This window comes from Saccharothrix ecbatanensis (genome assembly GCF_014205015.1).
Taxonomy (GTDB): domain Bacteria; phylum Actinomycetota; class Actinomycetes; order Mycobacteriales; family Pseudonocardiaceae; genus Actinosynnema; species Actinosynnema ecbatanense.
Map to the genome: position 1 here is coordinate 6,027,875 of NZ_JACHMO010000001.1, position 56,939 is coordinate 6,084,813.

Genomic DNA, 56,939 nt, shown 5'->3' on the forward strand with positions numbered 1-56,939 from the left:
GGCGATGGTGTTGGCCACCGCGCAGGACGTGTCGTCCTGGCAGTGGATGCCGACGCGGAAGCCCGTGCGGGCGATCACGTCGGCGACGGTCTCGGCCAGGCCCAGGGGCAGCTGGCCGCCGTTGGTGTCGCACAGCACGACGACGTCCGCGCCACCCTCCACAGCGGACTCCAGCACGCGCAGCGACGTGTCCGGGTCGAAGGCGAAGCCGTCGAAGAAGTGCTCGGCGTCGAGGAAGACCCGGCGGCCCTCGTCCACCAGGTAGCGGACGGTGTCGCGGACCATGGCGCAGTTCTCCGCGACGTCCGTGCGCAGCGCCCGTTCGATGTGCCGGCGGTCCGATTTGGCGACCAGCGTCACGACCGGCGTCCGGGCCTCCAGCAGGGCCCTGACCTGCGCGTCCTCCTCCACTTTGACGCCCGCCTTGCGGGTCGAGCCGAACGCGACGAGCTGCGCGTTCTTGAGCGTGAGCTCCCCTGCGGCGGCACGGGCGAAGAACTCCGTGTCCTTCGGCATGGCGCCCGGCCAGCCACCTTCGATGAACCCCACGCCCAGCGAGTCGAGCAGGCGGGCAACGGCCAGCTTGTCGTTGACCGAGTAGGAGATGCCCTCGCGCTGGGCGCCGTCCCGCAGGGTCGTGTCGAAGAGGTGGAATGAATCGCCGAGGGGGGTCACGAAGGGGCTCCTAGAGATCTCGGAAAACAAAAAGACCCCCCGCAGGATGCGAGAGGTCAGCGCGTCGGTTGCTTCGAGGAAGCACTAGCCGACGCGCTCAGCGATAATGAAGACGGTGTGGAGAGCCACGTCGCCGATGGTGCCACAACCCGCCCGACGAGACCAAGCCACGGACGGGTTGTCCCACATCCTGGGTGCAGCTAGCCGTCGCTACCCGGCGTTGTCGGCGAGGAACCTGGCGAACGCCTCGATCGCGGCCGGGTTGCGCGGGCTTTCCACGAGTGCCGCGTACGGCAGCACGAAGAACCGCTTGTCCCTGATCGCGGCAACGTCCCGGAGCGGCTGGTAGGACTCCAGGAACGCCCGCTTCTCGTCCGGTGTGGTCGCCTGGCCGTCCGCGTAGTCGTTGATCAGCACCACGTCCGGGTCGCGGGCGACGACGGCCTCCCAGCCGACCGTGGTCCAGCTGTCGTCCAGGTCGCCGAAGACGTTCTCGCCGCCGGCCTTGTCGATGATGTCCTGCGGCGCGCCGTTGCGTCCCGAGGTGAACGGCTGGTCGAGGCCGCTGTCGTAGAGGAACACCTTCGGGCGGTGCTCCTTGACCAGCTTCGCCGCGTCCGCGACCTGCTTGCGGTAGCCCGCGATCAGCTCCTCGGCCTTGGCCTCCACGCCGAAGATGCGGCCGAGGTTGCGGAGGTCGGTGTAGAGGGCTTCGAGCGGGGGCATGATGCCGCGCTGCGTGCCCACGCCGTTACGGCAGGCCTCGGTGAGCTGGTAGCTGGCGATGCCCATGTCCTTGAGCGCGTCCGGGGTGAAGCCGGTGCTCTCCGAGAAGCCGTAGTTCCAGCCGGCGAACACCATGTCGGCCCGCGCGCCCTGGACGAGTTCCTTGGTGATCTGCTCGCCGAGGTCCGGCACCCGTTCGAAGTCCGCTTTCCACGGTGACGACTCGACGTCGCTCGTCCGGCTGCCGCCGATCACGTAGCCCGCCATCCGGTCGCCCAGGCCGAGCGCGAACATGAGCTCGGTGATGCCGGTGTCGTTGGTGACCACACGGGACGGCTTGGCGTAGGTGGCCTCCTGCCCGCAGTTCGTGACGGTGACGGTGTCGGTCGGCTCGGTGTGGGCGATCCGCGCACCGCAACCGGTCGTGAGCAGGACCAGGGTGAACGCGACGAGCCTCTTCACGGGTGGGTCTCCCTGTGTTCGAACAGCAGTTGCGGCACGCCGCTGGTGGGGTGGCGCACGACGTGCGCGCGGACGTGGAAGACCTCTTGGAGGACTTCCGGGGTGAGCACTTCCGCCGGTTTGCCGCTGCGCACCACCCGGCCGTGGTCGAGGACGTGCAGGCGGTCGCAGTAGGCGGCGGCGAGGTTGAGGTCGTGCAGGACGGCCAGGACGGTGACGCCGAGCCCGCGGACGACGTCGAGGACGGCCAGTTGGTGGCTGATGTCGAGGTGGTTGGTGGGTTCGTCCAGGACGAGGACCTTCGGCTGCTGGGCGAGGGCCCGTGCGATGAGGACGCGTTGGCGTTCGCCGCCGGAGAGGGTGAGGAAGCTGCGGTCGGCGAGGTGCGCGGCGTCCACTCGGGACAGTGCGTCGGCTTGGATCTCCTCGTCCTGGCGCGGGGTGGCGCGGTGCGGGAGGCGGCCCATCGCGACCACCTCGGCGACGGTGAAGTCGAACTCGACGTGGCTGTCCTGGGTGAGCGCGGCCAGGTCCTTCGCGGTGTCACGGATCTTGGCGGTGGTGATGTCCGTGCCGTCCAGGCGGATCACTCCCCCGGACGGTTTCAGCGCCCGGTAGACGCAGCGGAGGGTGGTGGACTTGCCGCTGCCGTTGGGGCCGACGATGCCGTGCACCTCGCCTGCTCCGGCGTGCAGGTCGACGCCGTGGAGGATGCGGTCGACGGTGACGTGGTCGAGTCGGACGTCCATCAGCGACCGCCGAACACGTAGCCGCGGCGGCGCATCAGCAGGATGAAGCACGGCACGCCGAGTGCGGCCGTGATGACGCCGAGGGGCAGTTCTTCGGGTGCGGCGAGCAGGCGTGCGGCGACGTCCACCCAGATGAGGAAGCACGCTCCGGCCAACGGCGCCACGGCGAGCACCTTGCGGTGGTCCGCGCCCACGATCAGTCGGACCAGGTGCGGGAGCATCAGGCCGACGAAGCCGACCGCGCCGCTGACCGCCACGAGGACACCCGTCATGGCGGCGGTGACGAGGAAGAGTTCCTGGCGGGTGCGGGAGACGTCGATGCCGAGGGTGGTGGCGGTTTCGTCGCCCATGGAGAGCGCGTTGAGGTGCTTGGCGCGGGTTCGCAGGTAGACGATGCCCGCGCCGACGACCGCCGCCGCGATCGGCAGGGACGCCCACGTGACGCCGCCCAGGCTGCCGAGGAGCCAGAACATCGCGGCCCGTGCGGCCTCTCCTCGTGGCGATTGGAAGACCAGGAGCATGGCGATGGCGGAGAATCCGTAGGCCATGGCGGTGCCGGTGAGGACGAGGCGCAGCGAGGTGAGGTTGCGGCCGGCGACCAGGTAGACGATCGCCATCGCGGCCAGTGCGGCGAGGAACGCGGCCGTGGAGAGGGCGTAGATGCCGAGGGAGGCGAACAGGCCGGTGGTCGCCACCGCGGTGGCTCCGACGCTCGCGCCGGAGGAGATGCCGAGGACGTACGGGTCGGCGAGGGCGTTGCGGACCATGGCCTGGATCGCTACGCCGACCACCGAGAGGCCCGCGCCGACGACGGCCGCGAGGAGGACGCGTGGGAGTCGGATGTCCCAGACGATCCGGTAGGGGCCTGCTTCGGCGGCGTCGATCGTTCCGCCGGTGAGGGCGGCTTGGAGGAAGCGGAGGACGTCGCCGAACGGGATGCCCACCGGACCCAGCGCGACACCGCAGACGATCGAGCCGGCGAGGACCGCGGCGAGTGCCAGGCACAGGGCCGCGGTGGACGGGCGGCGTGGTGCGGTGGGCTCAGTCGTGGGCTCAGTCGTGGGCTCAGTCGTGGGCCGACTGCTGGTGGAGGTCACCGGTCGCCTTTCGGCCAGGTGGCCTCTGACCGGCCGCCCGACGCCGCTCGTGGCAGGCCGGCGCACCCGTCCCGCGGACCACGGCAGGAATGGAGCTTCTTCCCACCGCCCACGGGTGATCGGGCTCGCCGAGCGTGGTGCTCGGCCTACCGTTGCGGGTCAGCGCCGGAATTCGACCGGACTTCCCCCACGGGCGGTACCGGCGACCCTACGGCCCGCGAAGCGCTCAGGGCCACCACGACGGCTGCCGTGGTGGCCCTGATCACGTGTTCCGAGCGTCGAACCCAGTGTTCTGGGCGTCGAACCCAGCGTTCCGAGCGTCGAACCCGCCGTTCTGAGCGTTGAACTCGGGGGTCCTGAACGTAGGACTCACGCGTTCTGAACGTAGGACTCACGGGTCTTGAGCGTTCGACACGCGGGTCCTGAGGGTTCGACTCGCGCGGGGTCAGCCGGTTCGGACGTTGGACGAGACGAGCGCGGCGAGGCGGTCGCCCACCGCGTAGGTGGCACCGGGCGACGAGTGGTCACGAGTCGCCAAATCAAAAGCCACCGACGCTTCGATCCTCCTGGCCGACTCCGACTCGCCCAGGTGGTCGAGCATCAGGGCGACGGAGAGGACCGCCGCCGTCGGGTCCGCGATGCCCTGCCCCGCGATGTCCGGCGCGCTGCCGTGCACCGGCTCGAACATGCTCGGGTTGCGCCGCGTCACGTCGAGGTTCCCGGACGCCGCGAGACCGATGCCACCGGTCACCGCCGCCGCCAGGTCGGTCAGGATGTCGCCGAACAGGTTGTCCGTCACGATCACGTCGTACCGACCGGGGTCGGTGACCAGGTGGATCGTCGCCGCGTCCACGTGCTGGTACGCCACCGTCACGTCGGGGTGCTGCAACGACACCTCCTCCACCACCCGCGACCACAACGACCCGGCGTGCGTGAGCACGTTGGTCTTGTGCACGAGCGTGAGGTGCTTGCGCGGCCGGTTCGCGGCACGGCCGAACGCGTCGCGCACCACCCGCTCCACGCCGAACGACGTGTTGATCGACACCTCGGTCGCGATCTCGTGCGGCGTGTCCTTGCGCAAGAGCCCGCCGTTGCCGGCGTACAGGCCCTCCGTGCCCTCTCGCACCACCACCATGTCGATCTCTGGCGGGTCGGCGATCGGGCTGCGCACACCCGGGTACAGCCGGGCCGGGCGCAGGTTCACGTGGTGGTCGAGTTCGAACCGGAGTCGGAGCAACAGACCGCGTTCCAGGATCCCGCTGGGCACCGACGGGTCGCCCACGGCGCCAAGCAGGATCGCGTCGTGCTGGCGGAGTTCCCCGAGCACGGACTCCGGCAGCAACTCACCTGTGGCGTGCCAACGCGCCGCGCCGAGGTCGTAGCGGGTGATCTCAGCCGCGGGAACGACCTCACCGAGTACCTTCAGGGCCTCGGCGACGACCTCGGGCCCGATCCCGTCTCCTGGGATCACTGCGAGCCGCATCCACACACCTCCCAGGTATCAGTCCCAATGCGCGGGACTAGTTATCACTGCGAAAGGCTACCGGTCCGGAGCGCCGGAACCGCACTCGGAACACCCCTCCGTGGCCATATCTCCCGGACTGCGGGACACCCGAACGGTTCAAGACACCCGTTCGGTCGTCACCCGATGCGCTTAAACGGCTCTGGCCGGCCGGGGCAACCCCCGACCGGCCAGAGCGACGCACGACGTCAGTCCGCTGAGCGGTTGCCCGAACGGCCCCGCACCTGCACCACGTCCGCCTTGTCACCCGAGGCGTTGTGGTGGTTCAGCACGAGCAGGCTGTCCGCGCGGTCGAGCACCAGCGACTCGGCGTCGCGGTTGACCACCAGCGCGGTGCCCGGGCGGGACTGGTAGGACAGCGCGGCGTCGCCGCCACCCTGCACCCACAGCCCCGGCTTGAGCGGGTCGAACGACAGCGCGGTCGGGATCGCGTCGATCAGGCCGTTGGACGAGCCCGGCGCCACGTAGAACCCGGCCACGCCGACCTGGTAGCTGATCCGCGACGTGTCCGCCGACGGGTCGATGCCCAGTGCCGACAGCAGCACCGGCAGCACCACGACGTTGGTGTCGAACACGTTGGTGTCCACGTCGCCGAACTGGCCGTTGACGCCCTGGATGTCGACGGTGGCGCCGGTGTTCAGGTCCACCGCGACGGAGACCAGGAGGTCGGTGTCGGTCAGCTTGGTCGCGTAGACCTCGTAGTCGAACGCGCCGTCGCCGTTGGTGTCGATGTCGACGAACGGGATGGTGTTGTTGCCGAGGTTGTACCAGTTGCCCCAGGTCGACAGGCCGAACGCGAGCAGCGACTGCTCCGGCTTGCCCTGCGCCTTGGCCAGCGGCGCGGTGGACGTGACGCCGACGTGACGCAGGTCTCCGCCCTTGGCCGTGTTGTTCAGCACGCAGTTGGAGGTGATGTTGCGGCGGCACTCCGGCAGCCGCGGCGAGGACGCCTGGAGTTCCAGGACGCTCACGAGCGACTTGTACGCGCCCTGGTCGACGCCACGGCCGGTCAGGTTCAGCACGCCCTGGCCGCCGCCCGTGATCCGGACGCTGCTCGGCGCGTTGATGTCGGCCACCGGCTTCGGCGCGGAGTACACCGGCACCCGCAGCGGGACCGCGGAGCCCTTGGTCGGCGTCAGCACGACCCGGCCCGACGCGTCGGCCAGGTACTGGCGCGGCGTGTCGAGGTGGTTCGCCTCGATCGTCGGGTCGACCGTCTTGCGCAGCGCGGCCGGGTCGTCGATCTTCAGCGTCACGGTGATCCGGGCGACGCCGCGAGGGCTGAGCCGCACGGTGGTCGCGGACAGGTCGTAGCGCACACCCGGGATCTGGGTCAGCGCCTCGTAGCCCACGGTGTAGTCCACCCAGTTGGTGGACTTGTTGACCACCTTGATGGTCTTGGTCCGCGAGACCGGCTGCGCCACCTCGACCGTGCCGAACGACGCGGACACGGCGCCCGGGTCGTCCTGCACGTAGGCGAGCACCTGGTTCTCCACCGCGGCCTTGGCGTTGACGCGACCGGCGCCGACGCGGTTGGGCGCGTAGGTCTTGCCGTCCGCCTTGACGTCGGAGCCCGCGCTGTTCATGACCGCGGCCTTGACCTCTTCCGGCGTCCAGTCCGGGTGGACCTGGCGCACCAGCGCGGCGACACCGGCGATGTGCGGCGCGGCCATCGACGTGCCCGAGTTGACCATCGTCTTGTTGCCCGAGCCGACCAGCGCCGAGGCGATGGAGTCACCGGGGGCGGCCACGTCCGGCTTCACGACCGGGCCGCGCACGCCGCGCGAGGTGAACGAGCTGGGGGTGTCGGTGATCGACGCGTCGAACGTCGGCAGCGAGGTGCGCAGGTCGCCCGCCTGGCGGACCGCCAGCGTGCCCGCGGCCAGGGCCGGGCGCAGCGCCGAGGTGGCCGAGCCGGTGAGCTGGAACACCGGGATCGACGCGTTGCCGGAGATGCCCGCGTTGAAGTGCTCCAGGTTCGAGGTGAACACCGCGCCCACGGCGCCGGCCGCGGTGGCGTTGTTGGTCCGGCCGACCGAGCCGCAGCGACGCGTGGCGTCGTTGTCGTCCCACTCCAGCCACACCATCTTGCCCGCGACGGCGGCCTTGTCGGCGGCGTTGAACGCCAGGCAGCCGTCCTTGTTGGCCGGGTCGGACATCGCCACGACGGCTGCGCTGACGTTCGCGCCCTCGTAGTTGAAGGCCACGCTGTACTGGCCCGGCTTCTTGCCCGCCGAACCGGCCGGCGCGGTCACCTCGACCGCGTCGCGCAGCACGTAGGAGTCACGGGTGCTGGCCACGGTCAGCGCCTCGGGGGTGCTGCCCGGCGAGCCGCCGATGTCGTACAGGTCGCCGCCGTTGCCCGCGGAGAACACGGTGAGCACGCCGGAGGCGTTGAGCTTGCGCACGAACAGGCTGTCCGGGTCGTCCGGGGCGCCGTAGTCCGAGCCGAGCGACAGGTTGACCACGTCGAGGTGGTCGGAGAAGTCGCCGTCGCCGTCCGGGTCGAGCGCCCAGTCGAGGGCCTGCGCGGTGACGTTGGTCGAGCCGTCGCAGCCGAACACCTTCAGCGCGTACAGCAGGGCCTTCGGCGCGGTGCCGGGGCCGATGCGCATCGCGTCCAGCGCTTCGGGGGTGAGCTTGGTGTAGTCGCCCTTGAACGTGGCGCCGTCGGCGTTGACGCCGAAGCCCGCGGCGGTGCCGGCGACGTGCGAGCCGTGGCCGTTGCAGTCCAGCGGGTTCGGGTCCGGCTTCGGCGTGTTCAGCGCCGGGTCGTCGCTGCTGCCGTCGTAGGCGTTGCCGACGAAGTCGTAGCCGCCGACCACCTTGGCGGTCGGGAAGTAGGAGGCGTCGACCTTGGTCTCGTCGATCGCCTCGAACGCCTCGATGGTGCCGGGGCCGGCGAAGTCGCTGTGGGTGTAGTCGATGCCCGTGTCGACGATGCCGATGCGGGTGTCGTCACCGAGCTTGCCGTACTCCTGCCACGCCTTGAGCGTGTTCGTCAGCTGCACGGCGGTGGAGTTCTGGCGGACCTTCGGCACCACGGTGCGCACGGACTTCACGTCCGCGCGCTGGGCCAGTTCGCGCACCTTCGCGGCGTCGGCCTGGACGACCACGCCCGGCACGCCGTTCGCGGTCCGGAACAGCTCCTTGGTCGCCGAGTCCTTGCCCTTGAGGGCGTCGACGACCACGTCGGTGACCCGGCCGGTGTCGTTCTTGGTGGCCTTGGCGGCGTCCTTCGCCTGCTGCTTGGTCGCGCCCTTGCCGGTCTGCTCGGCGAACGTGTCGACGGCCGGCTTGGCCTCCAACTCCACGAACGCGGTGACGCGGCCCTTGGCGGCGGTCAGCCGGTCGGACACCTTCAACTGCAACTTGCCCGCGTCCAGTCCGCGCGCGGCGGCGACGGACGGCGCCAGTGGATCATCGGCGGCCAGCGCGGTACCGGCGGTGGACCCTGCGACGAGTATCGCGGCCAACACCGGCACGGCTGATCTGGCGACAAGGCGAGATCGGCTCACAACGTGCCCCAACCGAGGTCGGATTCGACCGGGCAGGCAGCGTCGTGAATCGGGGGAACTGCCCGCGTGGTGCCGTGCCCTCTACGGCACCGGGTCAACCTCGTGGGAGGGAACCTAACCGCTCGATCGAGTCGATCAATTCGTCCGAACGAGTGACGACACCCACAGTTTTGACGACTAACCGTTAAGTGTGACACCGCCGAGACCTGCGGCGATATACATCGGCAGGTCTCGGCGGCGTTACTCCGTTTCGGGGACGCAGATCAGTCGAAGTTGACCGAGCGCACCGTGCGGGCGCCGACGGACGCGCCGATCGGGTCGAGCACCGCGGTGTCCACCGGGCGGTCGACGCGCAGCAGCATGAACGCGTCCGCGCCGTCCTTGGTCTGGCTGATCTGCGCGGCCTCGACGTTCACGCCGGCCTCGCCGAGCAGCGTGCCGACGGTGCCCATCACGCCCGGCCGGTCCGGGTACTCCAGCAGCAGCACGTTGCCCTCGGCACGCAGGTCGAAGCTGCGGCCGTTGACGCCGACCAGCTTCTCGACCTGGTCGAGACCCGTGAGCGTGCCCGACACGGTGATGACCGCGCCGTCCGCCTGCACCGCGCGCACCGTGACCAGGCTGCGGTGGTTGGCGCTCTCCGGCTCCTTCACCAGGTCGACGCTCACGCCGAGCGAGGTGGCCAGGCCCGGCGCGTTGACGAAGGTGACCTGCTCCTCGACCACGCTGGAGAACACGCCGCGCAGCGCGGCCAGCGGCAGCACCGCGACGTCCTCGCTGGACAGCTCGCCGCGCACCTCGATGGTGACCGAGGTCGGGGCCTTCGCGCTCAGCGCCGCGACCACCGTGCCGAGCTTCTGCACCAGCGGCAGGTACGGGCGGACCTCTTCGCCGACCACACCGCCGCCCTGCACGTTCACCGCGTCCGGCACGAAGTCTCCGGCCAGCGCGAGCAGCACCGACTTGGCCACGTCCGTGCCCGCCCGGTCCTGCGCCTCCGTGGTGGACGCGCCCAGGTGCGGCGTGACCACGACGTTCGGCAGGCCGAACAGCGGGCTCTCGGTGGTGGGCTCGGTGGAGAACACGTCGATGCCCGCGCCGCCGACCTGGCCCTCCTTCACGGCCTCGGCCAGCGCGTCCTCGTCGACCAGACCGCCGCGGGCCGCGTTGACGATGATCACGCCGCGCTTGGCCTTGGCCAGCTGGGCGGCGCCGATCAGGCCCTTGGTCTCCGGGGTCTTCGGCAGGTGGATGGAGATGAAGTCGGCGCGCTCCAGCAGCTCCTCCAGCGTCACCAGCTCGATGCCGAGCTGCGAGGCGCGGGCGGCGCTGACGTACGGGTCGTACGCGATGAGCTCGGTGCCGAAGGCGGCGATGCGGGCGGCGAACAGCTGGCCGATCTTGCCCAGGCCCACCACGCCGACCGTCTTGCCCTGGACCTCGACGCCGTTGAACTTGCTGCGCTTCCACTCGTTGGCCTGGAGGGTGGCGTGCGCGGCCGGGATCTGGCGTGCGGTGGCGAGCAGCAGCGCGACGGCGTGCTCGGCGGCGCTGACGATGTTCGAGGTGGGCGCGTTGACCACCATCACGCCGCGCTCGGTGGCGGCGGGCACCTCGACGTTGTCCAGCCCCACGCCCGCGCGGGCGACGACCTTCAGCTTGGTGGTGGCCTGGAAGACCTCGGCGTTCACCTTGGTGGCGGAGCGGACCAGGAGTGCGTCGGCGTCGGCGACGGCTTCGAGCAGCGCGGGACGGTCGGTGCCGTCGACGTGGCGCACCTCGAAGCCATCACCGAAGACGTCGAGAACGGACGGTGCGAGCTTCTCGGCGATGAGGACAACGGGCTTGGTCACGGACGTCGCTCCCGGAGGTGTGAACGGGTGGGGCGCGCGGGGCCGTCGAGCAGGTCGTCACCCGCGCCGGCCGGCCACGACAATGTGTCCGGTTTGTTAACAAGCATAGTCGGCTCCTGCCCCGCGACTGACATCCGGGTGCCCCGTTTCACCTGCTGGAACACGGTACGCGCGTCCTACAAGGACACGAGCGGACGACTCGCGACGCCGGAGACTCGCGGCGCCGGAGTGGAGGGCTCGCGGGGTGGCCGGTTGTCAGTTGTTCGCCTGACATCGCGGGCGTCGCGGGAACCGTATGTTCCGAAGCGGCGTGGCTGCGCCGGCCGCGAACCACAGGGGAGATTTCAGCTTGTCCCACCAGTCGCAAGGTCCTCAGCACCCTCGGCAGCCGCACTACCCGCCGCAGCACTATCCCCCGTCCGCCCTGCCGATGCAGCAGACGATGGCGGCTCCGCCAGGCACGCCGAAGAAGCGCAAGGGCCCGTTGGTCGCGGTGATCATCGCCGTGGTGCTGGTGCTCGGTGGCGCCGGTGGAGTGTGGTACTGGCAGGCGGACAGCGGCTCGTCGGCGGCGACCGAGGACCTCCCGAAGAACTCGAGGCTGGAGCAGTTGACGGCTCCCGACCCGGGAGCGCTGCGGTACGGCGACGGGGTCGACGCGATGTGCGGCGCGATGGAGAAGGCGATGACCGCCCGCGGCTACCGGCGGATCTCCGGGAGCACGACGGAAGGCGGGATCAACTGCCGCTTCATCACGCCCGGACTGTCCTTGTTGACCGACGGCGCGATCATGATGAGTTCCGACGTCGCCATCTGGCGAGACGGAGCCGAGGACCGCTACCAGCGCTTCTTCGACAAAGCCGTGCGCATGCGGGACGCGGAGCAGAAGAACCCCGAGTACGAGTCGACCAAGATCGAGCACTTCCCCGCAGGCGACGGGGGGTACGTCTTCCACCGGGTGAGGAAGGCCGCCGGGGCCACCGGCGCGCGAACCGACACCGAGGCGTTGTTCCGGTCGGGCGACGACCTCGTGTGGGTCGCGGTGTGGGGCAACGTCCACCGCGCGGCCAAGGACGGTGAGCGTGTGCTGGCCGACCCGCTCACCGAGGAGATCACCTATCGGGAGATCTCCGACATCGTCAAGTCGCTCAGCGGCGAGGGGAAGCCGGGCGACCCGCAGATCACCAAGCCCGATCTGGCGGAGCACCCGACCCTGGCCGCGGCGAAGGCGAACCCGGTTGCCGAGGGAACCACGGGCGACAAGGTGTGCGCGAAGTTCGAAGCGGCGGCCGCCGGGAAGTTGGCTGTCACCCGCGTCGCCAACCGCTCTGCTTGTACGTACGAGCCACCCAAAGGCACGTCGCACAAAGATGGTTCCGTGCACCGCAAGGTGGAAATCAGCGTCGGCTTGGGCCAGAAGAACTCGAACACGCCCGCCGAGGAAGACATGGCGAGGGAGTTGCAGAGTCTGGTGGAACGAGCGTCCGACAAGACGTACGAGTTCGGCCGGATCCACGAACTCCCGGTGGGCGATGCCGGCTACGCGGTTTATTACACCGTGAAAGGCGCCGGGGGTGACAGTTCGGGTTCCGTGCAGGCGGGCTACGTGGTTGGCGACACGACGCATGTCTTGATCAAGGTCACCACCAGGGTCGCCAACGGAAAGGATATGGTCGCGCCGCCCGAGGACGCCATGATCACCGACTTGGCGACCGTTCTGACCGCGATCGGGAGCTGACGGGGCGCGGTGGCGCCGCCGCGGGAGCCGCCGGCGGCTCACCAGGGTTCGTCGAACTCGCCGTCCTTGACGCCGAGGATGAACGCCTCCCACTCGGCGGGCGTGAAGACGAGGACCGGGCCCTCGGGGTGGGCCGAGTTTCGCATCGCCGTGTACGTCACGCCGTCGGTGTGCTCGACGAACGCGATCTCGACGTGCTCCTCTTCCTCCTCTGCGCCCTCGTCGCTGCGGATCCACTCGGCGGCGGTGAGGTCGAGGTTGCCCCGGACGTGGGCCTTGTCGTCGTAGATGGGCGCGCTGTCGGTCATGGCCCTAGGTATACCGGAGCCCGCAGCGTTCGAGAACACTGCGGGCTCCGAGGGGGTGAAACGCTGGTCTCAGGCCGTTTCGGTGATCGGGCGGTCGACCCAGGACATCAGGTCGCGCAGCTTCTTGCCGACCTCCTCGATCGGGTGCTGCTCGCCCTCCTGCTGCAACTTCTTGTAGTTGCCGCGGCCGGCGTCGTCCTCGTTCACCCACTCGGTGGCGAACGTGCCGTCCTGGATCTCGGTCAGGATCTTCCGCATCTCGTCCTTGACCCCCGGCGTGATGACGCGCGGGCCGCGGGTGAGGTCGCCGAACTCGGCGGTGTCGGAGATCGAGTAGCGCATCCGGGCGATGCCGCCCTCGTACATCAGGTCCACGATCAGCTTCAGCTCGTGCAGGCACTCGAAGTACGCGACCTCGGGGGCGTAACCGGCCTCGGTCAGCACCTCGAAACCGGCCTGCACCAGCGCGGACGCGCCACCGCAGAGGACGGCCTGCTCACCGAACAGGTCGGTCTCGGTCTCCTCCTTGAACGTGGTCTTGATGACGCCCGCGCGCGTGCCGCCGATGCCCTTGGCGTACGACAGCGCCAACGCCTGCGCGTTGCCGGTGGCGTCCTGCTCGATCGCGATCAGCGCGGGCACGCCCTTGCCGTCCACGAACTGGCGGCGGACCAGGTGGCCCGGGCCCTTCGGCGCGACCATGGCGACGTCCACATTGGACGGCACGGTGATCAGGCCGTAGCGGATGTTGAAGCCGTGGCCGAAGAAGACCGCGTCGCCGTCCTTGAGGTTCGGCGCGATGTCGTTGGCGTAGATGTGCCGCTGCGCGGTGTCCGGCGCCAGGATCATGATCAGGTCGGCCTCCGCGGAGACCTCGGCGGCCGTGCCGACCGGCAGGCCCTCCTCCTCGGCCTTGGCCCGGGACTTCGAGCCCTCGGGCAGGCCGATCCGGACGTCGACGCCCGAGTCGCGCAGGCTCAGCGCGTGCGCGTGGCCCTGGCTGCCGTAGCCGATGACCGCGACCTTGCGCCCCTGGATGATGCTCAGGTCGGCATCGTCGTCGTAGAAGATCTCGACGCTCACTGGTGGTACTTCCTTCCTCGGAACCGGAAAATCAGCGCACCGCGGTCGCGGTGATGGAGCGCGCGCCACGGCCGATGGCGACCATGCCGGACTGGACGATCTCGCGGAGCCCGTAGGGCTCCAGCATCCGCAGCAGCGCGTCGAGCTTCTCGGACGTGCCGGTGGCCTCGACCGTGACCGCCTCCGGGGAGACGTCGACAACCTTCGCGCGGAACAGTTGCACCGTCTCCAGGACCTGGCTGCGCACCGTGGCGTCGGCGCGGACCTTGACGAGCAGGAGCTGGCGCTGCACGGACGCGGCGGGCTCCAGCTCGACGATCTTGATGACGTTGATGAGCTTGTTGAGCTGCTTGGTGACCTGCTCCAGCGGCAGCTCGTCCACCGACACCACGATGGTCATCCGGGAGATGTCCGGGTGCTCGGTGCGGCCGACGGCCAGTGACTCGATGTTGAACCCCCGCCGGGAGAACAGGCCGGCGACCCGTGCGAGGACACCGGGCTTGTCCTCGACCAGAACGCTCAGGGTGTGCCTAGTCATCACGTCTCGTCACTCGTCCTCGTCGTTGCGATCCACGCCGCTCGGGCGCTCATTCGTCCTCGTCGAACAGGGGGCGGATGCCGCGCGCGGCCATGATCTCGCTGTTGCCGGTGCCCGCGGCGACCATCGGCCACACCTGGGCGTCCTTGCCGACCACGAAGTCGATGACGACCGGCCGGTCGTTGATCTCCATGGCCTTCTGGATGACCCCGTCGACCTCTTCGCGCGACTCGGCACGCAGGCCTGCGCAGCCGTACGCCTCGGCGAGCAGCTTGAAGTCGGGGATGCGGTGCTTGTGCGTGCCCAGGTCGGTGCTGGAGTAGCGCTCGCCGTAGAACAGCGTCTGCCACTGGCGGACCATGCCCAGGTTGCCGTTGTTGATCACCGCGACCTTGATCGGGATGCCCTCGATGGCGCAGGTGGCCAACTCCTGGTTGGTCATCTGGAAGCAGCCGTCGCCGTCGATCGCCCACACCTGGACGCCCGGCACGCCGGCCTTCGCGCCCATCGCGGCGGGCACCGCGTAGCCCATCGTGCCGAGGCCGCCGGAGTTGATCCACGTGCGCGGCGACTCGTACTTGATGAACTGCGCCGCCCACATCTGGTGCTGGCCGACACCCGCGGTGAACAGGGTGTCCGCCGGGGTCAGCACGCCGATCCGCTCGATCGCGTACTGCGGCGACAGCGTGCCGTCCTCTGGCCAGTCGTAGCCCAGCGGGAACGTCTCGCGCAGCGCGTTGAGCTGCGCCCACCAGGGTGCGAGGTCGACGCTGTCAGCCGCGTTCTCCTTCTCCACCCGGACCGCGTCGACCAGCTCGCTGATGATCTCCTTGCAGTCGCCCACGATCGGCACGTCCGCGCGCCGGTTCTTGGAGATCTCCGCCGGGTCGATGTCGGCGTGCACGATCTGCGCGTCCGGCGCGAACGAGTTCAGCTGCCCGGTGACCCGGTCGTCGAACCGCGCGCCGAGGGCGATCAGCAGGTCCGACTTCTGCATCGCGGCGACCGCGCCGACCGCGCCGTGCATGCCGGGCATGCCCATGTGCTGCGGGTGCGAGTCGGGGAACGCGCCGCGCGCCATCAGCGTGGTGACCACCGGGATGTTGGTGGACTCGGCCAGCGCCAGCAGCTCGGCCGACGCCTCGGCCTTGATCACGCCGCCGCCGACGTAGAGCACCGGGCGACGGGCCGCGGCGATCAGCTTCGCGGCTTCACGCACCTGCTTGCCGTGCGGCCGGGTCGTCGGCCGGTAGCCGGGCAGGCGCATCTCCGGCGGCCAGGAGAACGAGGTCATCTCCTGGAGCACGTCCTTGGGGATGTCCACCAGGACGGGGCCGGGGCGGCCGGTGGAGGCCAGGTGGAACGCCTCGGCGATGGCGCGCGGGACGTCCGCGGCGTCGGTGACGAGGAAGTTGTGCTTGGTGATCGGCATCGTGATGCCGCAGATGTCGGCTTCCTGGAACGCGTCGGTGCCGATCAGCGGCCGGGACTGCTGGCCGGTGATGGCGACCACCGGGACGGAGTCCATGTTGGCGTCCGCGAGCGGCGTGACGAGGTTCGTCGCGCCGGGGCCGGAGGTGGCCATGCACACGCCGACCTTGCCGGTCGCCTGGGCGTACCCGGTCGCGGCGTGGCCCGCGCCCTGCTCGTGGCGGACCAGGATGTGGCGCACCTTGGTGGAGTCGAGCAGCGGGTCGTAGGCGGGCAGGATCGTGCCGCCGGGAATGCCGAACACCACCTCGCAGCCCACCGCCTCCAGCGAGCGGACGAGGGACTGGGCGCCGGTCATGCGGACGGGGGCGCCGCTCGGTGGGGCCGGCTTCGGCCGCGGTCCAGGGCGGGGCGACGGCGACTCACCGGGAGCCGGTCGCGAGGTTGCGCTGGTCATCTGTCTGCCTCGTGGGTAAGGAGAATGCACGGTCCGGGCACGAAAAAACCCTCGCCAACCCATACGGGCCGGACGAGGGTCGCGCGTCGACGCAAGCTCGAATGCCTAGGCGTCGACGCGCCTGGGAAGTACGAGAACGAGGTTGCGCTGCATGGCCCTGACGTTAACCGTGAAGGGTGCGGAGCGTCAACTGTGCGGGACGGCACTCCCGGATGGTGGACGGCTCCAGCTGCGTGGACGTGGGTCGGAGTCACCCGCTCGGAGGACCGGTGGCAGCATCTGGCGACGTGCCGAAAGTCGTGTTCCGCATCCCCACGCCCGCCCTGATCGCCGCCGGTTCCGCCGCCGTCTGCGCGACGCCCGTCGCCTGGGCCGCGCCGGGTCTCCAGGCCCTCTACCTGCTCCCGGCCGCTTTCGCGTGGTGGGTGCTGCGCAACCGGACGACCGTGGACGGCGAGCGGATCGTGGCGCGGAGCACGTTCGGCAAGCGGGTGGTCGAGTGGTCGGACGTGAAGGCGATCAAGGTTGTGCCGAAGGGGTGGTTGTCGGCGGTCCTCGCGGACGACTCGATGCTGCGGCTGCCCGCCGTCCGCGCCGGCCACCTGCCCACGTTGTCGCTGGTCAGCGGCGGTCGAGTGGCCGATCCGACGGCGGTGCCGGACGTCGAGGAGCCCGCTGACGCCCCTGCCGAACCCGACGAGGACGAGACGCCGCCGCCGCTAAAGTCGGACGAGTGAGTTCCACCACGCGAACCCTCGGCTGGGTGCAGGTCGTCAGCCTCCTGCTGTCCTTGGCGGGCCTGGCGGTCTCGGCCTACCTCACCGTCGCGCACTTCACCGCGGGCGCGCTGCTGTGCGCCGAGGGCGAGGTGATCGACTGCGGCACGGTCACCAGCAGCGAGCAGTCCGAGCTGTTCGGCATCCCGGTCGCGGTGCTGGGGCTGGCGTTCTTCGTGTTCATGGCGGTCGCGTGCCTGCCGTTCGCCTGGCGCAACGAGATGCTGCACTGGGCCAGGCTGGCGGCGATCGCCGTCGGCGTGCTGTTCGTGGTCTACCTCGTCGCGGCCGAGTTCGTGCTCATCGGCAAGATCTGCCTGTGGTGCACCGCCGTGCACGTGATCACACTCGCGCTCGCCGCCGTGCTCGTCATCGGCGCGTTGCGGCGGAGTAATCTCTGAGGCACCGCTCCCAGCCTCCCGCGCCCACCCCGCGCGCGCCGTTCGCGTAGCAGCTCTCGAAAAGACTTCTGGAGGAGCCGTGCCACCGCTCCGTTCCCGCACCACGACCCACGGCCGCAACGCGGCGGGTGCCCGCGCGCTCTGGCGGGCGACCGGCATGACCGACAGCGATTTCGGCAAGCCGATCGTGGCCATCGCCAACTCCTACACGCAGTTCGTGCCGGGTCACGTGCACCTGCGTGACCTCGGGGACATCGTGGCGGACGCGATCCGCGAGGCCGGCGGGGTGCCGCGCGAGTTCCACACGATCGCCGTGGACGACGGCATCGCCATGGGGCACAGCGGGATGCTCTACTCGCTTCCGTCGCGGGAGATCATCGCCGACTCGGTCGAGTACATGGTGAACGCGCACCAGGCCGACGCGATCGTGTGCATCTCCAACTGCGACAAGATCACTCCCGGCATGCTGAACGCGGCCATGCGGCTCAACATCCCGGTCGTGTTCGTCTCCGGCGGGCCGATGGAGGCGGGCAAGGCGGTCGTGGTGGACGGTGTGGCCGTCGCGCCGACCGACCTGATCACCGCGATCTCCGCGTCCGCGTCGCCGGCCGTGGACGAGGCCGGGTTGACCGAGGTCGAGCGGTCCGCGTGCCCGACCTGCGGTTCGTGCTCGGGCATGTTCACCGCGAACTCGATGAACTGCCTCACCGAGGCGCTGGGCCTGGCGCTGCCGGGCAACGGCTCCACCCTGGCCACGCACTCCGCGCGCCGCGAGCTGTTCTCCGAGGCCGGCCGCACGATCGTGGACCTGTGCCAGCGGTACTACGAGCAGGACGACGAGTCGGCGCTGCCGCGCTCGATCGCCAACCGCAAGGCGTTCGAGAACGCCATGGCGCTGGACATGGCGATGGGCGGCTCCACGAACACCGTGCTGCACGTCCTCGCCGCCGCGCGGGAGGGCGAGATCGACTTCACGCTGGCGGACATCGACGCGGTGAGCCGGCGGGTGCCGTGCCTGTCGAAGGTGTCGCCGAACTCGGACTACCACATGGAGGACGTCCACCGGGCGGGTGGAATCCCGGCCCTGTTGGGTGAGCTGTGGCGCGGTGGTCTGCTGAACGAGGACGTGCACACCGTGCACAGCCCGGACATCTCGTCGTGGCTGGGCGAGTGGGACGTCCGCGCAGCTTCGCCGTCGAAGCGCGCCGTCGAACTGTTCCACGCCGCGCCCGGCGGGGTGCGCACCACGCAGGCGTTCTCCACGTCCAACCGGTGGTCGAAGCTGGACACGGACGCGGCGGGCGGGTGCATCCGGGACGTCGCGCACGCGTACACGAAGGACGGCGGCCTGGCCGTGCTGCACGGCAACCTGGCCGAGCGCGGCGCGGTGATCAAGGCGGCGGGCATCGAAGAGGAGTTGTGGCACTTCGAAGGGCCGGCGCGGGTGGTGGAGTCCCAGGAGGAGGCCGTGTCGGCGATCCTGAAGAAGGAGATCCAGCCGGGTGACGTCCTCGTGGTCCGCTACGAAGGGCCCGCCGGTGGGCCGGGGATGCAGGAGATGCTGCACCCGACGGCGTTCCTCAAGGGCGCGGGTCTGGGCAAGAAGTGCGCGCTGATCACGGACGGGCGGTTCTCCGGCGGCACGTCGGGGCTGTCCATCGGCCACGTGTCGCCGGAGGCGGCGGGCGGTGGCGTGATCGGGCTGGTGCGGGACGGCGACCGGATCCTGATCGACATCCACGAGCGGCGGCTGGAGCTGCTGGTGGACGAGACGGTGCTGGCCGAGCGGCGGGCCAAGATGGAGGCTTCCGAGCGGCCGTGGCAGCCGGTGGACCGGGTCCGGCCGGTGACCGCGGCGCTGCGTGCTTACGCCCGGATGGCCAGCGACGCGTCCACGGGCGCCGTGCGTGACGTGAACAAGTAGGTCTTCCTGGAAACCGGCCGGCGGGTGCTTCCGCCGGCCGGTTTCCGTTCACCGGAAGACGTAGAGGGTCGCCGCGGTGGCGCCGGCGGTGATCACCAGGCAGATGAAGCCGGACAGCAGCGGGTGGCGGAACCAGCTGCGGTTGTTGTCGATGGAGGCACGACCGGGGCCGGCGAACAGCACCGCGAACGCCATCGCCGCGTAGGCCGCCTCCAGCTCCACGCCGTTGGGCGCGAAGAACCCGCCTTTGTACTTCAGCGCCAGGACGTTGATCATCACGCCGAGCACGCCGGCCGCCGCGAGGGGCGTGAACAGGCCGAGGATCAGCAGCGCGCCGCCGCCCAGCTCGGTCACCGCGGTGACCCACGCCAGGATCCGCGCCTCGCGGAACCCGATGGACTGGAGGTTCGACGTGAACCCGTCCATGCCCGGCCCGCCGAACAGGCCGAACACCTTCTGCAAGCCGTGCATGACGAACGCGCCGCCGAGCGCCAGTCTCAGCACCAGCAGGCCGATGTCGGCGCTCGCGGTCCAGCCGAACGGCTTGCGCTCGTCGTCTTCGAAGTTGTCGTAGGTGGTGGGCTTGTCCAGGTCGGCGATCGGCGTGTAACCGGTCGTGTCGAAGCCCTGGGTGTCCTTGGTGAACGTGTCGCTCTTGGTGGTGGTCTGGGTGCCGTCGTCGAAGTGGTGCACTCCGCCGCCCACGCCACTCGTGGAGTAGTACCCGTCGTCGGAGTAGCCGCTCGATGCGTTCGAACGGTCGTCGTGAGTAGCCACGCCCGCACGTTAGGAGGTTCGGACGACCTCCGCGAGCGTCCGTTTCGCCGTGCCGGTTCACCCAAATGGTCTAATACTCGCCCTTGACCAGGTTCACCGGCTGCTCTCCCCGGGCGAACCTGGCGACCTCGGCGGCCACCACGGCGTACGCGCGTTCGCTGTGACCAGTGCAGCTGCCGGCCACGTGCGGGGTGAGGAACAGGCCGGGTGCGGTCCACAGTGGATGGTCGGACGGCAGCGGCTCGGGCTCGGTCACGTCCAGTGCCGCGCGGAGCCGTCCGGACGTGAGTTCGGCCAGCAACGCGTCTGTGTCGACCACCGCGCCACGTGCGGCGTTGACCAGGATCGCGCCGTCCTTCATCCGGGAGAGGAACTTCGCGTCCACCATCCCGGTGGTCTCCTCGGTCAGCGGCACCACGACCAGCACCGCGTCGAAGTCGCCGAGCAGTTCGGGCAGCTCGTCGACGCCGTGCACACCGGGCCGCGCGGTGCGGCCGACCAGCGTCGCGGTCGCGTCGAACGGCTCCAGCCGACGGCGGAACTGCTCGCCCAGGTCGCCCGCGCCGACCACGAGGACCTTCTTGTCCTGCAAGGTCTCCGTGAAGTGGTAGTCCCAACGCCGGTCCTGCCGCGCCCGCTCGAACACCGGGAAGTCCCGGTAGATGGCGAGGAGCGCGCCGATCGCCCACTCCGCCGTGCTGCCGCCGTGCGCGCCTCGGCACGTCGACAGCATCACACCATCGGGTACGACTCCGATGAACCGCTCGGCGCCCGCCGACAGCAATTGCACCAGTTTGAGTGACGGCAGTTGGGTGAAGACGTCACGCGGGTCCGTGCCGTGGAGGAACTTGGGCACCAGGACTTCCGCCTGCGCGGCTTCGGCCGGGAGCGGCTGCCCCGGTTCGTAGCGGACGGGCCGCACACCCTCCACGTCGGACAGCGCGCGGACACCGAGTTCGTCGGGGACCAGAACGGTGAGGCTCACGGTCTCGCACGTTACGGCACACTTGCCGCCATGCGGGAGCACGACGTCTTCTCCGCGGACGGCACGCGGATCAGGGTGTGGCGGACCAAGGCCGACGGGCCCGACGTGCTCCTGAGCCCCGGCCTCGGCGCGGTGCCGACGTTGTGGCCGGAGCTGCCGGCGGCTCGGGTGCACAGCTGGTACCACCGCGGCACCATGGCGTCGGACCGGCCCGCCGATCCCGGCCGGATCCGGCTGGACGACCACGTCGCCGACGCGGTGGCCGTGCTGGACGCCGGCGGTGTGGAGCGGTGCGTGGTGATGGGCTGGTCGATGGGCGTGACGGTGGCCGCCGCGCTGGCGTTGCGGCACCCGGAGCGGGTGAGCGGTCTGATGCTGGTGGCGGGCGTGCCCGGTGACGCGTTCGGGAGCGTGCTCGGGTTGCCGGGGGTGCCGGTGGAGCTGCGGCGGCTGATCGGCGTGTCCGGGGTGACAGCGCTGAAGGCGGCGGGGCCGCTGCTGGACGCCGTGCTGCACCGGCTGCCAGTGCCGGACCCGGGCCGGTTCGCCGGTCTCGCCGGTCTCGGGCGGCTGGCCTCACTCGCCGAACTGTCCGGGCTCGGGCGGCTGGCCGAACTGTCCGGGCTCGGGCGGCTGTCCGAACTGTCCGGGCTCGGGCGGCTGTCCGAACTGTCCGGGCTCGGGCGGGCGGCTGGCCTCGCCGATCTACCCGGCCTCCGGCGGCTGGCCGGTCTACCCGGTCTCGGCGGGCTGGCCGCGCTCGGGCGGCTGGCCGGTCTCGGGGGCGGCCTCGACGGTTCGTCGGCGGCGGCGCCGGCCGGGTCGTTGGCCGGGTCGCTGCGCCGGTACCTCCAGCACGACTGGCGCTGGTACTTCACCCTCGCGCTGGCCTTGGGCCGGTCGCCCCGGCTCGACCTGACCGGCGTGACGTGCCCCACAACCGTCCTGGCCGGGCGGTACGACCTGCTCGCCTCGACGGACGGGGTGGTCGGCCCGGTAGCCGGCTTGCCGCAGGCGAGGGTGCGACTGCTGCCGAACACGCACTTCCTGCCGTTGGAGGACCCGCAGCTGGTCGCGGACGAGCTGGACCTCCTCCTCGACCGGGCTGACGCCGTGCACCGGGCCGTGCACGAACTGGACGGACCGCTCACCTCGCGTTCACGGCCGCGCGCCTAACCTGGGGTGCGTGTCTCGACTGCGTGGAGTGCTGATCGGCTCGGCCCTGGGCCTGCTGGCCGCGGGCTGCACGAGCTTCCCCGAGCAGCCGGATCCGGCCGGGTGGAGCCCGGCCCAGCAGTTGACGCCGCAGGCCGGGCCGGTGCCCGAACTGCCCGGCGAGCTGCCGAAAGGACCTGGGCAGGGCCAGCAACCCGGCCAGCAGCCGACCCCGGTGCCGCCGCCCGAGGGCTGCAAGGACTTCAGCCCGGCCGTGGTCGGCACGTGCCTGGAACCGGTGTCCGGGGTGGCGCTGACCGACGTGAACCAGACGACCGGCGCGGTGACGGCGTTGGCGACCGAGCGCGTCACCGGGCGGCTGCTCAGGGTGACGAAGGACGTCGACCCGGTCGAGGTGGCGAAGTTCGAGGTCGACGCGTCGACTGACGGCGGGCTGAGCGGGCTCACGCTGTCGCCGACGTACGCCGAGGACCAGCTGGTGTACGTGTACGTGACCACGGCGACCGACAACCGGGTGATGCGGCTGGCGCCGGGGGACGTGCCGAAGCCGGTGCTGACCGGTATCCCGAAGGGGCCGACGGGCAACCGGGGCGTGCTGGCCTACGACCGCACCGGCGCACTGCTGGTGGCGACCGGTGACGCCGGCAACCCGGCGTCGGCGGCCGACCCGAACTCGCTCGCCGGGAAGGTGCTGCGGATCGACGGCACCGGCCAGCCGGCGCGGGGCAACCCGACGGCCGGGTCGCGGGTGCTGGCGAGCGGGCTGAAGTCGCCCGGTGGGCTGTGCGTTTCGGGTGACGGAAGCAAGACTTGGGTGACGGACGCGGGCGCGTCGGCCGACCTGCTGTACCGGGTGGAGCCGGGCAAGGCGCTGGGCGACCCGGCGTGGTCGTGGCCGGACCGGCCGGGGATCGGCGGCTGCGCGTCGTTCTCGAACATGGTGGCGCTGGCGACCGGCGCCGTGCCCGGCATGATCAACCTGCCGATGAACCCGGACGGCAGCTTCACCGGCAAACCCCAGGTGACCCTGAACGGCGCCGAGGGCTTCGGCCGCCTGGGCCCGGTGCTGGCCCTCGACGACACGACCGCGCTGGTCGGCACCGTGAACAAGAACGCGGGCGGCACACCGGTCTCCAGCGACGACCGCGTGGTGATCATCGTGCGTGAGCAGGACCCCGAGGGCGGCAGGGACTGAGCCGGCTCGCTGAACCGGCCCGCTCTCAGAGCGCCGTTCCCGGGTGGGCGGCGGTGCGGTAGACGGCGTCCGCCACCTGTCGGTACAGGCCCTTCGGGTGGTCGCGGAACAGGGGTTCGGTGCCGAACAGGACCGCTCGGGCGCCTCGGGGTGACGTGCCTGCCACCACCGCCGCCTGACCGGCCGCCGCCTCCGGCCCACCGGAACCGTCGGCACGGGCGAGCCAGTGCCCCGCGACGACGTCCTGGTACCGCTGTCGCACGCTCACCCCAGGCCCGAGGTCGGTGAACCAGTAGGGCGCGTACACGAACGAGTGACCGACCTCGCCGGCGTCGTCCACGACCGTCACGACCCCGTTCGCGTCCTCCCGTCCCGCGACCGCCCGCACCGGCAGCACCCCGGCGTCGGCGTTGAACCTCGCCCCCGTCGCCCCTCGCGTCACCACACCACCGCGCGCGAGGAACGCGTCCACCCCCGACCTCGCCGCGACGGTCAGCTGGTCGTACCGCAACCCCGACGACACGAACAGCACGTCCACCGCGGCGAGGTCGAACCCGCCGTTCAGCACGTCCGTGGACACCGGTCGCACCTCGAAACCCATGTCCCGCAACGCCTTCAGCTCATCCGCCGCCACCGCACCGGCCACCACCGGACGCCGTAACGGCACCCCGCCCACTGTGCCCACGGCCGTGAACCGGACCCCGTACCGGTTCGACACCTCCTCCGCCGCCGACCGTGCCGAGGCGGGCACCACGATCGTCCCGTCCGCCTGCCGACGCAGCTCCAGCCCACGCGACAGCAGGTCGTTCACCGCCGCCGCGTCCTGGCCGTCGGCCGGCACGAGCGCCAGGTCGCTGCCCTCCGGGGCCGTCACCGAACCGGTCGGCGACGCCGCCGCCACGTCACGTCCGCGCACGTCCACCGACCCGTCCCGCACGACGTCCACCGAAGCGCCCCACAGCAGCCGGTGGCTCCACCCGCTGATGTCGTACATGACCGGCACCTTGGCCGAGATGTCCCGACCGGCCTCCAGCATCACGTTGGCCAGAGCGCGTTTCGGCTGGTGCATGTCCACCACGTACGACCCGGCCGGGTACTCCCGACCGCCCGCCGAGAACGCCCGTTCCGCCCGCTTCACCCGCACGTCGTGCGCCACCAGGTGGTCCACCAACCGTGCCGCGGCCGGACCGGACCGCTGCCCATCGCCCACCGGCACGACGTACGCGCGCGGGAACTCGGTGGTGTAGCGGTCCTCCGGGCCGAAACCGGGCACGAAACCGTCCGGCACGAACCGCTGCGACTCCCCCGCCAGACCACGGCGGAACATCTCGATCTGGTTGTCCACCATCGAAAGCCGGTTGTCCCGCACGTACGTGAGCGCGCTGCGGATCGTCGCCTCGACCACGTCCGTGTTGATCGCCGAACGCCGCCGCAGTTCCGTCACGGGCTGCGTCACGTAGTCGTTCCGGTTCACCCGCAACGGGATCTCGACCGTGTAGGACACGGCGCCGTGGTACATCGAGTACTGCGCTGTGTAGATCGGCGCCCAGCCGTCCCACACGCCGGGTTCGTAGTCGCGGAACGGGATCTCCGGCGTGGCCGCCTCCGAGTGCCCGAGTGCCTGCACGGCGTCCTCCATGTGCAGGCCGCCCGCGTAGCCGTGCTTGATGTAGAGGTCGAAGTCGTAGTTCTGGCCGTGCGGCGGCGTGGTCGGCTCGATCAGCGTGTTCGCCACGTACCCGTGCTCGTCCAGCACCAGCAACGGCTGGATGCGCTTGACCACGTCCCGCATCGCCCGCGACTCCGGCTGCGACGACGTGACGAAATCGCGGTTCAGGTCGAAGCCGCTCGCGTTGGCCCGCGTCCCGGCCACCCGCCCGTCGGGGTTCGCCGTGAGGTTCACGTAGACGCGGTTGCGGTGTAAGAACTCCGCCGTGTGCCGGTCGGTGCCGAGCGCGAGCGCTTCGATCACGCGGAGAGCGCCGTCGGTGCCCTCCCACTCGTCGCCGTGGATGTTGGCGTTGATCCACACCGGCGCCTTGTAGGTGTTGCGGAGCAGCTGGTCGCGGGCGGCGGCGACCGGGTCGTTCTCGATCTTCTCGCGCCACGCGTCCTGCTTGCGGGTCTGGGCCGCGCTTTCGGGGGCGGTGAGCGTCACCAGGTAGAGGTCGCGTCCCTGGGTCGACTGGCCGACGACCTCGACGGAAACCCGGTCGCTGCGGCGCTGGAGGTCGTTGAGGCGCGGCGCGAGCGAGTGGTACGGCGCGAGACCGAGCTTGATCGACCGGTCGCCCTGGTCCTCCGGGTAGGCGCGCAGGAGCGTGCGGCGGGGGTAGCCGAGCTTGGCGTCGGGGCGGTTCAGGCCGCTCGCCACGGCCGGCCGGGGTGGCGCGGGAGCGGCGACGTGGTTGCGTTCCGTGCCGTTGGCGGGCTGGTCGGCCCGGCCGACGACGGGCTCGGCGCTCGCGGGGGTGGCCATCGTGGCCAGCAACAACACCGTGATCAACAACGAACGCACCGGGCCGCCTCCGATCGATCGCCGAAGAACTCCTACACCCTGAGTAGTGGTTGCGGATCACCCGGTCAACCGGCGAACGGCTGGTCACCCATCCGGTGAGTCCTACGTTCAGAACCCGTGAGTCCTACGTTCGGAACGGGTGAGTCCTACGTTCGCGACCCCCGAATTCAACGCTCACGACGAGCGGCGGGGTGCGTGAGCGTTGAATTCGGGGGTTCTGAACGTAGGACTCACGCGACGTGAACGTAGGACTCACGGGGTGAGCTGGGGGTTTGAGGTCAGCCCGAGCCTAGGCACACGAACGGGCGGCGCAGCGGGTCGACGGCCACCGCGTCGGCCAACGCCACCGCCGGTGACGCCCCGCCCGCGAGGTTGCGGTGGAAGTCGGCCATCGCCGCCGCCGACGGCTCGTCGCCCACCCGGCTGGACGCCGCGATCACCGTCCGCGCGCCGCTCGCCAGCAGCGCGCCGGCGAACCCCAGCGGCTCGTCACCGGGCCGCACGCGGTTCAACGCCAGCTCGCACGCGGCCAGCACGACCTGGTGCGGCGGCCGGCGCACCCGCCCCACCTCGTGCGCGAACATCGCGCCGTCCACCAGCTCCAGCCGCGAGAACAGCGCGTTCTCCGGCTCGTGCTCGCCGTGCGCGGCGATGTGCGCCAACTCCACGCCGTCCAACGCCTCCAGCACCGAGTTCACCCGCGCCTCGCTGACGCCGAGCAGCTTCGCCTCACCGTGGTAACCCGCGAGCCGGTCGATCTCACCCTGCGCCGCGTGCAACCCCGGACCGCGCACCAGCAGCACCCCGGTGGCCGGCTCCCGGTCCGCCCGGATCGCCGACACCCACGCGGTGGCGGACGGCGCGGCGGTGGTCGGCCGGTTCGCGCACATCGGCAGCACACCCCACGGCACCACGTACAGCGCACCCGTCGGCACGATGACCAGCTCCCGCGAGCCGATCATCGGCGCCAGCGGACGCAGCAGCAGCCGGTCCAGCTTCTCCGCCTCACGGCGCGCGGACGCCGCGATGACCTCCGCCAGCAGCGGCGGCAGGTAGTCCGGCGCCAACGCGTTGAGGTCGGCGTGCAGGCGGCGCGCGCTCTCCGTGACGGCGGCGGCCGACCCGAGGCGCACCATGCGGACACGTTCCCCGGCCAGCACCAAGGCGACCAGCTCGTCGTCGGACACCGCGAAGCTCACCATGGCCCGTCCACCAAGCCGGGCCAGCACCTCGTCCGGCGTCACGACCGGGCGCGGCGTGCCCCACGGGCCGGAAGTCCAGCCCATCCGCGTCGCGGCACGCTGGCTCTGCTTGAGCCGCCCCTCCAGCTCGGCGGTCGGCAGGCCGTCGAGGCGGGCCCGCAGCAGCACCCGGCTCAACCGGCGCACGTCGGCGATCCGTTCGCCCAGCTCGGAATCCACCGCGGACTCGGCCGGGTCGTACCGGTACAGCTGCGCCCTGGTCCGCTCCAGCCAGGTGAACAGCCGCTTCGCGTCGGCCGCCGAGTCACCGGCCTCCAGCACCAGCCGGACGGCGAGTTCACCCAGCTCACGGCCGTGCACGGCGGTTCCCGAGACGAGTTCCAGCCCACCCAGTCGGTCCCGCATCCGGCCCAGTTCGGCCAACCCCGCCTTCGCCTGCGCCAACGCCACCCGCTCGTTGCCGCGGGCCAGCGCCAGCTCCGCCCGGCACAGCCGCAGCAGCATCCGGTGGTCGATCGGCGTGATCCGGCGTGACTTGGGGACGCGGCGCAGCAACTCGGCGCCGCGGTCCGGGGAACCCCGGCGGATCTCCAGCCGGGCCGCCAGCACGAGCGCGAACGCGGCCTGGTCGAGCAGCTTCAACCCGGCCAGCTCGACGGACAGCTCCAGGGCGCGCACCACCACTTCGGCGACCGGCCGCCGTGACTCCAAGGCCCGCAGCACGTCCACCCGCAACGCGATCAGCCCCGCCACCGCAGCCCACGCCGGACTGCCGCGCCCCACCAGCTTCCGCTGCGCCGACCGCGCCATCCGCCGGGCCAGCACGAGGTCGCCGTCCTGCAACGCCGCCGCCGCGCGGAACAGCTCGGCCTCGGCCACGTCCTGCCCGATGCGTTGGCGGCGCAGCTCCGGCAGCACCTCGTCCAGCAGCCGACCGGCCTCGTCGGCCAGACCGACGCTGATCATCGCCTCGGCCTGGTCGATGCGCAGCCGCAGCAGCAGGCCGGGTTCGAGTTCCTGGAACGCCCGGTTGGCCTCGTGGTAGTGGTGCAGTGCGGCCGGGATGTCACCGGCGCGCTGCACCGCGTTGCCCAACGCGTGCTCGGCGATCGCGGCGCGCAACGGCAGGTCGTGCGCGTTGGCCAGCTCGACCGCCCGGTTCAGGTCGCGGACGGCCTTCTCGTGGCGGTGGACCTCGCCGTGCGCGTTGCCCCGGTTGGACAACGCGAGCGCGAGCAGGTCGACGGACTCCTGGCCGGCGTGCGCGGTGAGGCGCCGTTCGCTGCGCTCGATCTCCCGGTCGAGCTGGGCGATGCCCTCGTCGATGCGGCCGACCCGGCACAGCAGGGCGGCGCGGTTGAGGTTGACCAGGGTGGAGAGGTGGGCGCGCAACTCCTCGTCCCGCAGGCCCGCCAGCTCGCGGTCGACGCCGGCGAGCTGGACCAGGCCGTCGTCCACGTTGCCCGTCTCGGCGAGGCAGAACGCCAGCGTGTTCAGCAGCCGGGTGCGGACCTCAAGCCGTGCCTGCGGGTCGATGCCCGGGGTCTCCAGCAGGGCCAGGCCCCGGCGCATCTGCCGGATCGCGGCGGGGTGTCGGTCGGCGGTGGCCGCGTCCAACGCGCTGCGGTGCAGCTGCCGGGCCAGCGCGACCGTGTCGTCCGGCCCGGAGGAGGCGCGGCGCGTCCCGCGTGGTCTGCGAACGGGTGTTTGCGCAGGCACCGTCATATGAGATCACAGGGGACAGGCGGATACCGCCGGCCACGAGGTCGGCGGCACCCGGTGTGACGTCACTGCAATGTCGGTCGCTGGGCGATCAGATCGCTCGGCGATCAGTTGGTCGGCGTGACCGCCACCGGCTCGTCGCCGGTCGGCTTGTACGGGCCGCCCATCGGCTTCACGAGCGGGTCGCCGGTCGGCTTGTACGGGCCGCCGGTGGGCTCCGCGCCCCCACCACCCCCGCCGGTGTCCGTTCCCGCGTCGATGATGCCTTCCTCGACGGTGTCGATCCGGTTGACGAGGTTCGGGTCATGACGAGCCATCGCGTTGCCTCCCCTACAACAGACCCCTCGGGCGGGGCGTCCTCTGCGTCGGATTGATCGTTTCGGCGGGTCCCCCGACCCCGGCCGAACGGTTCAAGCGTGACACAAATGGACGCAGCCAAGAAGGTTCAGTTTCACGGAGAGCAACCACTGGCCCGTTCCTTAGGCCATCTGCCAGCACCGGAGAAGCGCTTCAAGGAGTGTTACCACACGAATGGGTGAACGCCTTAACACTCTGACGGCATCTCGTGACCGCAGAAGGGCGCCCGGAAACAGCGGTGGGGCAGGGCTCACGAGAGCCCTGCCCCACCGGTGGAACCACTGCTACGAACAGCGGGCGATGATCAGCTCGCGCACGCGCTTCGCGTCCGCTTGACCCTTCGTCGCCTTCATGACCGCGCCGACGATCGCACCGGCCGCCGCCACCTTGCCGTCGCGGATCTTCGCCGCCACGTCCGGCTGCGCGGCCAGCGCCTCGTCCACCGCCTTCTCCAGCGCCGAGTCGTCCGAGACGACCTTCAGGCCGCGGGCCTCGATGACGGCCTCCGGCTCGCCCTCGCCCTCCAGCACACCGGTGACGACCTCGCGGGCCAGCTTGTTCGTCAGCTCACCCGAGTTCACCAACCCGATCACGCGGGCGATCTGCGCCGGCGTGATGGCCAGCTCGGTCAGCTCGACGCCGCGGTTGTTGGCCTCCTTGGTCAGGTAGGACACCCACCACGACCGGGCCTCGGTGTGCGTCGCGCCGGCGTCCACCGTCGCCGCCACCAGGTCCACCGCACCGGCGTTGACCAGGTCGCGCAGCTCGGCGTCGGTCAGCGACCACTCGTCCTTCACCCGCTTGCGGCGCTCCCACGGCAGCTCCGGCAGCGTGCCGCGCAGCTCCTCGACCCACTCGCGGGACGGCGCGATCGGGGCCAGGTCGGGCTCCGGGAAGTACCGGTAGTCCTCCGCCGTCTCCTTCGTTCGCCCCGGCGACGTGCTGCCGGTGGACTCGTCGAAGTGCCGGGTCTCCTGGGTGATCTTCCCGCCGGACGCCAGCACGGCCGCCTGGCGGGTCATCTCGAACCGCACCGCCCGCTCGACGCTGCGCAGCGAGTTGACGTTCTTCGTCTCGGTGCGGGTGCCCAGCTCGCCCGTGGTCTTCGGCGAGAGCGACACGTTCGCGTCGCACCGCAGCGAACCCTGGTCCATCCGGACGTCCGACACGTCGAGCGCCTTCAGCAGGTCGCGCAACGCGGTGACGTACGCGCGCGCCACCTCGGGCGCCCGCTCGCCGGTGCCCGGGATCATCTTGGTGACGATCTCGATCAGCGGCACGCCGGCCCGGTTGTAGTCCAGCAGCGAGTGCTCCGCGCCGTGGATGCGGCCGTCCGAGCCGCCGACGTGCAGCGACTTGCCGGTGTCCTCTTCCATGTGCGCGCGCTCGATCTCGACCCGGAACAGCGAGCCGTCGTCCAGCGTCACGTCCAGGTAGCCGTTGAACGCGATCGGCTCGTCGTACTGCGACGTCTGGAAGTTCTTCGGCATGTCCGGGTAGAAGTAGTTCTTCCGGGCGAACCGGCACCACTCCGCGATCTCGCAGTTGAGCGCCAACCCGATCCGGATCGCCGACTCCACCGCCTTGCCGTTGAGCGTGGGCAGCGCGCCGGGCATGCCGAGGCAGGTCGGGCAGACCTGCGTGTTCGGCTCACCGCCGAAGACGTTCGCGCAGCCGCAGAACATCTTCGTGTTGGTGTGCAGCTCGACGTGCACCTCCAGCCCGAGCACCGGGTCGAAGCGCTCGATGACCTCGGCGTAGTCCATCAGCTCGTGCACCGACGTCATGCTTTCCCGTCCTTCCGCAGACCCCGCACGGCCAGCGCCGCACCGGTGATCGCCACCAGGATGCTCGCCACCGCGTTGGCCAGCGCGAGCTTGTCGTTCTTGCCGCGGGCCGCCTTCAACGTGGAGAACGCGCTGGTGGCCGCACCCGCGGCGCCGACCAGCGACAGGATCGTGCGTCCGCGCTTCACCGGGCACCTGCCAACTGCGGCACGTTCTGGATCACCGGCGTGCCCAGGGCCGCGTCGCGCGCGACCTCGTACGCCGCCGCCACCCGGTACATCCGGTGGTCCTGCAACGCGGGCGCCATGATCTGGAGCCCGACCGGCAGACCATCCTCATCGGACAGTCCACTCGGGACGCTCATGGCGGCGTTGCCGGCCAGGTTCGACGGGATCGTGCACAGGTCGGCCTTGTACATGGCCATCGGGTCGCCGGTGCGCTCGCCGATCCGGAACGCGGTGGTCGGCGTGGTCGGCGAGACCAGCACGTCCACGGTGGCGAACGCGGCCTCGAAGTCGCGGCTGATGAGCGTCCGCACCTTCTGCGCCGAGCCGTAGTACGCGTCGTAGTAGCCCGACGAGAGCGCGTACGTGCCGATCATGATGCGCCGCTTCACCTCGGGGCCGAAACCGGCCTCGCGGGTCAGCGACATGACCTCTTCGGCGCTGCGTGTGCTGTCGTCGCCGACCCGGATGCCGTAGCGCATCGCGTCGAAGCGGGCCAGGTTGGACGAGGCCTCGCTGGGCGCGATCAGGTAGTACGCGGGCAGCGCGTAGTCGAAGCTCGGGCACGAGACCTCGACGACCTCGGCGCCCAGCTGCTTGAGCTGCGCCACGGCCGCTTCGAAGCTGCGCAGCACGCCCGGCTGGTAGCCCTCACCGCTGAGCTGCGTGACCACGCCGACGCGCACGCCGGTCAGGTCGCCGTTCGCACCCTCGCGTGCCGCCGCCACCACGGGCGGGACCGGCGCGTTGATCGAGGTGGAGTCCATCGGGTCGTACCCGGCGATGATCTCGTGCAGCAGCGCCGCGTCCAGCACCGTGCGGGCGCACGGGCCGGCCTGGTCGAGCGACGACGAGAACGCCACCAGCCCGTACCGCGACACACCGCCGTAGGTGGGCTTCACGCCGACCGTGCCGGTGACCGCGCCGGGCTGGCGGATCGAGCCGCCGGTGTCCGTGCCGATGGACAGCGGGGCCTCGAACGCGGCCAGCGCCGCCGCCGAGCCGCCGCCCGAGCCGCCGGGGATGCGGTCCAGGTCCCACGGGTTGCGGGTCGGGCCGTACGCCGAGTTCTCGGTGGAGGAGCCCATCGCGAACTCGTCCATGTTGGTCTTGCCGAGGATCACCACCCCGGCTTCCTTCAGCCGGCGGGTGACCGTGGCGTCGTAGGGCGGGATCCAGCCTTCGAGGATCTTCGAACCGACCGTGGTCGGCACGCCCTCGGTGGTGAGCACGTCCTTGAGCGCGATCGGCACGCCGGCCAGCGGGCCGACGTGGACGCCGGCCGCGAGGTCCTCGTCCACCTTCCGGGCCGCCTTGAGGGCGCCTTCGGTGTCGACGTGCAGGAACGCGTTGACCGGGCCGTCGACCTCGCCGATGCGGTCGAGGTGGGCCTGGGCGACCTCGACCGCGGAGACCTCGCGGCTCGCGATCTTGGCGGCCAGCTCGGCGGCCGTGCTGCGGATCAGACTGTTCATGATTCCGCCTCCGCGCGGAAGATAACGTCGGCGGTACCGGACGCCGCCTCCGCGGAGAAGATCACGTCGGCGGTCATGCTTCCTCCCCCAGGATGCGGGGCACCCGGAAGCGGCCGTCCTCGGCGGCGGGGGCGCCCGCGAGCGCCTGCTGCTGACCGAGGCTGGGACGCACCACGTCCTCGCGGAACACGTTGGTCAGCGGAACGGCGTGCGAAGTGGGTGGGATGTCCGCGGTGGCGATGTCGCCCACCGTGGCCACCGACTGGAGGATCACGTCCAACTGGCCGGCGAACAGGTCCAGCTCGTCGTCCGTGACGGCGAGCCTCGCCAGGCGGGCCAGATGCGCGACCTCGTCGCGGGAGATGCTGGGCACCTCGTCAACCCCCGGGGGTCTGGTTTTATGGTTTTTGGACCTGCCGAGTCTATTGGCTGGTCAGGGCGGACTTCGACCGGGTTACCCGCGCCCGCGCGCGTGGGTGCGCGATTTTACCGGTGGGCAACGTGCCTGGTGGGTCGGAAAGCGAAGCTGCGTCTGCGAGAATCATCGACCGGCGAGTTCCACCTCGATGCTCCACCCACAGCCTTTGGAGGCCTGCACCGTGTCCTTCCTGATCCGGGTCCAGCTCCCGGACCGTCCCGGCACCCTGGGCGCGGTCGCCTCCGCGCTCGGCGCCATCGGGGCCGACATACTCAGCGTGGACGTGGTGGAACGCGGCGCCGGCCTGGCCATCGACGACCTGGTGGTCGAACTGCCCTCCGGGCGGCTGCCGGACGTGCTGATCACGGCCGCCGAGTCCATCGAAGGCGTCGAGGTGGACGCCGTCCGGCCGTACGCGGGTGTGCTGGACACCCACCGCGAGCTGGAGCTGGTCGAAGAGGTCGCCGAGGACCCGCGCAACGGGCTCGCGGTGTTCACCGAGGGCGTGCCGAAGATCATCCGGGCGGGGTGGGCGGTGGTCGTGTCGTGGGACGGGTCCACCGTGCGCCGGCTGACCTCGTCGTCGGCCGCGCCGGAGACGAAGCTGGAGGCCCCGTGGATGCCGCTGGCGCGGGCGACCGTGCTGGACGGCGAGGAGGACTGGGTGCCGGAGACGTGGCGGGAGCTGGGCACCGAGCTGGCCGCCACCCCTCTCGGCAAACCGGACCGCGTCCTGCTCGTGGGCCGTCCCGGCGGCCCCATGTTCCGCGCCGCCGAAGTGGCCCGCCTCGCCCACCTGGCCGGCATCGTCTCCGTCGTCCTCCCCGACTAACCCGCGAGTCGAACACTCAGGTCGCGCGAGTCGAACACTCAGGCCCACCGAGTCGAACGTTCGGAACGTTGAATTCGGAGGTCCTGGAGGTTCGACACGCGGGACCTGAAGGTTCGACACGCGCGGGGGTTCAGGGGTGGCGGCTGGTGGTGGCGATGGTCACGCCCAGGCCGATCATGGCGAGGCCGCCGGCGCCGCCGACGAGGGAGAGGCGGCGCGGGGAGCTTGCGAACCACGTGCGGGCGGTGGCGGCGGCCAGGCCCCATACGCTGTCGGACGCCACGGCGATGACGTTGAAGACCAGGCCCAGCAGGAGCATCTGAGCAGCTACGTGGCCTTGGGCACGGTCCACGAACTGCGGCAGCACGGCGGCGAAGAACACGATCGTCTTCGGATTCGCCACGCCGACCGCGAAGCCCTCCCACAACGTCCGCATACCACCGCGAACCGGACCACCCCCGGTGAACGAGGCGTGCAACGACCCACGCTGCCGCACCGCCTTCACGCCCAGGTACACCAGGTACGCGGCGCCGACGAGTTTCAGGGTCGTGAACACGAACGCCGAGCGCTCCACGAGCGCCCCGACGCCGAACGCCACAGCGACCACGAGCGCGTAAGCACCGAGCGTGTTCCCCAAGACGGTGATCAACGCGGCACGGCGGCCCTGCGCCAACGCCCGGCCGACCACGAACAGCACGCTCGGCCCGGGGATCACGATCAGCAGGAACGACATGGCCGCGAAGGCCAGGAGCCGGTCGGTGGACACCATGCCACCAACGAAACCACGCCGGACACCCGCTCTACCAGTGCTTTTCCGCCACGGCGGCAAGCCCCACGAGCTGCGCGTTGCCCACCGCCGGCGTGCCGTCACGGGCGGTGAGGGTGTCTTCGAGACCGATACGGGTGTCCAGCCCGCGCGACAACGCGTAGTCGAGCACCGGCCACGCGCTGTCGTCCTCGCCGTGCAGCAGGATCGGCACGCCGAGCGGCGTCAGCAGGTCCAGCAGCTCGTCGGCGTGCCGCGTCGTCTCCCCCGGCTGGACCTCGGCCAGCACCCGGACCGTCCCCTCCGGCACGCCCGCGTCCAGCAGCGTTCGCGCGGCGGCGGTGTGGAACACGCCCAGCTCGATCCCGATGCCCGCCCCACGCAACGCGGTGGCGATGTCGAGCCAGCCGTCCTCGTGCACGTTGACCGACGCGAAGTCCGGACGTCCGGCGGCCAGGCCCGCCCACCCGAGCACCAGTTCGGCCCGCCGCACCCGGTCCGGCACGATCCACGCGCCCGTCGTCACGCCGATCTCGGCGAGCGGCACGGCGGCGCGCACCACGGCGACCGAGGTGGCGACCTCCGGACCGGCCAACACCTCCAAGCCGACCACGTCCCGCGGGTGCAGGTGGAACGACGTGACGCCGAGCGCCGCGCACTCCACCGCGTCCGCCGCCAGCTCCTGCGGGGTGATCGGCAGACTAGGGTGACTGCCCGGCTCGCGGGCGCCGTTCAGACAAGCCTGGAGCACGAAACCCACCGAACCACAAGGTGTTGGATACCGCCATGCCGACGCTGACCTCAGCCCTGCTGCGCCACTACGCGGGCGCCAAGTCGTACTGGCGCGGGCTGACCTACCGTGACTCCGTGGCCGAGCTGGCCGTGCGCTCGCGGCACGTGGAGGCCTTGGTGCTCGGCGCGTCCGAGTACCGGGTGACGTTGCAGTGGGAGGACACCCACCTGACGGGCACCTGTTCGTGCCCGTACGGCTCGCAGGGCTTCTTCTGCAAGCACTGCGTGGCCGTCGGCCTGGTGCTGCTGGAGCGCGGCCTGACCGTGCCGCCGCCGGACGCGGAGGACGAGGAGCTGCGCGTCCGCCTCGCCGAGCTGGACCACGCGACGCTGGTCGGGCTGCTCTACGACCAGGCGTCACGGGACCGGTCGCTGCGCGACGAGATCATGCGAGTTCGAGGCTGAACCCGAGCGCCATCACGTCCACGCCCGGCACCGGCTGCCAGTCGCGTTCCGGCAGCCGTTGGAACCCGAGCCGCTGGTAGAGGCGGTGCGCCGTGGTCATGTGCTCGGAACTGCTCATCACCAGCCGCCGCGCGCCCAGTTCCCGCGCCCGCACGACCACCGCGCGCACCAGCACCTCACCCACGCCTCGGCCGCGTGCGGACGGGCTCACCGCGAGCATCCGGAACTCCACCTCGCCGTCCCGGCTGACCTCGGCGTAGGAGGTGCCCGGCTGGACCACCGTGACGGTGCCGAGCACGGTGTTCTCCGCGTCCACCGCCACCAGCAGTTCCGCCTCCCGGGCACGGGTGCGGGCATCGACCAGCTTGTCGGCGTACCCGCCGGTGTGGCTGTCGATGTGCCGGTCGGCCTGGTAGGCGGCGACGGTGATCGCACCCGCCGCCGCCCACTCGTCTTCCCGCGCGGGCCTCACCACGATGTCGGCCATCTGGTACCCCTCCACCTCGCTGAACCTCCCCGATCGTGTTCAAGACAACTGCGCCGGGCGGGCGCGATCAAGGATCGGGGCGGATGTCACCCCGGACCGTCCGCAAGACTGCGGGCCGCGATGATGGCGTCATGCCCCTTCCCGGTGCGATCGAACTGCCAGACAAAGCCCTCGTGCGCGGCCGGGGTCTGCGGTACCCGGCTCCGGAGGGGACGCCTGATTACGGCCTCTACCTGGGGTCCGCGAAGATGCGCAAGCAGCGCGGGGCCGGCATCACGTGGCCGCACGAGTGGGTCGAGTGGCCGGACTTCTGGTTGCCGAAGTCGGCGGAGCAGGCCGTGGCGCTGATCCGGGACCTGCACGTGCGGGCCGTGGCGGGTGAACGGGTCGAGGTGGCGTGCGGCGGCGGTGTCGGGCGGACCGGGACGGTGATCGCGTGCCTGGCCGTGCTGGCGGGCGTGCCGTCGGGTGACGCGGTGGCGTGGACGCGGGCCCACTACAACCGGCGTGCGGTGGAAACGCCCTGGCAGAAGCGGTGGGTGACGCGCTTCCCCGCCCTTGCGTGACGTCGACGCGCCAAGTCGACGCGCCAAGTCGACCCGCCAAGTCGACGCGCCAGGTTCACACGCCGAGTCCGCGCCCTACTCGGGTACCGCGGGGTCTTCGGTGGCCGTGGGGTCTGCGGTGGCCGTGGGGTCTGCGGTGGCCGTGGGGTCCTCAGTGGCTGCGGGGTCCTCGGCGAACGTGGCCACCTTGGTGGCGGCTTCGGGGCCTTCGTCCAACAGGACGCGGAAGCCTGCCTCGTCCAGTACCGGGACCTTGAGCTGGAGCGCCTTCTCCGCCTTGGAACCCGGCGACTCGCCCACGACCACGAACGCCGTCTTCTTGGACACCGAGCCCGCCGCCTTGCCCCCGCGCGACAGGATCGCCTCCTTCGCCTCGTCCCGCGAGAACGTCTCCAGCGACCCCGTCACCACGATCGACAACCCCTTCAGGTCGCGCGGGATGGAGGTGTCGCGGTCCTCCGACATGCGGACGCCCGCCGCGCGCCACTTGTCCACGATGGCCTGCCGCCACGGCGTCTCCACCCACTCCCGCACGGCCGTCGCGATGGTGGGACCGACACCGTCAGCCGCCGCCAACTCCTCCTCCGACGCCGCGATGACGCGCTCCAGCGAGCCGAACTCCTGGGCCAGCGCACGGGCCGCGGTGGGGCCGACGTGGCGGATGGAGAGGGCGACCAGGACTCTCCACAGTGGACGCTGCTTGACCGTTTCCAGGTTGTCCAGGAGCTTCACCGCGTTCGCGCTCAGCTCGCCGTCCTTGGTGCGGAACAGGTCGACCTGCGCCAGCTTGGCCGCGTCCAGGTCGAACAGGTCACCCTCGTCCGAGTACACCGGGGAGTCGACCAGGGCCGCCGCCGCCTCGAAGCCCAGCACCTCGATGTCCAACGACCTGCGGGACGCGAGGTAGGCGAGGCGTTCGCGCAGCTGACCGGGGCACGCCGCCGCGTTGGGGCAGCGGATGTCCACGTCGCCTTCCTTCATCGGACGCAACGCGTGGCCGCACTCGGGGCAGGTGAGCGGCATCTCGAACTCGCGCGCGTCGGCCGGGCGGGCCTCGATCACCGGGCCCAGCACCTCGGGGATCACGTCGCCGGCCTTGCGGATCACGATGCGGTCGCCGATCAGCACGCCCTTGCGCTTGACCTCGCCGGCGTTGTGCAAGGTCGCCCGGGCCACCGTCGAACCGGCCACCTTCACCGGCTCCATCACCGCGAACGGCGTCACCCGGCCCGTCCGCCCCACCTGCACCTTGATGTCCAGCAAGGTGGTCGTCGCCTCTTCCGGCGGGTACTTGAACGCGATGGCCCACCGCGGCGCGCGCGACGTGCTGCCCAGGCGCCGCTGCAACGACACCTCGTCCACCTTCACCACCACGCCGTCGATCTCGTGCACGGCGTCGTGCCGGTGCGCGCCCCAGTAGCCGACGTGCTCGCCGACCTCCTCGAACGTGCCCAGCACCTTGGTGTGCGACGACACCGGCAAGCCCCACGCCTTCAGCGCCTCGTACGCCTCCGACTGCCGCGTCAGCTCGAAGCCCTCGCGCTTGCCCAGCCCGTGGCAGATCATCCGCAGCCGGCGCGACGCCGTCACCTTCGGGTCCTTCTGCCGCAACGACCCGGCGGCGGTGTTGCGCGGGTTCGCGAACGGCGGTCTGCCGGCCTCCACCAGCCGCGCGTTCAGCTCCAGGAAGTCCTGCACGGCGAAGAACACCTCGCCGCGAACCTCGACCAGCGCGGGCACGGGACAGGCGTCGGTGCCGGTCAGCGTCTCCGGCACGTCCTCCAGCGTGCGGACGTTCAGCGTCACGTCCTCGCCGGTCCGCCCGTCACCCCTGGTCAGCGCGCGCACCAACCGCCCGTGCTCGTAGAGCAGGTTGATCGCCAAGCCGTCGATCTTCAGCTCGCACAGGAAGTGGACCTCCGAGCCGACCTCCTTGCGCACCCGGTCGAACCACCCCTGCAACTCCTCGACCGAGAACACGTTGTCGAGGCTGAGCATCCGCTCCAGGTGGTCGACCGCCCTGAACTCGGTGGAGAACGTGCCGCCGACGAGCTGGGTGGGCGAATCGGGCGTGGCCAGCCCGGGGTGCGCCTCCTCCAACGCCGCCAGCTCGCGCAGCAACTCGTCGAACTCGCCGTCACTGACCGTCGGCGAGTCGAGGACGTAGTAGCGGAACTGGTGCCCGCGCACCACCTCGGCCAACGCGGCGTGCTCCTCCCGCACGTCGGCGGGCACGTCCTCGACGCCCTGCACGTGAGCCTGGGTCGGGTTCAACGGGTCGCTGCTGGTCACGGCATGAGGGTAACCAGGGGGTCCGACAATTTCAGGCGGTGTCCCCGTCGATCGCCCGGACCAGGTCGCGGAACTCCAGCAGGCCGATCGTGCCCGCCGGCTCGGTCGACGCCGTTTCGACCCGGCCCAGCCGTTCACCGGCCAACCGCTCACCGAGCGTGACGTCCAACGGCAGGAACGTCATCGTCTGCCGTGCCGCGTCGTCCAGGTTCGTGAACTCCGGGTGGTACACGGCGACGTCGACCAGACCGTCCGACACCTGCGCCACCACCCGCACGTCGGCCAGCCGGATCCGGCGCGCGCCGAGGTTGATCGTGACCTGGGTCGGGTCCGGCACCGGCGGCACCGAGTCGTGGTACTCCCAGATCATGTCCTCGGGCGGCGCGGCGTTGATCCACGCGTCCGTGTAGGGGCGGAGCTTCGGGTCCTCCTGGCTGGTGATCACCAGCGCGTAGATCGCCCGGTGGCCGCGTTCGAGGGAGAAGTCCAGGTCGGGGTGCATGTCGGCGACCAGCGCGCCGATCTCGCCCTCCACCCGGTGCGGTTCGCCGTCGCCCAGGGCCGCGCTGACGGTCGGCAGCAGCTCGAACCACTCCTGCCAGAACGCGACCGCGGCCTCGTCCGGGTTGGGCAGGTGGACGGGCGCCGGCTGCGGCACCGGCTGGGGCGCGGGTTCGGGCTGGGGTTCGGTACGGCGTCGGCGGAACCAGCTCATGCGCCCATTGAACTACGCCGGGTGGTCACCGCGAGGAGTTCCGCGGCGGGTCCCACCAACCGCCGTCCGGCCGGCCACACGGCGCGCAGCACGCGGCGCAGGTCGAGCGCCACTGGCACCTCGACCAGCCGCCCGTCGGCCAGGTCGAGGGCTACCGCGAGCACGCTCAGCACGGCCGGCGCCACCCCCGCGACCACCGCGCCGCGCACAGCCGTGGTCGAGCCGAGCTCCAACGCGGGCGCGCAGGCGTCCGGCAGCACGCGGTCCAGCGTGTCGCGGGTACCGGAGCCGCGCTCCCGCATCACCAACGGCGTCGCGGCCAGTTCCGCGGGCGTCACCTCACGACGTCGACGGGTCCACGGGTGCCCTGGCGCGACCACGACCGCGAGCCGGTCCACGGCCACCTTCCGTGACGAAAGCCCTGGCAGCGGGCCTGGCGCCTCGACGAACCCGAGGTCGACGACGCCGTCACGCACGAGCTGGCCGACCGTTTCCGAGTTGGTCACCCGCAGTCCGACCCGCAGGTCCGGCCGGGCCCGCCGCAGCTCCCCGATCCAGCTCGGCGCGAGGTGCTCGGCCACGGTCATGCTGGCCGCCACCCGCAACTCGGCCTCCCGCGCCGACCGCAACGCCCGCGCGCCCTCGACCAGGCCGGCGACCTCGTCCAGCACCCGCCGTGCCCGCTCGGTCACCACCACGCCCGCCGGCGTGAGCACGGACCCGCGCCGGCCCCGGTCCACGAGCACCAGGCCGAGCCGACGTTCCAGTGTGGACAAGCGTTTGCTCGCCGACGGCTGCGCGATGCCCAGCTCCTCCGCCGCCCGGCCGAGGCTGCCCAGCTCCCCCACCAGCACCAGCAGGCGCAACGATTCGAGGTCCGGGGTCATAGCCCAAGGGTATGACCCCAGAGCGAGGGACCGCCTACCGGAAGCCGTCGGCGAGGCCGAGGGTGGACGGTGTGCTGATAGCCGCGTTGGTCCTGGGTGTGCTGGTCGGTGCACGCCTGCCGGACCTCAGCGGCGTCACCCGGAAACTGCTGCGCACCGGAGTGGTGCTGCTCGGACTGCAACTGTCCATTCCGCAACTTCTCGCTGTGGGACCTGGCGTTCTGGTCGCGGTGCTGGTCACGGTCTCGGTGACGTTCTTCGGCACGCTGTGGCTCGGCCGCCGCCTCCGGCTGCCGCGCGGGCTCTACGTCCTGGTGGCCAGTGGCTTCTCGATCTGCGGCGCGTCGGCGATCGCGGCGGTCGAGGGCGTGGTGGACCGCGAGGACGAGCACGTGGCCACGAGCGTCGCCCTGGTCACGCTCTACGGCACGCTGGCCATGATCGCGTTGCCGCTGCTGAACGCGTCACCGCAGTGGATCGGGCTGAGCGTGCACGAGGTCGCGCAGGTGGCCGCCGCCGCGCCCGCGTCCGGCCTGGCGACGGCCATGGCGGTGAAGCTCGGCCGGGTGGCGTTGCTCGCGCCCATCGTGGCGTTCGTCGGCGCGCGCGGCAGCCGTCCACCGCTGGGTTTCCTGCTCGGCTTCGTAGCGTTGATGCTGGTCAGCCCGCTGATCCCGGCCGCCGTCCTGGATCCGGCCAAGACGGTGACGACCGTCGTGCTGGCCGCCGCGCTGTTCGGTCTCGGCACGTCCGTCCGCGTCGAGAAGCTCCTGCGGATCAGCCCCAGGGCGTTGCTCCTGGGGCTGCTCTCCACGCTTCTCGTGTGCGGGACGGGTTACCTGTCGCTGCGGATGGTGTGACCGCGCAGCAGGTCGGCGTTCAGGCGGGCGATCGTGGTCAGCGGAATGCCCTTGGGGCACGCGGGCGTGCACTCGCCGGCGTTCGTGCAGCCGCCGAACCCCAACGCGTCGTGCTCGGCCACCATGTCCCGCGCCCGCGAGTACCGCTCCGGCTGGCCCTGCGGCAGCACGCCGAGGTGGGTGGCCTTCGCGGCGGTGAACAACATGCCGGACCCGTTGGGGCAAGCCGCCACGCACGCGCCGCAGCCGATGCACGCCGCCGCCTCGAACGCCGTGTCCGCGTCCGGCTTGGGCACCGGAGTCGCGTGGGCGTCCGGCGCGGACCCGGCCGGCACGCTGATGTACCCGCCCGCCGCCACGATCTTGTCGAACGCCGACCGGTCCACCACCAGGTCGCGCACCACCGGGAACGGCTCGGCCCGCCACGGCTCGATGGTCACCACGTCGCCGTCCTTGAAGTGGCGAAGGTGCAACTGGCACGCCGTGGTCGCCTTCTCCGGCCCGTGCGCCATCCCGTTGATCATCAACCCGCACATGCCGCAGATGCCTTCACGGCAGTCGTGGTCGAATGCCACCGGCTCGTCGCCGGACGTGATCAGCCGCTCGTTGAGCACGTCCAGCATTTCGAGGAACGACATGTCGGGCGACAGGTCTTCCATCACGTAGTCCACCAGCCGCCCGGTGGCACTGCTCTGCCGCCAGATCCGGAGAGTCAGCTTCATGAATAACTCCGCGTGCTCGGGGTGACGTGCTCGAAAGCGAGCTCTTCCTTGTGGAGCACGGGCGGCTGGCCCACGCCCGTGTACTCCCACGCGGCCACGTAGGCGTAGTTGGCGTCGTCGCGCAGCGCTTCGCCGTCCGGGGTCTGGCTCTCCGCACGGAAGTGGCCGCCGCACGACTCGGCGCGGTGCAGGGCGTCGATGCACATCAGTTCCGCCAGCTCGAAGAAGTCGGCGACCCGGCCGGCCTTCTCCAGCTCCTGGTTCAGCTGCTCACCCGTGCCGGGCACCTTCACCCGCTGCCAGAACTCCGTGCGCAGCTCCGGGATCCGCTCCAACGCCTTGCGCAGCCCGGCCTCGTCGCGCTCCATGCCGCACTCGTCCCACATCAGCCGGCCCAGCTCGCGGTGGAACGACTCCACCGTGCGGTCGCCGTTCACGGCCAGCAGCGTCGTCACCCGGCCGCGCACCTCGGACATCGTGTCGGCCACGGCGGGGTGGCTGTCGTCGACGGCCTCGAACGGCGCGTCCGCCAGGTAGTCGCCGATCACGCCGGGCAGCACGAAGTAGCCGTCCGCCAAGCCCTGCATCAACGCCGACGCGCCCAGCCGGTTCGCGCCGTGGTCGGAGAAGTTCGCCTCACCGATCACGTACAGGCCGGGGATGGTGGAACGCAGGTCGTAGTCGACCCACAGGCCGCCCATCGTGTAGTGCACGGCGGGGTAGATGCGCATCGGCGTCTTGTACGGGTCGTCGCCGGTGATGCGCTGGTACATCTCGAAGAGGTTCCCGTAGCGCTCTTCCACGGCGGGAGCGCCGAGACGCTTGATGGCGTCGCGGAAGTCCAGGTAGACGCCGCGCTTCTCGTCGGAGATGTTCTTCGCCGCACGGGACGCGATGTCACGCGGAACCAGGTTGCCGAAGCTCGGGTACATCCGCTCCAGGAAGTAGTCCCGGTCGCTCTCGGGGATGTCGTTCGGCGCGCGGGTGTCCTGCGCGTCCTTCGGCACCCACACGCGGCCGTCGTTGCGCAGGGACTCGCTCATCAGCGTCAGCTTCGACTGGTGGTCGCCGCTGATCGGGATGCACGTCGGGTGGATCTGGGTGAAGCACGGGTTCGCGAACAGCGCGCCGCGGCGGTGTGCCCGCCAGATCGCGGTGGTGTTGCAGCCCTTGGCGTTGGTCGACAGGTGGAACACGTTGCCGTAGCCGCCGGTGGCGAGCACGACGGCGTCCGCGAAGTGCGTGGACACGTCGCCGGTGACGAGGTCGCGCACGACGATGCCGCGGGCGCGGCCGTCCACCACGATCAGGTCCAGCATCTCGGTGCGGGCGTGCATCTCGACCCGGCCGGCGGCGATCTGGCGTTCCAACGCCTGGTAGGCGCCCAAGAGGAGTTGCTGCCCGGTCTGGCCGCGGGCGTAGAACGTGCGGGAGACCTGCGCGCCGCCGAAGGACCTGGTGTCGAGCAGACCGCCGTACTCGCGGGCGAACGGCACGCCCTGCGCCACGCACTGGTCGATGATCTCGGTGCTGATCTGCGCCAACCGGTGCACGTTCGACTCGCGTGACCGGAAGTCGCCGCCCTTGACGGTGTCGTAGAACAGGCGGTGCACGCTGTCGCCGTCGTTGCGGTAGTTCTTGGCCGCGTTGATGCCGCCCTGCGCCGCGATGCTGTGGGCGCGGCGCGGGCTGTCCTGGTAGCAGAACGACTTGACCTGGTAGCCGAGTTCGCCCAACGTCGCCGCCGCCGCGCCGCCCGCGAGACCGGTGCCGACCACGATGACGCTGCGGTTGCGCCGGTTCGCGGGGTTGACCAGCCGGGCGGAGAACCGGCGGCGGTCCCAGCGCGATTCGATCGGACCGTCCGGCGCGCGCTGGTCGGCGATCGGGGAACCTTCGGTGTGGGTGTCCGGCATATCAGCTCACCAATCCGGTGAAGACGGCGAAGGGAACGGAGAGGAACCCGGCGCAGATCAGCACGGCCACGCCGAGGCCGATCACGCGCGAGGTGGTGATGCCCAGGGTCTGGGTGGCGCTCCACAGGCCGTGGCGGATGTGGAAGCCCAAGGCCACCACGGCGACTGTGTACGCCAGCACCACGTACCAGAGCTGGAAGTCGGCGACCACGTTCGCGTAGATCTCGCCGGGCACGCCGTGCGGGTTGGCCCACCCGACGGTGAGGTCGAGCAGGTGGTAGACCACGAACAGGGCGATGATCACGCCACCCCAGCGCATGGTGCGGGCCGCGTAGCTGCCCTGGACGCGTCTGCGGTGCTCGTACTTGCCGCGCGCCTTCCGCGACTTGACGGTCAACTGGTAGGCGGCGAGGAAGTGCAGGGCGATGACGCCCAGCAGTCCGATCCGCATCGGCCAGACCACGCCGATCTCGCGCAGGAAGCGGCCGTAGCCGTCGATCGCCTCCGCGCCGGAGAAGACCGCCAGGTTCCCGATCATGTGCGCGACGATGAACAGCAGCAGCGCGGCGCCGGTGACCGCCATGACGGCCTTCTTGCCGATGGTGGTGCGGTAGAGCCCGATCGTGTCCACGGGGTGACGCTATGAACACCTGTGACAAGTCGTCCAATACATCGTTAGTTGCCAGAAGATAGCCTGAGGCTATGACGCTCCAGCAGCTCGTGTACTTCCTGGCAGTGGCCCGGACTCGGCATTTCACGCGGGCCGCCGCCGAGGCGCGTGTGGCGCAGCCCTCACTTTCCAAGCAGATCCACGCGTTGGAGAAGGAGCTCGGGGCGGAGCTGTTCAGCCGGGCGCGCGGGAACGTGACGCTGACGCCGGCCGGTGAGGCCCTGCTGCCGGTGGCGAGCCGGATCTTGTCCGATGTGGATGCGGCCCGGCTCGAGGTGGCCGAGCTGGTGGGGCTGCGGCGGGGGCGGGTGCGGGTGGGTGCGACGCCGAGCCTGTGCGGCAGCCTGTTCGCGGATGTGATCAAGAGGTACCACGACGCGTACCCCGGGATCCAGGTGTCGGTGACGGAGGGCGGGTCGCGTGACCTCGTGCAGGCGTTGGAGGCGGGGCAGCTGGACCTGGCTCTGGTGATCGTGTCGCCGGCGGACGCGGAGCGGGCGTTGACCGTGGTGCCCGTGCTGCGGGAGGAGCTGGTGGTCGCGTCCGCGGAGCCGTTGGGCGTGCCGCGGATGCGGTTGACGGACCTGCGTGACCAGCCGTTGGTGATGTTCCGGCCGGGGTACGACCTGCGGGAGACGACGTTGACGGCGTGTCGGCGGGCGGGGTTCGAGCCGCGGTTCGCGGTGGAGGGCGGCGAGATGGACGCCGTGCTGCGGTTCGTGGAGGTCGGGTTGGGGGTGGCGATCGTGCCGAGCACGGTGTTGGCCACGCGGTCGTTGCACAGCACGCCGTTGGCTCCGAGCACTTCGCGGACGGTGGCTCTGGCGCACCGGACGGATGTCGCGCCGACGTCCGCGAGCCGGGCGTTCCAGACCGTGCTGCTGGGGTTCCTGCGTGGGGCGGAAATGCCTTTGGGAGTGCACCTGGTGAGGTCGTAGGGTCCGGTCCGTGCTGATCCGACGCGAGACGCCGGCCGATGTCGAGGCCATTCATGCCGTGACCGAGGCCGCTTTCGCGGCGCGACCGGGCGGGGAGGCGTGGCTGGTGGGGGCGCTGCGTGCGGACGTCGGGTGGATCCCGGCGTTGTCGCTGGTGGCGGAGGTGGATGGCGCGGTGGTCGGGCACGTGGTGTGCACGCGTGCTTCTGTGGGTGGTTCGGCCGCGCTCGGGTTGGGTCCTTTGAGCGTGCTGCCGTCGCACCAGCGGATCGGCGTCGGCACGGCGTTGATGCACGCCGTTTTGGGTGCCGCGGACGCCCTTGACGAACCTTTGGTCGTGCTGCTGGGCGACCCGGCCTACTACTCCCGTTTCAGCTTCCGCCTGGCGTCCGACCTCGGCATCACCCCGTCGGCCGAAGAGTGGGGCCCGTACTTCCAGGCCCGCACGCTCAACACGTACACCCCGGCCCTGACCGGCCCTTTCACGTACGCCGAACCCTTCTCCCGCCTCTAACCCCCGCGCGAGTCCTACGTTCAGAACCCGTGAGTCGTACGTTCAGGACCACCGTGTCCTACGTTCAGGACCCCCGAATTCAACGCTCAGAACAGCCGGCCGCGGCGTCACGACGTTCTGAGCGTTGAATTCGGGGTACGCGAACGTAGGACTCACGGGTCCTGAACGTAGGACTCACGGGGTCTGGGGGTTCGACACGCGGGGCCTGAGCGTTCGACTCGCGCGGGGGTTACCAGGTTTCCGGGGGTTCGGCGAAGGCCTTGGCCAGGTCTCGGGTGAGGGGCAGGGCTTGGCGGAGCCAGCTCTCGGTCGCGCCGGCCATGCCGCAGGTCGGGGTCGGGACGGCGTGCGTGGCGAGGATCGTGCGGGGGAAGCCGAGGCGGTCCGCCAGGGTCAGGGCGGGGTTGGCCAGGGATTTCAGGATGCGCGCCGTTTTGGGGTCGGTGCGCGGACGTGTGGGGTCGGTTCGCGGCGTTGTGGGGTCGGTGCTCGGGATCAGGCCCAGGAACAGCTGGGTCTGCGCCTCCCACGCCTCGCCCACCTCGTCCCACATCGTCTCGTCCAGGATCGTCAGGTCGAACGAGATCCCGCGCGCACCCGCCTCACGGATCAAGGTGATCGGCGGCTTCGGCGCACAGCAGTGCACGATCACGTCCGCGTCCACGCCCTCGATCACGGCTTGCAGCACGGCACGCGCGTTCGGCCCCGGAACGGCGGCGACCGTGCCCAGCTTCGACGGCGTCGGCAGCAGACCCTTCAACACCGCGGGCAACGCCGGCTCGTCCAGCTGCACGACCACCTTCGCGCCGGTGCGCTTGGCGACCTCGGCGACGTGCCGGTTCAGCCCCTCCGTGAGCGACTCGGTGAACTCGCGCAGCGCGCCCTTGTCCGTCAGCACCCGGTGGCCGCGCATCAGCTCCACGCTCGCGGTGAGCGTCCACGGTCCGGCGACCTGCACCTTGACCACCCGCGGCGGCGTGGGCTCGGCGGCCTCCTCGAACGCGTCCAGGTCACGGCGCAACAGGTCCACCGCGCGCCGGTGGTGCCGACCGGGGTGCGCGGCAGTCCGGTAGCCGCTCGGCACCACCTCGACCGGCAGGTCGACCAGGATCGCGGCGGTGCGGCCGATCATGTCCGCGCCGACACCTCGAGCCGGGAGTTCGGGCAGGTGAGGGAGGTCCGGGAGTTCGCCGAGAACGATCCTGGCGGCCTCCTGGGGGTCGGTTCCGGGTAGCGAGCCGATGCCGGTTGCGGCGCCGGCGGACCAAGGGAGGGCATCCACCCGGACAGTCTCCCACTCGGACCACTCGGCCGTTCGGGACCAAAAAGGTCTAGACCCATTGACGGTGTGGTCCAGACCACCTAACGTGACGTTGTCGGTGCCGAGAGTGGCCAGAGCGCCAGGGGGCACCGCCCACGACGTGGTGTGGGGGCGTGCCGCGCCCCACGCTCCCGCACCACTCCCAAGCTCAGCCCAGCAGGATCAGCACGCCGATCCCGATCAGCACCACCGGCAGCACCACGTGCCCCCAACGGCTCAGCGCCCGCGCGACGACCGGCCTGGTCGCGAAGAAGCGCCCCGCCGCGCACCACACGCCCACCAGCACCAGGAAGACGATCACGTACGCGGTGATCCCGGTGGTGGCGAACACCGGCACGTACACCCCGATGTTGTCCCCGCCATTGGCGAACGTCACCGCCGCCACCCCGAGCGCGCCGGACGCCACCGGTTCGGCGTCCTCCCCGCCGCGCCACGCCTGCCACGCCGCCTTCACCCCGAGCGCCAACGGCAGCAGCCCCAGCCACGGCAGCACGGACGCGGGCAGCAGCGACGCACCCCAAGCGGCGGCCACCGCGACCACCAGGATGCCGACGAAACCCAGGTACTGGCCCAGCACCACCCGCCACGCCGGCACGCCCCGCGAGAAGAACAAGGCCAGCAGCACGAGGTCGTCCACGTTGGTCACCGCGAACAAGCCGACGGCGCGAAGGATGTCCTGCACCGGCGAAACCTTAAAGTGCACGGATGAACGGACCCGCGGACATGCTCGCCAACGACGCCGCGTCGGCCGCGCTCGGCATCCGGGCGCTCGAACTCGGCGAAGGCACCGCCCGCCTCGCCATGACGGTCACCGACCTGATGGTGAACGGCCACGGGATCGGCCACGGCGGCTACGTCTTCCTGCTCGCCGACACGGCCTTCGCCTGCGCGTGCAACCGCCACGGCTCGGTGACCGTGGCGGCGCAGGCGGAGATCGATTTCATCGCCCCCGTGCACGCGGGAGACGAGTTGGTGGCCGAAGCGGTGGAGCGGGCCAGGTTCGGCCGGAGCGGTATCTACGACATCACCGTGCGCCGTGGCGACCAGGTGGTGGCCGAATTCCGCGGCCGGAGCCGGACCCTCAGGCCGAACGGCGCAGACCCAGCACCTGAAGGGTGATGAACCCGAGCACGGCGACCGCTTGGGCGACGATCAGGAAAACGCCCAGCCCGGTCACCGGGAACCACCCGGCGAACGCGGTCAGGAAGCTGTCCAGCACCCACACCGAATTGCCGATCACCACCACCGCGACCAGTGGGCGAATGGGCCGCAGACCGAGGATGAAAACGCCGACGCCATAGCCGAGCAGGAACACGCTGAGCCCGATCACGAGCCCGTGGGGCAACCCCGTCGGGAGGTCGTTGAACAGCAGGGCCATCAGACCGAGCCCGGCCGAGGCGACACCGTCGAGCTTGAGGGCGAAGCGGAGCAGACCGTCGTTGCGGACCTGAGGTGCCTGAGTTGTCGTCATGGCCCAAAAGCTATGGTCAGGTCCACTGCCATCGGTACGCCAAGCACTGCCAACGGCTGCCAGTGTTCAGCTCACGACCTGGGCTGAAAGGTCTTCCGCCACCAGTCGAGCGCCCGCGTTCTGCCAGTTGTGCAGCGTCCGCTCCGGCACCTGGTTCACGAACCACGCCAACGCCCGCCGCGCCTCCGGATCGAGGTCCTCGCGCTTGGTCCGCATGCTGTACGGCCGGATGCCGACCACGTAGTAGAAGTACAGCGCGTTGTAGTGCCGCCATTCGTCGCTGGTGCCGAACTCGCCGTCCCGAGGTTTGAGCCGGAGAATGCTCTCCATCAACAACGACTTCAACTCCGCCGCACGTTCCAGCGGTTGGTCGGACGCACCCCGCGCGGCCAGCCGGGCGTCGATCACCGGCAATTCGGTCAACGGGCTGGCGACCAGCTTGCCCAGGTCGCCGTAATTGCTCAGGGCGCGCCGGGTCAGCTTCACGAATTCGGTCTTGTCCAACGGCGCACGGCGGGGCAGCGCCTCGGCCGCGTCACGCAGTTCGGCGCGCGAAGCGGCCACCTCGGGCACCGCCACCTTGTCCACCAGCAACGCCAGCGGGTTGGCCAGCACCTGCACCGCGATCGCGGCGGCGACCGTCCCGTACAGCAGCGGCAGCAGCCGGTCGTCCAGGAACAACGCCACCTGCCCGCCGAACACCCCCGCCAACCCAGCCGACGTGAGCAGCGAGCGCACCATGTCCGCCCGGATCGCCTCGCCCTCGTCGAACGCGTCCGCCACGGCCACGATCACCCCGAACACCAGCAGGTCGACCCCCGCCGACGCGAGCACCAACGCCTCGGGCAGCACGTCCACCGCCACCACCGCGCAGCTCAGGCCGAACAGGATCGTCGCCGCGCCCAGCAACGCCCGCCGCAACCGCAGACACAGCACCAGAGCGGCGGCCAACGGCACCAGCACCACGAACGGCGCGAAGTAAGCCGCCACCAGCAACGGCAGCGCGCTCCACCGCCACCAACGCTCATAACGCACCGGCAGCCAGCACACGACCACACCCGTCCACGCCACCGCGGACACCGCCAACAGCATCGGCGGCACCGGCAGGACGAGCACCAGCGCGTAGTTGAGCAACCCGATCGAGGCACGCTGGAGCAGCGGTTTCCGGGGATCGCGCACGAGCAGGTAGAGGCCGAGCCACCAGGCGAGGCCGAAGGTCACCACCGACACCGCGATCACCCGCCGATACTACGGTTGCCGGGGCTGGGACGATGTCGCTCATGCCGGTCGAGCTGACCCTCCGCAAAGCCGCCGAAGAGGTCGAGCGCGGTGACCTCGCCAGCGTGCTGCGCGCGCGGCAACGCCTGATCGGGCTGGTCACGAGCTTCCCCGACCGGCTGGACCTGCGCGACCGCCTGGCGGCCGTGTGCCGCTTGCTCGGCGACGCGGCCCAGGCCGGCCGCTGGAGCTACCTGTCCGAGGTGCGCGACGAGGCGGAAGTGGCGGCGTTCGAACGCGCGTACCGCACGCCGCTGGCCCGGCTGGGGGCGTTGAACTGGGTGAGCGGCGAGTCCGGCGCGGCCACCCCGACCGCACGGGAACGGTTGGCGGCGTTGCAGTCCGCGTCCAACGCGCAGCTGCGCGCGGAACTGGCGGTGGCCGACGACCGCGACTCGTCGTGGGGCACGAATGCGTTGGTGCTGCTGGGTTTGGTGGTCGTGCTGCTGTGCTTCGTGGTGGGCGCGGTGACCCTCGTCATGTGGGTCTACCGGTGGTTCACCGGGTGAACGGGCGCATGCTGGTGGGATGACTGCCGACGTCACCGCCGCCGCCGACCGGATCCGCCCGTACGCCCGCCGCACCCCGTTGTGGCGCACGGAGGTCGACGGCCGGCCGATCGTGCTCAAGCTCGAACACCTCCAGCTCACCGGCTCGTTCAAGCTCCGGGGAGCGCTGAACACCCTGCTCGCCGCCGGTTCACCTGATCGCGTGGTCACGGCGTCCGGCGGGAACCACGGTCTGGGCGTGGCGAAGGCCGCGCAACTGCTCGGGCTGCACGCCACCGTGTACGTGCCGGTGAGCGCGCCGGAGGGCAAGGTCCGGCGGATCGAGGCCGCGGGCGCGAAGCTGATCCGGCACGGCGACACGTACGCGCAGGCCGTCGTGGCGGCCCACGAAGCGCCTGGCTTCTACGTTGAGGCGTACAACGACCCGATCGTTGTCGCAGGTCAGGGCACGGTCGCGGCCGAGGTGGTCGCCGACGCGCCGGACGTGGACGTGATCGCGGTAGCGGTCGGCGGCGGCGGGTTGGCCGCGGGCACGGCGCTGGCGTCGGGTCTGCCGACGATCGCGGTCGAGCCGGAGCACTGCTGCGCCCTGCACCACGCGCTCGCGGCGGGAATGCCGGTCGACGCCGAGGTGGACTCGGTCGCCGCGTCCGCGTTGGGCGCCACTCGGGTGGGTGACGTTCCGTTCGGGATCCTCTCCTCCCACCCGGTGACGTCGGTGCTCGTGTCGGACGACGAGATCCTGGCCGCCCGGGACCGGCTGTGGGAGGAGTTCCGGCTGGCCGTCGAGCCGGCGGCGGCCGTGCCGTTCGCCGCGTGGCTGGCCGGTCGGGTGCCAGGCGACCTCCCGTGCGTCGTGCTGTGCGGCGCGAACACCGACTGGACCCCATGATCACGCCAGGTGGTCCGGCAGGCGGAACACCGGGAACAGGCCGGGGTCGTGGAACAGGGTGATCCGGCTGATGCCCGCGCCCGCGAGGGTGAGCACCATCAGCGCGTGCGCCAAGTGCTCGCCCTTCGCGTCGCGCATGTAGACACCGAACGCGGGCTGTCCGTTGGCCTGAGTGGGCACCATCCGCATCGCGCCAGGGGTGCGCAGCCGGGTGGACAGGAACCGCTCGACGTTCGTCCGGCCGGCGAACCAGGTGGGGATCGGCGGCATCTCCAGCACCGCGTCCTCGGTCAGCAGCCGCACCAGCCCCGGCATGTCTGCGTTCTCGAACGCGGTCGCGTACCGGTCGACCAGGGCGCGCCGGTCCGGGTCGGTCGGCTGGACGACCTGGTCCTCGGCCGGGTCGGCCTCGGCGAGGCGCGCACGGGCCCGCTGGAGCGCGCTGTTGACCGCCGCCGTGGTGGTGCCGAGCAGTTCGGCGACCTCGGCCGCACGCCAGGCCAGCACGTCACGCAGCAGCAGCACGGCCCGTTGCCTCGGTGACAGGTGCTGCAAGGCGGCGGCGAACGCGAGACGGGTGATGTGCCGCGATTCCACGGTCGTCGCCGGGTCTGCGGGCGTGGAGCCGAACAGCGCGTCGGGGATCGGCTGCAACCACGGAATTTCGGGCTGTTTCGGCGCCAACGGGGCCTCCGGGTCGTCACTGGGGCCGGCTAGCCCGGACGGCATCGGACGGCGGGCCCGGCGTTCCAACGCCTTGAGGCACGCGCGGGTCGCGATCCGGTGCAGCCAGGTGCGCAGCGAAGACCGTCCCTCGAAGTTCGGGTAGCCGCGCCAGGCCAGCAGGTAGATCTCCTGGACCAGGTCCTCGGCCTCGTGGACCGAGCCGAGCATCCGGTAGCAGTGCGCCAGCAACTCCCGCCGGAACGGATCGGCGGCCGTGACGAAGTCCTCGTCCGCCGCCCGGGTCGTGGATGACACCACTGCTCCTCTCACCGCCCGCCTGCCTGCCCGCGTCGACCGGGCAGGCAGGCGGCGCGGAAGCCCTACGCGAATCGGTAAGAGCCGACCAGGGTGGCCGCGGACCGGTCCACCCCGTCGACCAGCCGTTCGCCGAGCGCTTCCTGGAACTCCTTGAACGCGGGCAGGTCCACCAGCGGGCTCGTCTCCCCCTCGGACACCGCGAGGTGCATGAACGTCACGCCGTCCGCCAGCCGGAACGTCGCATAGCGCAGGCCTTCCGGTCGGCCCTCGTCCAACTGGGCGAACACCTGCCGCACCAGCCGCTCGTTCTCGTCGGCCACCTCGGCACGCGTCTCATAGCGAATCACGACCATCGAGCCCATCTGCTTCCCTCCGTATCGCGGCGGGACATCCGCCGCCTGCCGGTACAGATCCGGGAAGTCGGGAAAACTCATCGCACCGGCCATCGCCTACGTTCCGAGTCGTACGTCGTAGTGCCGCTCTGCGCCCCACGCGGTGGCACGGCACCGTGAACCACGCTTGATGGCATGACGTCGACTCGCTTCGCCTACCGGGTGGCCGCGCTGCTGTTCCTGTCCGGCCTGGTCCACCTCGTGGTGTTCGCCGTGGACGGCGGTCCGTGGGAAGGGCCGGTGTCGTGGCGCAAGGCGGTGACGTTCGGCCTGTCGTTCGGGCTCACGCTCGCCACCTACGCGTGGGTCGGCGCACGGCTGCGCCTGCGTCCGGGCTGGGTGTGGCTGTTCACCGCCGCCTCCGTGCTGGAGGTGACGCTGACGACGCTCCAGGCGTGGCGGCGGGTGCCGTCGCACTTCAACGAGGCCACGACGTTCGACCAGGTCGTCACCCGCGGGCTCACGGCGGGCGGCGTGATGCTCATCGTGTCGGTGGTCGCGCTGACCGTCACCGCGTTCACCGCCCGGCACCTCGCGCCGAGCATGCGACTGGCCGTGCGGGTGGGCACGACGACCCTCGTGGCGGCGTTGGCGTTCGGCGGGCTGATGATCGCCGAACGCGGCGGCTCGTGGAAGCTCGCGCACGGCGTGGCCATGCACGGCGTCCTGCTGCTGCCGGCCCTGGCCTGGGCCTTGGCCCTCACCACCACGTGGAGCGAACGGCGACGCAGCCGGACCGTCGCACTCGCGTCGGCCGGCTACTGCGCCCTCATCGTCGCCGCGGCCGGCTACAACGCGCTCGTCTGACCTTCCCCGACGCCACCGCCCGCCGCGGGACGGCACCGCACTCGATCCCCGAAAGACTCCACGACGCGCTCCTCCGAGCCACGCGCCTGCGGCGGCACCTCGATCTCCCGCTGCGCCGCCGGGTCCAACAGCTCGACCCGCTCGACCAAGACCTCCACCTCGGCGATAAGCCCCGCCCACTCGGGCCGGTGCAGGCGCTCCCGCACCACCCAGCGCAGCGTGCGGACCTCCGCGCGCAGCCGTTCGAACTGCTCCGGGTCGAGACGTTGCGCGGACGGGTGGTCGAGCTTGCTCGCGACCACCCTCACCCGGGTCCCTACATCCACCAGCGACCTCCGGCGTCGTGCGTTGTCATGCGGCACATGCGCAGTGTCTCAGGCGACACCGACAAAACAACGACGCCTACCGTCAGCGGGTGGTGCTGATCGTCGCGCTGGCCAGCACGAGGTCGCCCGCGACCGGGTCTTCCCGGTACACCGCGACCGCCTGACCAGGCGCGACACCGCTCAACGGCGCGCGCAGCCGGACCAGCAGCTCGCCGTCCACGACTTCGGCAACTGCGGGCGCGAGGCCACCGTGCGCGCGCACCTGGGCGACGCACTCCACCGGACCGTCGAACTCGATCCGGGTCACCGGCCGCCGCGCCACGATCTCGGACACCTGGAGCTTCTCCGCCGCGCCGACCCGCACCGTGCCGCTCACGGGCTCCAGCGACAGCACGTACCGGGGCCGTCCGTCCGGCGCGGGCGCGTCGATGCCCAGGCCCTTGCGCTGGCCGACGGTGAACTCGTGCACGCCCACGTGCTGCCCGAGGACGGCGCCGGTCTCGTCGTCCACCAGGACGCCGGGCTGCTCGCCGAGCTTGCGGGTCAGGAAGCCCTGCGTGTCGCCGTCCGGGATGAAGCAGATGTCGTGGCTGTCGGGCTTCTCCGCGACCTGGAGCCCGCGCTCGGCGGCCTCGGCGCGCACCCGCGCCTTCGTCGAGTCGCCCAGCGGGAACATCGCGTGCGCCAGCTGCTCGCGGGTCAGCGAGGCCAGCACGTACGACTGGTCCTTGCCGTCGTCGGCCGAGCGCCGCAGCTCGATCACGCCATCCACAGTGGACAACCGGGCGTAGTGCCCGGTGCAGACCGCGTCGAAGCCGAGCGCGATCGCCTTGTCCAGCAACGCCTCGAACTTGATCTTCTCGTTGCACCGCAGGCACGGGTTCGGGGTGCGGCCGGCCGCGTACTCGGCCACGAACTCGTCCACGACCTCCTCGGTGAACCGCTCCGCGAAGTCCCAGACGTAGAACGGGATGCCGAGCACGTCCGCCGCGCGCCGCGCGTCCCGGGCGTCCTCGATGGTGCAGCAGCCGCGGGCGCCGGTGCGCAGCGTGCCGGGCTTGGCCGACAACGCGAGGTGCACGCCGGTCACCTCGTGGCCCGCATCGACCGCCCGCGCCGCGGCCACGGCGGAATCCACCCCGCCGCTCATCGCCGCCAGCACCCGCATACCCGTCACACCTCCGCTGTCGTCTGACTCCCGGCCCGGCCGGCCGCAGCAGTCGTCTGATTGTCGGCCCGGCCGCCGGTCGTCTGATTGTCGGTCTGGCCGACGGTCGTCTGATTGTCGGCCCGGCCGACGGAAAGCCTCTTCAACCCCGCGATACCCGCCGTCCGCGCCCGCTCCACCACCGGCCCGATCACCTCGGCCAGCCTCCGCACCTCCGCCGCCGTCGACGTGTGGCCGAGCGTGAACCGCAAAGACCCGCGGGCCAACACCGGGTCGACACCCATCGCCAGCAGCACGTGGCTGGGCTGCGCCACACCCGCCGTGCACGCCGAACCGGTCGAGCACTCGATGCCCTTGGCGTCCAACAGCATCAGCAGGCTGTCGCCCTCGCAGCCGGGGAACGTCAGGTGCGCGTTGCCGGGCAGCCGGTGCACCGGGTCGCCGTTCACCGCGACGTCCGGCACGACCCGCCGCACGGACTCCACCAGCTCGTCCCGCAGCGCGGCCACCGAAGCCGCCGTCGACAGCTGGTGCTCCACCGCGTGCCGCACCGCCGCCGCCATGCCGACGATCGACGGCACGTCCAGCGTGCCGGACCGCACGTCCCGCTCCTGCCCACCGCCGTGCTGCAACGGCGTCGTCGCCACGTCACGCCCGAGCAGCAGCACGCCGACCCCGTAGGGCCCGCCGACCTTGTGCCCGGTGAGCGTCAACGCCGACACGCCCGACCCGGTGAAGTCGACCGGCAGCGCGCCGATGGCCTGCACCGCGTCGGTGTGGAACGGCACCGCCTGCGCGGCGGCCAAGGCGGCCAGCTCGCGCACCGGGTTGACCGTGCCGACCTCGTTGTTCGCCCACATCGTGGTGACCACGGCGACGTCGTCGTCCAACGCGTCCGCCAGCACCTCGGGCCGGATCCGGCCGAGCCCGTCGGGCTCCAGCCACGTGACCTCGGCGCCCTCGTGCTCGGCCAGCCACTGCACCGCGTCCAGCACGGCGTGGTGCTCCACGGACGACGCCACCACCCGACGACGCCGGGACGTGCGGCGGGACCAGTAGATGCCCTTGACCGCGAGGTTGTCGCTCTCCGTGCCGCCGCTGGTGAAGATGACCTCGGAGGGTCGCGCGCCGAGGGCGTCCGCGATGTCCTCCCGGGCCTCCTCGACCGCCCGCCGCGCCCGACGCCCCGAGGTGTGCAACGACGAGGCGTTGCCCGTGGTGGACAACGCCCGGGTCATCGCCTCGATCGCCTCGGGGAGCATGGGGGTCGTGGCGGCGTGGTCGAAGTAGGCCATCAGTTTTCCAGGGTAGCCCGGCGCAGCCTGCCCGCGAGCA

Annotated in this window: 55 protein-coding genes (2 of these 55 running past the window's edge); 16 read left to right on the forward strand and 39 right to left on the reverse strand. The window is 70.9% G+C overall.

Translation table 11 applies throughout. The features are described from left to right. The 7 genes from cimA to serA all read right to left on the reverse strand — a co-directional run. A protein-coding gene (gene cimA, locus F4560_RS25615) for a citramalate synthase (RefSeq protein WP_376775344.1) crosses the window boundary here: on the reverse strand, positions 1-675 show its 5' end (the start). 921 nt of this gene lie to the left of the window's left edge; 675 of the gene's 1,596 nt are visible here — the first part of the coding sequence; the start codon lies at positions 673-675; its stop codon lies off the left edge, out of view. Between the two features lie 210 nt (positions 676-885). Continuing rightward, the gene (locus F4560_RS25620) at positions 886-1,863 is read right to left on the reverse strand and encodes an ABC transporter substrate-binding protein (protein ID WP_184923957.1); all 978 of its coding nucleotides are present in this window, start codon (positions 1,861-1,863) and stop codon (positions 886-888) included. Continuing rightward, positions 1,860-2,612 carry a heme ABC transporter ATP-binding protein gene (locus F4560_RS25625; protein WP_184923959.1) on the reverse strand — a complete coding sequence of 251 codons (753 nt, stop codon included), beginning with the start codon at positions 2,610-2,612 and terminating at the stop codon, positions 1,860-1,862. The genes F4560_RS25620 and F4560_RS25625 overlap by 4 nt, the downstream gene beginning before the upstream one ends. After that, positions 2,612-3,619, reverse strand: coding sequence for a FecCD family ABC transporter permease (locus F4560_RS25630; protein ID WP_221484658.1), 1,008 nt, complete (start codon positions 3,617-3,619; stop codon positions 2,612-2,614). Before F4560_RS25630 ends, F4560_RS25625 begins: the two co-directional genes overlap by 1 nt. Before the next feature lie 535 nt (positions 3,620-4,154). Further along, positions 4,155-5,192 (reverse strand): 3-isopropylmalate dehydrogenase, encoded by a 1,038-nt coding sequence (locus tag F4560_RS25635; RefSeq protein ID WP_184923963.1) that lies wholly within the window; start codon positions 5,190-5,192, stop codon positions 4,155-4,157. Positions 5,193-5,419: 227 nt separating this feature from the next. Beyond that, positions 5,420-8,749 carry a S8 family peptidase gene (locus F4560_RS25640; protein WP_184923965.1) on the reverse strand — a complete coding sequence of 1,110 codons (3,330 nt, stop codon included), beginning with the start codon at positions 8,747-8,749 and terminating at the stop codon, positions 5,420-5,422. Positions 8,750-9,012: 263 nt separating this feature from the next. Next, entirely contained in the window at positions 9,013-10,602 is a 1,590-nt protein-coding gene (gene serA / locus F4560_RS25645) for a phosphoglycerate dehydrogenase (RefSeq protein WP_184923967.1), read from the reverse strand. 442 nt (positions 10,603-11,044) lie between these two features. Here serA and F4560_RS25650 point away from each other — a divergent pair, with 442 nt between their 5' ends. Then, positions 11,045-12,340 carry a hypothetical protein gene (locus F4560_RS25650; RefSeq protein ID WP_184923969.1) on the forward strand — a complete coding sequence of 432 codons (1,296 nt, stop codon included), beginning with the start codon at positions 11,045-11,047 and terminating at the stop codon, positions 12,338-12,340. A 38-nt stretch (positions 12,341-12,378) separates the two neighbouring features. Here F4560_RS25650 and F4560_RS25655 read toward each other — a convergent pair whose 3' ends face one another. The 4 genes from F4560_RS25655 to F4560_RS25670 all read right to left on the reverse strand — a co-directional run bounded on the left by F4560_RS25655 (position 12,379) and on the right by F4560_RS25670 (position 16,157). After that, entirely contained in the window at positions 12,379-12,648 is a 270-nt protein-coding gene (locus F4560_RS25655) for a DUF397 domain-containing protein (RefSeq protein ID WP_184923971.1), read from the reverse strand. Positions 12,649-12,717: 69 nt separating this feature from the next. Then, positions 12,718-13,731: a ketol-acid reductoisomerase gene (gene ilvC / locus F4560_RS25660; RefSeq protein WP_184923973.1), complete on the reverse strand. Its 1,014-nt coding sequence runs from the start codon at positions 13,729-13,731 to the stop codon at positions 12,718-12,720. Positions 13,732-13,762: 31 nt separating this feature from the next. Further along, positions 13,763-14,269, reverse strand: coding sequence for an acetolactate synthase small subunit (ilvN, locus tag F4560_RS25665; RefSeq protein ID WP_053723072.1), 507 nt, complete (start codon positions 14,267-14,269; stop codon positions 13,763-13,765). Between the two features lie 49 nt (positions 14,270-14,318). Continuing rightward, complete coding sequence (locus F4560_RS25670) at positions 14,319-16,157, reverse strand: acetolactate synthase large subunit (protein WP_184923975.1); 1,839 nt, start codon at positions 16,155-16,157, stop codon at positions 14,319-14,321. Between the two features lie 269 nt (positions 16,158-16,426). On the opposite strand from F4560_RS25670, the gene F4560_RS25675 reads away from it, so the two are divergent. The 3 genes from F4560_RS25675 to ilvD all read left to right on the forward strand — a co-directional run bounded on the left by F4560_RS25675 (position 16,427) and on the right by ilvD (position 19,258). Further along, positions 16,427-16,894, forward strand: coding sequence for a PH domain-containing protein (locus F4560_RS25675; RefSeq protein ID WP_184923977.1), 468 nt, complete (start codon positions 16,427-16,429; stop codon positions 16,892-16,894). Next, positions 16,891-17,334: a vitamin K epoxide reductase family protein gene (locus F4560_RS25680; RefSeq protein ID WP_184923979.1), complete on the forward strand. Its 444-nt coding sequence runs from the start codon at positions 16,891-16,893 to the stop codon at positions 17,332-17,334. Before F4560_RS25675 ends, F4560_RS25680 begins: the two co-directional genes overlap by 4 nt. Before the next feature lie 79 nt (positions 17,335-17,413). Further along, positions 17,414-19,258, forward strand: coding sequence for a dihydroxy-acid dehydratase (gene ilvD / locus F4560_RS25685; protein WP_184923981.1), 1,845 nt, complete (start codon positions 17,414-17,416; stop codon positions 19,256-19,258). A 48-nt stretch (positions 19,259-19,306) separates the two neighbouring features. On the opposite strand, the gene F4560_RS46280 is transcribed toward ilvD, so the two are convergent. After that, entirely contained in the window at positions 19,307-20,035 is a 729-nt protein-coding gene (locus F4560_RS46280) for a DoxX family protein (RefSeq protein WP_184923983.1), read from the reverse strand. 70 nt (positions 20,036-20,105) lie between these two features. Further along, positions 20,106-21,020, reverse strand: a complete 915-nt coding sequence (locus tag F4560_RS25695; RefSeq protein WP_184923985.1) for a 2-hydroxyacid dehydrogenase — start codon at positions 21,018-21,020, stop codon at positions 20,106-20,108. A 30-nt stretch (positions 21,021-21,050) separates the two neighbouring features. Between F4560_RS25695 and F4560_RS25700 the strand changes: the two genes are divergently transcribed. Together F4560_RS25700 and F4560_RS25705 are read left to right on the forward strand one after the other, a co-directional pair. Beyond that, positions 21,051-22,196 carry an alpha/beta fold hydrolase gene (locus tag F4560_RS25700; protein WP_184923987.1) on the forward strand — a complete coding sequence of 382 codons (1,146 nt, stop codon included), beginning with the start codon at positions 21,051-21,053 and terminating at the stop codon, positions 22,194-22,196. Positions 22,197-22,206: 10 nt separating this feature from the next. Further along, positions 22,207-23,391: a PQQ-dependent sugar dehydrogenase gene (locus tag F4560_RS25705; RefSeq protein ID WP_184923989.1), complete on the forward strand. Its 1,185-nt coding sequence runs from the start codon at positions 22,207-22,209 to the stop codon at positions 23,389-23,391. Between the two features lie 25 nt (positions 23,392-23,416). Here F4560_RS25705 and F4560_RS25710 read toward each other — a convergent pair whose 3' ends face one another. The 7 genes from F4560_RS25710 to gatC form a co-directional block, all read right to left on the reverse strand. Further along, positions 23,417-25,909, reverse strand: a complete 2,493-nt coding sequence (locus tag F4560_RS25710; RefSeq protein ID WP_312869474.1) for a M14 family zinc carboxypeptidase — start codon at positions 25,907-25,909, stop codon at positions 23,417-23,419. A 278-nt stretch (positions 25,910-26,187) separates the two neighbouring features. Then, the gene (locus F4560_RS25715; protein WP_184923991.1) at positions 26,188-28,836 is read right to left on the reverse strand and encodes a CHAT domain-containing protein; all 2,649 of its coding nucleotides are present in this window, start codon (positions 28,834-28,836) and stop codon (positions 26,188-26,190) included. Between the two features lie 104 nt (positions 28,837-28,940). Further along, positions 28,941-29,150 carry a hypothetical protein gene (locus F4560_RS25720; RefSeq protein ID WP_184923993.1) on the reverse strand — a complete coding sequence of 70 codons (210 nt, stop codon included), beginning with the start codon at positions 29,148-29,150 and terminating at the stop codon, positions 28,941-28,943. A gap of 324 nt (positions 29,151-29,474) precedes the next feature. Further along, positions 29,475-30,977 carry an Asp-tRNA(Asn)/Glu-tRNA(Gln) amidotransferase subunit GatB gene (gatB, locus tag F4560_RS25725; protein WP_184923995.1) on the reverse strand — a complete coding sequence of 501 codons (1,503 nt, stop codon included), beginning with the start codon at positions 30,975-30,977 and terminating at the stop codon, positions 29,475-29,477. Further along, positions 30,974-31,165: a hypothetical protein gene (locus F4560_RS25730; protein ID WP_033437546.1), complete on the reverse strand. Its 192-nt coding sequence runs from the start codon at positions 31,163-31,165 to the stop codon at positions 30,974-30,976. Before F4560_RS25730 ends, gatB begins: the two co-directional genes overlap by 4 nt. Beyond that, entirely contained in the window at positions 31,162-32,676 is a 1,515-nt protein-coding gene (gene gatA / locus F4560_RS25735; RefSeq protein WP_184923997.1) for an Asp-tRNA(Asn)/Glu-tRNA(Gln) amidotransferase subunit GatA, read from the reverse strand. Before gatA ends, F4560_RS25730 begins: the two co-directional genes overlap by 4 nt. A gap of 73 nt (positions 32,677-32,749) precedes the next feature. Beyond that, positions 32,750-33,049, reverse strand: a complete 300-nt coding sequence (gene gatC / locus F4560_RS25740; protein ID WP_015104569.1) for an Asp-tRNA(Asn)/Glu-tRNA(Gln) amidotransferase subunit GatC — start codon at positions 33,047-33,049, stop codon at positions 32,750-32,752. Between the two features lie 226 nt (positions 33,050-33,275). On the opposite strand from gatC, the gene F4560_RS25745 reads away from it, so the two are divergent. After that, on the forward strand, positions 33,276-33,926 hold the full coding sequence (locus tag F4560_RS25745) for an ACT domain-containing protein (protein WP_184923999.1): 651 nt from the start codon (positions 33,276-33,278) through the stop codon (positions 33,924-33,926). Positions 33,927-34,056: 130 nt separating this feature from the next. Here F4560_RS25745 and F4560_RS25750 read toward each other — a convergent pair whose 3' ends face one another. Both F4560_RS25750 and F4560_RS25755 read right to left on the reverse strand, forming a co-directional pair. Beyond that, the gene (locus F4560_RS25750; protein WP_184924001.1) at positions 34,057-34,695 is read right to left on the reverse strand and encodes a LysE family translocator; all 639 of its coding nucleotides are present in this window, start codon (positions 34,693-34,695) and stop codon (positions 34,057-34,059) included. A gap of 31 nt (positions 34,696-34,726) precedes the next feature. Then, positions 34,727-35,452 carry a 3-keto-5-aminohexanoate cleavage protein gene (locus F4560_RS25755; RefSeq protein WP_221483644.1) on the reverse strand — a complete coding sequence of 242 codons (726 nt, stop codon included), beginning with the start codon at positions 35,450-35,452 and terminating at the stop codon, positions 34,727-34,729. 26 nt (positions 35,453-35,478) lie between these two features. On the opposite strand from F4560_RS25755, the gene F4560_RS25760 reads away from it, so the two are divergent. Further along, positions 35,479-35,889, forward strand: coding sequence for an SWIM zinc finger family protein (locus tag F4560_RS25760; RefSeq protein WP_184924003.1), 411 nt, complete (start codon positions 35,479-35,481; stop codon positions 35,887-35,889). Here the strand turns inward: F4560_RS25760 and F4560_RS25765 are convergent. Beyond that, complete coding sequence (locus tag F4560_RS25765; RefSeq protein ID WP_184929388.1) at positions 35,870-36,376, reverse strand: GNAT family N-acetyltransferase; 507 nt, start codon at positions 36,374-36,376, stop codon at positions 35,870-35,872. The genes F4560_RS25760 and F4560_RS25765 overlap by 20 nt on opposite strands. Positions 36,377-36,507: 131 nt before the next feature. Here F4560_RS25765 and F4560_RS25770 point away from each other — a divergent pair, with 131 nt between their 5' ends. Beyond that, the gene (locus F4560_RS25770) at positions 36,508-36,942 is read left to right on the forward strand and encodes a protein-tyrosine phosphatase family protein (protein WP_184924005.1); all 435 of its coding nucleotides are present in this window, start codon (positions 36,508-36,510) and stop codon (positions 36,940-36,942) included. A gap of 75 nt (positions 36,943-37,017) precedes the next feature. Here the strand turns inward: F4560_RS25770 and ligA are convergent, their stop codons facing one another. The 3 genes from ligA to F4560_RS25785 are packed head-to-tail and all read right to left on the reverse strand — an operon-like array spanning position 37,018 to position 40,836. Continuing rightward, on the reverse strand, positions 37,018-39,234 hold the full coding sequence (gene ligA, locus F4560_RS25775) for an NAD-dependent DNA ligase LigA (RefSeq protein ID WP_312869476.1): 2,217 nt from the start codon (positions 39,232-39,234) through the stop codon (positions 37,018-37,020). A 31-nt stretch (positions 39,235-39,265) separates the two neighbouring features. Further along, a complete protein-coding gene (locus tag F4560_RS25780; RefSeq protein WP_184924006.1) occupies positions 39,266-39,949 on the reverse strand; it encodes a hypothetical protein in 684 nt (227 codons plus the stop codon). Further along, on the reverse strand, positions 39,946-40,836 hold the full coding sequence (locus tag F4560_RS25785; RefSeq protein WP_184924008.1) for a LysR family transcriptional regulator: 891 nt from the start codon (positions 40,834-40,836) through the stop codon (positions 39,946-39,948). The genes F4560_RS25780 and F4560_RS25785 overlap by 4 nt, the downstream gene beginning before the upstream one ends. Before the next feature lie 11 nt (positions 40,837-40,847). Between F4560_RS25785 and F4560_RS25790 the strand changes: the two genes are divergently transcribed. Beyond that, a complete protein-coding gene (locus F4560_RS25790; RefSeq protein WP_184924009.1) occupies positions 40,848-41,696 on the forward strand; it encodes a YeiH family protein in 849 nt (282 codons plus the stop codon). On the opposite strand, the gene F4560_RS25795 is transcribed toward F4560_RS25790, so the two are convergent. Genes F4560_RS25795 through F4560_RS25805 form a run of 3 tightly spaced genes read right to left on the reverse strand, consistent with a single transcriptional unit; the run spans position 41,672 to position 44,965 of the window. Then, a complete protein-coding gene (locus tag F4560_RS25795; protein ID WP_184924011.1) occupies positions 41,672-42,418 on the reverse strand; it encodes a succinate dehydrogenase/fumarate reductase iron-sulfur subunit in 747 nt (248 codons plus the stop codon). The two genes, F4560_RS25790 and F4560_RS25795, sit on opposite strands and share 25 nt — an antisense overlap. Further along, complete coding sequence (locus tag F4560_RS25800; RefSeq protein ID WP_184924013.1) at positions 42,415-44,334, reverse strand: fumarate reductase/succinate dehydrogenase flavoprotein subunit; 1,920 nt, start codon at positions 44,332-44,334, stop codon at positions 42,415-42,417. Before F4560_RS25800 ends, F4560_RS25795 begins: the two co-directional genes overlap by 4 nt. Position 44,335: 1 nt before the next feature. Continuing rightward, positions 44,336-44,965 (reverse strand): succinate dehydrogenase cytochrome b subunit, encoded by a 630-nt coding sequence (locus tag F4560_RS25805; protein WP_312869477.1) that lies wholly within the window; start codon positions 44,963-44,965, stop codon positions 44,336-44,338. A gap of 71 nt (positions 44,966-45,036) precedes the next feature. Between F4560_RS25805 and F4560_RS25810 the strand changes: the two genes are divergently transcribed. Next, on the forward strand, positions 45,037-45,942 hold the full coding sequence (locus tag F4560_RS25810) for a LysR family transcriptional regulator (RefSeq protein ID WP_184924015.1): 906 nt from the start codon (positions 45,037-45,039) through the stop codon (positions 45,940-45,942). 10 nt (positions 45,943-45,952) lie between these two features. Then, positions 45,953-46,456 carry a GNAT family N-acetyltransferase gene (locus F4560_RS25815; protein ID WP_184924017.1) on the forward strand — a complete coding sequence of 168 codons (504 nt, stop codon included), beginning with the start codon at positions 45,953-45,955 and terminating at the stop codon, positions 46,454-46,456. 229 nt (positions 46,457-46,685) lie between these two features. Here the strand turns inward: F4560_RS25815 and F4560_RS25820 are convergent, their stop codons facing one another. Together F4560_RS25820 and F4560_RS25825 are read right to left on the reverse strand one after the other, a co-directional pair. Continuing rightward, the gene (locus F4560_RS25820) at positions 46,686-47,738 is read right to left on the reverse strand and encodes a methionine synthase (RefSeq protein ID WP_184924019.1); all 1,053 of its coding nucleotides are present in this window, start codon (positions 47,736-47,738) and stop codon (positions 46,686-46,688) included. A gap of 187 nt (positions 47,739-47,925) precedes the next feature. Continuing rightward, complete coding sequence (locus F4560_RS25825; RefSeq protein WP_312869478.1) at positions 47,926-48,459, reverse strand: cadmium resistance transporter; 534 nt, start codon at positions 48,457-48,459, stop codon at positions 47,926-47,928. Positions 48,460-48,482: 23 nt separating this feature from the next. Between F4560_RS25825 and paaI the strand changes: the two genes are divergently transcribed. After that, a complete protein-coding gene (gene paaI, locus F4560_RS25830; protein ID WP_184924024.1) occupies positions 48,483-48,896 on the forward strand; it encodes a hydroxyphenylacetyl-CoA thioesterase PaaI in 414 nt (137 codons plus the stop codon). On the opposite strand, the gene F4560_RS25835 is transcribed toward paaI, so the two are convergent. Together F4560_RS25835 and F4560_RS25840 are read right to left on the reverse strand one after the other, a co-directional pair. Continuing rightward, complete coding sequence (locus tag F4560_RS25835; protein WP_184924026.1) at positions 48,859-49,248, reverse strand: hypothetical protein; 390 nt, start codon at positions 49,246-49,248, stop codon at positions 48,859-48,861. The two genes, paaI and F4560_RS25835, sit on opposite strands and share 38 nt — an antisense overlap. A 66-nt stretch (positions 49,249-49,314) precedes the next feature. Next, the gene (locus F4560_RS25840; protein ID WP_184924028.1) at positions 49,315-50,487 is read right to left on the reverse strand and encodes a hypothetical protein; all 1,173 of its coding nucleotides are present in this window, start codon (positions 50,485-50,487) and stop codon (positions 49,315-49,317) included. A 41-nt stretch (positions 50,488-50,528) separates the two neighbouring features. On the opposite strand from F4560_RS25840, the gene F4560_RS25845 reads away from it, so the two are divergent. Together F4560_RS25845 and F4560_RS25850 are read left to right on the forward strand one after the other, a co-directional pair. Beyond that, positions 50,529-51,035: a DUF6584 family protein gene (locus F4560_RS25845; protein ID WP_184924030.1), complete on the forward strand. Its 507-nt coding sequence runs from the start codon at positions 50,529-50,531 to the stop codon at positions 51,033-51,035. Positions 51,036-51,054: 19 nt separating this feature from the next. Continuing rightward, entirely contained in the window at positions 51,055-51,927 is an 873-nt protein-coding gene (locus F4560_RS25850) for a serine/threonine dehydratase (protein WP_184924032.1), read from the forward strand. On the opposite strand, the gene F4560_RS25855 is transcribed toward F4560_RS25850, so the two are convergent. Beyond that, the gene (locus tag F4560_RS25855; RefSeq protein WP_184924034.1) at positions 51,928-52,908 is read right to left on the reverse strand and encodes a sigma-70 family RNA polymerase sigma factor; all 981 of its coding nucleotides are present in this window, start codon (positions 52,906-52,908) and stop codon (positions 51,928-51,930) included. Positions 52,909-52,973: 65 nt separating this feature from the next. Next, positions 52,974-53,273 carry a hypothetical protein gene (locus tag F4560_RS25860; protein WP_184924037.1) on the reverse strand — a complete coding sequence of 100 codons (300 nt, stop codon included), beginning with the start codon at positions 53,271-53,273 and terminating at the stop codon, positions 52,974-52,976. 165 nt (positions 53,274-53,438) lie between these two features. Here F4560_RS25860 and F4560_RS25865 point away from each other — a divergent pair, with 165 nt between their 5' ends. Further along, positions 53,439-54,110, forward strand: coding sequence for a hypothetical protein (locus F4560_RS25865; RefSeq protein ID WP_184924038.1), 672 nt, complete (start codon positions 53,439-53,441; stop codon positions 54,108-54,110). On the opposite strand, the gene F4560_RS25870 is transcribed toward F4560_RS25865, so the two are convergent. The 4 genes from F4560_RS25870 to F4560_RS25885 form a co-directional block, all read right to left on the reverse strand. Further along, a complete protein-coding gene (locus tag F4560_RS25870; RefSeq protein ID WP_184924040.1) occupies positions 54,092-54,418 on the reverse strand; it encodes a hypothetical protein in 327 nt (108 codons plus the stop codon). The genes F4560_RS25865 and F4560_RS25870 overlap by 19 nt on opposite strands. 100 nt (positions 54,419-54,518) lie before the next feature. Continuing rightward, entirely contained in the window at positions 54,519-55,604 is a 1,086-nt protein-coding gene (gene mnmA / locus F4560_RS25875) for a tRNA 2-thiouridine(34) synthase MnmA (protein ID WP_184924043.1), read from the reverse strand. A gap of 5 nt (positions 55,605-55,609) precedes the next feature. After that, a complete protein-coding gene (locus F4560_RS25880; RefSeq protein WP_184924045.1) occupies positions 55,610-56,899 on the reverse strand; it encodes a cysteine desulfurase family protein in 1,290 nt (429 codons plus the stop codon). Then, positions 56,899-56,939: the end of an MFS transporter gene (locus F4560_RS25885; RefSeq protein ID WP_184924047.1), read on the reverse strand. It continues 1,330 nt past the right edge of the window; 41 of the gene's 1,371 nt are visible here — the last part of the coding sequence; its start codon lies off the right edge, out of view — the gene reads right to left on this strand; the stop codon is at positions 56,899-56,901. The genes F4560_RS25880 and F4560_RS25885 overlap by 1 nt, the downstream gene beginning before the upstream one ends.

Coding starts and splice junctions, on each gene's coding strand:
- F4560_RS25650 (WP_184923969.1), top strand. CDS start 11,045: ATGGCGGCTCCGCCAGGCACGCCGAAGAAGCGCAAGGGCCCGTTGGTC.
- gatA (WP_184923997.1), bottom strand. CDS start 32,676: ATGAACAGTCTGATCCGCAGCACGGCCGCCGAGCTGGCCGCCAAGATC.
- F4560_RS25625 (WP_184923959.1), bottom strand. CDS start 2,612: ATGGACGTCCGACTCGACCACGTCACCGTCGACCGCATCCTCCACGGC.
- F4560_RS25850 (WP_184924032.1), top strand. CDS start 51,055: ATGACTGCCGACGTCACCGCCGCCGCCGACCGGATCCGCCCGTACGCC.
- F4560_RS25760 (WP_184924003.1), top strand. CDS start 35,479: ATGCCGACGCTGACCTCAGCCCTGCTGCGCCACTACGCGGGCGCCAAG.
- F4560_RS25880 (WP_184924045.1), bottom strand. CDS start 56,899: ATGGCCTACTTCGACCACGCCGCCACGACCCCCATGCTCCCCGAGGCG.
- F4560_RS25835 (WP_184924026.1), bottom strand. CDS start 49,248: ATGACGACAACTCAGGCACCTCAGGTCCGCAACGACGGTCTGCTCCGC.
- F4560_RS25865 (WP_184924038.1), top strand. CDS start 53,439: ATGACGTCGACTCGCTTCGCCTACCGGGTGGCCGCGCTGCTGTTCCTG.
- F4560_RS25720 (WP_184923993.1), bottom strand. CDS start 29,150: ATGGCTCGTCATGACCCGAACCTCGTCAACCGGATCGACACCGTCGAG.
- F4560_RS25655 (WP_184923971.1), bottom strand. CDS start 12,648: ATGACCGACAGCGCGCCCATCTACGACGACAAGGCCCACGTCCGGGGC.
- mnmA (WP_184924043.1), bottom strand. CDS start 55,604: ATGCGGGTGCTGGCGGCGATGAGCGGCGGGGTGGATTCCGCCGTGGCC.
- F4560_RS25810 (WP_184924015.1), top strand. CDS start 45,037: ATGACGCTCCAGCAGCTCGTGTACTTCCTGGCAGTGGCCCGGACTCGG.
- F4560_RS25770 (WP_184924005.1), top strand. CDS start 36,508: ATGCCCCTTCCCGGTGCGATCGAACTGCCAGACAAAGCCCTCGTGCGC.
- F4560_RS25780 (WP_184924006.1), bottom strand. CDS start 39,949: ATGAGCTGGTTCCGCCGACGCCGTACCGAACCCCAGCCCGAACCCGCG.
- F4560_RS25765 (WP_184929388.1), bottom strand. CDS start 36,376: ATGGCCGACATCGTGGTGAGGCCCGCGCGGGAAGACGAGTGGGCGGCG.
- F4560_RS25845 (WP_184924030.1), top strand. CDS start 50,529: ATGCCGGTCGAGCTGACCCTCCGCAAAGCCGCCGAAGAGGTCGAGCGC.
- paaI (WP_184924024.1), top strand. CDS start 48,483: ATGAACGGACCCGCGGACATGCTCGCCAACGACGCCGCGTCGGCCGCG.
- F4560_RS25635 (WP_184923963.1), bottom strand. CDS start 5,192: ATGCGGCTCGCAGTGATCCCAGGAGACGGGATCGGGCCCGAGGTCGTC.
- F4560_RS25670 (WP_184923975.1), bottom strand. CDS start 16,157: ATGACCAGCGCAACCTCGCGACCGGCTCCCGGTGAGTCGCCGTCGCCC.
- ilvN (WP_053723072.1), bottom strand. CDS start 14,269: ATGACTAGGCACACCCTGAGCGTTCTGGTCGAGGACAAGCCCGGTGTC.
- F4560_RS25795 (WP_184924011.1), bottom strand. CDS start 42,418: ATGAAGCTGACTCTCCGGATCTGGCGGCAGAGCAGTGCCACCGGGCGG.
- F4560_RS25715 (WP_184923991.1), bottom strand. CDS start 28,836: ATGACGGTGCCTGCGCAAACACCCGTTCGCAGACCACGCGGGACGCGC.
- F4560_RS25860 (WP_184924037.1), bottom strand. CDS start 53,273: ATGGGCTCGATGGTCGTGATTCGCTATGAGACGCGTGCCGAGGTGGCC.
- gatB (WP_184923995.1), bottom strand. CDS start 30,977: ATGACGTCGGTGCACGAGCTGATGGACTACGCCGAGGTCATCGAGCGC.
- F4560_RS25750 (WP_184924001.1), bottom strand. CDS start 34,695: ATGGTGTCCACCGACCGGCTCCTGGCCTTCGCGGCCATGTCGTTCCTG.
- F4560_RS25785 (WP_184924008.1), bottom strand. CDS start 40,836: ATGACCCCGGACCTCGAATCGTTGCGCCTGCTGGTGCTGGTGGGGGAG.
- F4560_RS25790 (WP_184924009.1), top strand. CDS start 40,848: ATGACCCCAGAGCGAGGGACCGCCTACCGGAAGCCGTCGGCGAGGCCG.
- F4560_RS25800 (WP_184924013.1), bottom strand. CDS start 44,334: ATGCCGGACACCCACACCGAAGGTTCCCCGATCGCCGACCAGCGCGCG.
- F4560_RS25700 (WP_184923987.1), top strand. CDS start 21,051: ATGCGGGAGCACGACGTCTTCTCCGCGGACGGCACGCGGATCAGGGTG.